Raw genomic sequence first — 57,671 nt, forward strand, 5'->3', positions numbered from 1 at the left:
TCCAAGGACTAGCCGAAGACAACAAAAGCGAATCAAACTTGGCTCAAGGTTCAAACGAATTCACTGTAATACCCATTTCACCTCGCTACTTAAAAGTAACGACATGAAGAGTATCGTTGTGTTCGCCTGCCTTGATATTTGGTGACTTGTCACCACATCAGCAAGCGCCCACATGAATTACCTGATCAAATTGTTAAAGAGCTGTTTTCGCTGCGTTGCGTCTGACATCGTCTGTGAGAGCAACTAACCTCGGCTGCCGTTGACTTGGCTTGCCTCAGCGAGGAAGGCGTATTCTACGCATTTCCTGGTGATTGTCAAGGGCGTTGTTTTCGCTGCTGAATCACTCCAACTGGAAACAAGCTAACCGCTTGATAACCCGAGGCTTTTACACCTCATTCACCGCTGGTAACGCTTGGTGCCCCCGGCAGCGGATGCGTACTTTACGGATTCGCGGCCGGGTTGGCAAGGGCTTTTTAGCAGAAAGTTCAAATAAGTGTCACACGAGCGTAACGCTTCTTGCCTGCTTGAATCACGTAGCTCTTTCCAGTCGCTAGCATGGTGTCTTTAGCCACCACCTCTCCGTCGACTTTAACCCGCCCATTACCCAGCATGTCTTTAGCTTGGGCACTGTTATTGGCAAGCTCTGCTCTATTGAGCACCGCCGCAATGGGCGCCTGCGCGCCACCTTCAAAGTCCACTGTCACTTCAGGCAGGTCTTCCGGCAACTCGCCATCGGCCAATTGGTTACCCGCAGACTTATGGGCATTAGCGGCCGCTTCGTCACCGTGGTAGCGAGCGATCAACTCACGCGCCAGCTCCATTTTCACATCACGCGGGTTCGCCCCCTGTTCCACGCTCTGCTTCAACGCCGCGATCTCTTCGTTGGACTTCAACGAAAGCAAATCAAAGTAGCGCCACATTAAGCTATCCGGCATGGAGACCAGCTTATTGAACATGGAGCCAGGCGCTTCATCGACGCCAATATAGTTACCCAATGACTTGGACATCTTCTGCACGCCGTCCAGTCCTTCCAGCAGCGGCATGGTGATAACCACCTGAGGCTCCTGCCCGAAGTGCTTTTGGATTTCGCGCCCCATCAATAGATTAAACTTCTGATCGGTACCGCCCAGCTCCACATCGGCTTCAAGCGCGACCGAGTCATAGCCTTGCACCAACGGATACAGGAATTCATGAATCGCTATTGATTGATTGGCCTTGTAGCGCTTTTCAAAATCATCGCGCTCCAGCATGCGCGCAACGGTACTTTGCGCCGCCAGCTCAATCATCTTGGCGGCGCTTAGCTCACCAAACCACTCAGCGTTAAAGCGCACCTCGGTTTTTTCTCGATCGAGGATTTTAAACACCTGCTCTTTGTAAGTTTCGGCGTTGGCCTTCACATCCTCTTCGGTGAGCGGCTTACGCGTTACATTCTTACCGGTGGGGTCACCAATACGCCCGGTAAAATCACCAATAAGAAATATGACGGTATGCCCTAGATCCTGAAACTGACGCATTTTGGTCAGCAGGACGCTGTGCCCCAGGTGCAGGTCAGGGGCTGTGGGATCAAAACCAGCTTTAATACGCAGCTTACGGCCTGAGGCTAGTTTCTTTTTCAAGTCATCCTCAACCAGGATTTCATGCGTACCCCGCGCCAGCAGCGCTAAAGCCTGATCCACCTCACTCATTGCCTCTCTCCACTATATAAGAACCGCCCTTGCCGGACGCTCAGGTGTTAAATAGCCGACGATGTTACCATGCCCGTTCGCCTTGGTTGAGCCTTCGTTTAGCTCTGGTTTGATCTTAGCCGCCGCTTTTGACGAGTTCGCTTATGAAAACGCCTAACGCTTCGCCGCTTTACTATATTGGTCTTATGTCTGGCACTAGCCTGGACGGAATCGATGCCGCACTGATCGCCATTGGAAACGATTCACCGCCGCGCCTGCTGGCGACGCATGCCGAGCCGTTGCCGGACGATCTTCGCCACTTATTATTGACGCTTTGCCATGCGGAGCAGGTGAGCTTTGCTCAGTTGGCCGCCGCCGAACATGCTTTTTGCTGGTGCCAAGCCCAAGCGGTACAGCAGCTACTAGCGCCCCTTTCGGTAAGACCTGAGCAAATCAGCGCCATTGGCAGCCATGGTCAAACCATTGAACATGCTCCCGCCGGGCACGCTGGCGGCCCGGCTTACACACTTCAGCTGGATAACCCGAGTCTTTTAGCAGAACTCACCCTCTGCACGGTCGTGGCAGACTTCCGCCGTCGCGACCTCGCGGCTGGTGGCCAGGCGGCACCACTGGCCCCGGCATTTCATCAGGCACTGTTTGGCCGGGCAGAGACGCATCAACTCATCCTGAACCTGGGCGGCTTTGCCAACCTTACCTGGCTTTCCAGCCACCCGAATGCCCCGGTGATCGGCTTTGATACTGGCCCGGCGAATGTGTTGCTGGATGGATGGTTTGCGTTACACCAGGGTGACCGCTTTGACCAGAATGGCAAGTGGGCCGCGAGCGGAAAGGTAGATGAAGCACTCTTGACTCGAATGTTATCAGAACCGTTTTTCAAGCAACCGCCCCCAAGAAGCACAGGGCGTGAGCTATTTCATATGGATTGGCTACAACGACATCTCAGCGGTCAGGAAGCCGCTGTTGACGTGCAGGCGACGCTCGCCGAGCTGACCGCGGTGAGTGTTGCACAAGGCATCGAACAGCTGCGAAATGATGCTAGCCCGCTCACCCTGATCACCGCAGGCGGGGGCGCACACAATGGCTATTTGATGCAGCGCCTCGCGCACCATATTCCCGACGCGACGTTCACTTCTCCTGGAGAGTACGGCTGGCCTGAAGATTGGATTGAGGCTGGCGCGTTTGCCTGGCTGGCTCACCAACGCCTGCACCACCTGCCGGGCAACCTGCCTTCGGTCACCGGTGCTCAGGGGCCACGGGTGTTGGGCGGCATTTATGCCAAGTAGTTAACGTGCTAGTAATCATCACCATCGCGCAACCCTAGATGGGAGGGAACCTGCTCATCTAACGACAGGTTGCGCCCCTTGGCGTCACTAGTGTTGAGCAAAATGCGCAGATCGTTTGCCGAATCGGCGTGGGCCATGGCTACCTCTCTACTGATATGCCCTGCCTGATGCAGGTCATGCAGCGCCTGGTCAAAGGTCTGCATCCCAGCATCGCGGGATTTGGCCATCGCCGCCTTGATGTCACTCACCTCTCCTTTACGGATCAGGTCGGCAATGCGCGGTGACTGCAGCATGATCTCAATGGCCGCGCAGCGCCCTCCCGCTTGTGTGGGCAACAGCTGCTGGGCGACGACCGCACGCAGATTCAGCGAAAGATCCATCAATATCTGTTCATGTCGCTCATGGGGGAAAAAGTGAATGATGCGCTCCAGCGCCTGATTGGCGTTATTGGCATGCAGCGTCGCCAAGCAGAGATGCCCCGTTTCGGCGAAAGTCAGCGCGTGCTCCATGGTTTCCCGGGTACGGATTTCACCAATTAGAATCACATCGGGCGCTTGGCGCAGCGTGTTTTTTAGCGCCACCTCAAACGATTCGGTATCGATTCCCACTTCACGTTGATTCACGATCGCCCGTTTATGCGGGTGCAGATACTCGATCGGATCTTCAATGCTGATGATATGGCCGCCAACGGTCTCATTACGCTGCTGAATCATGGCCGCCAGGGTGGTCGACTTACCGGTTCCCGTTCCCCCCACCACGAGCACTAGCCCTCGCTTGGCGGCAGCCAACTGTGCCACCTGCTCAGGGACGCCCAGCGCCTCCAGGCGGGGAATCTCGATCGCAATGCTGCGCACCACCATGGCCATTGCATTGCGCTGCTGAAACGCACTCACCCGAAAACGCCCTTTGCCCTCGCGGCTGAGCGCGAAATTTGCTTCATGCTCACTGGCAAAACGTTCACGTAGCCCTTCCGGCAGCGCATGAGTTACCAGCTCTCTAACCTGATGAGTGGTTAAACGCTGCTGCCCTAACGGTACCAATCCATCAGGCATTTTCAGGCTTGGTGGCGCCCCTACTGAAATGATCAGGTCGGAGGCATTCTGCTCCACCATGATATCGAGCAACTGGCATAACCACTGGGTGGGCGACACCTCGCCAGAAGACGCTTGCATGGCACACTCCTTAGTTCTTTTTAATGCCCCGTTTCATCCCGTGGCGCCAGTACTCCTTTGGCACTCTGCTGCGCTTCTTCCAAGCTCACCACCCCTTCTTTCACTAGTCGAGACAGCGCCGCATCCAGCGTCTGCATCCCCAGCGACCCCCCGGTTTGAATCGCCGAGTATATTTGCGCCACCTTGTCTTCACGGATCAAGTTGCGCACGGCAGACGTTGCGATGAGCACTTCATGTGCCGCCACTCGCCCACCTTCCTGGCGCTTAAGCAGCGATTGCGACACCACCGCCTGAAGCGATTCAGATAGCATCGACCTCACCATGGCTTTCTCTTCACCGGGAAAGACATCAATAATACGGTCGATGGTCTTGGCAGCCGAGGTCGTATGCAGCGTACCCAGCACCAAATGCCCCGTTTCTGCTGCTGTCAGCGCCAGACGAATGGTTTCCAAGTCGCGTAGCTCACCGACCAGAATCACATCCGGGTCTTCACGCAGCGCACTGCGCAATGCGGGCGCGAATCCATGGGTGTCGCGATGCACTTCGCGCTGATTAACCAAGCAACGCTTGCTTGCGTGCACAAACTCAACAGGATCCTCGATAGTGAGGATATGCTCATAACGATGATCATTAATGTAATCAATCATCGCCGCGAGCGTGGTACTTTTACCCGACCCTGTCGGCCCAGTGACTAAAACTAGCCCGCGTGGCAGCATCGCTAAGCGCTCGAACACCTCCCCCAGCCCCAGGGCCTGCATGGAAAGCACCTGATTAGGAATGGTCCGGAAGACTGCCCCCGCGCCACGTGCTTGGGTAAAGGCATTAACGCGAAAGCGTGCTACCCCTGGTATTTCAAAAGAAAAATCAATTTCCAAGTGCTCTTCGTAGTCGCGCCGCTGACGATCATTCATGATGTCGTAAATCAATTTACGTACATCATTATTATCAATGGCGGGCACATTGAGCCGACGTATGTCGCCATCAACACGTATCATGGGCGGCAAACCGGCCGAAAGGTGCAAGTCTGAGGCATTCTGTTTTGCCGAGAATGCTAGCAGTTCGGTAATATCCATCTCTCTTCCCAGCTGCGGTAAGGTGCTTGAGTATGACAGACATCGCACTTAACGAGTCACTCGGCTATTCATACGAGCAGGCACGTGAACGCCTGCGTGTAGCGTTAGCGCGTGCGGGTCGCGCCCCAGATGCCGCCAAGCTACTCGCGGTGAGTAAAACCAAGCCAGCCGCGATGATTCGCCAAGCATGGCAGCTTGGTCAACGCGAATTTGGCGAAAACTATCTGCAAGAAGCACTGGACAAGCAGACCGAGCTTGCTGATCTCGACGACCTTGTATGGCATTTCATTGGCCCCCTGCAGTCCAACAAAACCCGCGCCGTCGCTGAGCATTTTGATTGGATGCACAGCGTCGACCGGCTGAAGATTGCCAAGCGCCTTAGCGAACAGCGCCCTTCTCACCTTGCGCCGCTTAATATTTGTCTACAAGTTAATATTAGCCGCGAAGAGAGCAAGGCTGGTGTGTTACCAGAAGCACTGGACGCATTGGCCCAGGAGGTCGCCGCGCTGCCTAATTTGCGCCTACGCGGTTTAATGGCGATTCCCGCCCCGGCCGACAACATCGACGCTCAGCGCAAGCCATTGGCCGCGCTTCGTGAGCATTTAACCGCATTACAGCGTACGTTGCCGCAGGCGCCCCTCGACACGCTATCGATGGGAATGAGCGACGACCTAGAAGCAGCAATACTGGAAGGTGCCACGTTGGTAAGGTTAGGCACTGCGATTTTTGGTGCTCGGTAAACCCCATAGCCTCATCACTACGGTCAGGCAGCCACGGCAACCCACTGTTCACTTAACCATTTTTACTAAAGGATACCTAAGATGGCGAATAACATTACCTTCATAGGCGCCGGCAATATGGCCACCGCCATCATTGGCGGTCTTCTCGATAGCGGTGTCGATCCCGCCACTATCACCGCCACGTCGCCGAATGAGAGTGAACTGGCCCCGGTTAAAGCACGCCTAGGCATCCACACCAGCACCGATAATAATGCAGCGGTAGCCGACGCCGACGTCGTGGTGTTAGCGGTCAAGCCGCAAATTATGCGCAGCGTATGCGAACAATTAAGCGCCAGCGTTCAGCACCAACAGCCGTTGGTTATCTCGATTGCCGCCGGCCTGGATGCCGATACGATTGATCAGTGGCTAGGCGGCAATAACGCCATGGTACGCTGCATGCCCAACACCCCCTCACTGGTGGGCTACGGTGCCAGTGGCCTGTATGCCAATGCCAAGGTCAGCAGCGAGCAGCGAGAGGCGGCGACTCAGTTAATGGAGGCGGTCGGCATCGTTGAATGGGTGGAAGAGGAAGGATTGCTGGATGCCGTGACCGCTGTTTCTGGCAGCGCCCCGGCCTACTTCTTCTTGATGTTTGAAGCGATGGAAGAAGCGGCGGTCAAACTCGGCTTACCTGCCGCGACCGCGCGTCGTCTTGCTATTCAAACAGCGCTGGGCGCGGCCACCATGGCGCAACAAAGTGAGAAAGACCCAGCCACGCTGAAACAGAACGTAATGTCGCCCGGCGGCACTACCGAACGGGCCATCCAGCACATGGAAAACGCCCAACTACGTACGACGATTGCTGATGCTATGCAGGCTTGTGCCGACCGTGCCCAGGCAATGGCCCAGGAACTTAGCGACCGCTAACCCAGCCGTTCGCAACACATTATCGAGGAGAGACCATTATGGGCAGTGAATTGGGCAATGCAGGGTTAATGCTGGTCAACACCCTGATTAATATTTATCTATTTTTATTGATGCTGCGTTTTTTGCTACAAGCATCACGGGCGGATTATTACAATCCGCTCAGCCAGTCGGTGGTGAAAATCACGCAACCAGTGGTGGGTCTATTCCAGGGCTTTTTAGGTCCTGTCGGCGGTCGCTTTGATCTCGCCACGTTAGCGGCGGGTTTTGTCTTGAAGGTGCTTAGCATCATCGCTATTTTCATGGTGATCGGTGTCGGCATGCCGCCCATCGCCGGCCTACTCATCGCAGGCCTGGCAGCATTAGCCAACGCTATTTTAAAGATCTACTTCTTCGCCATGATTGTGATGATCATCCTAAGCTGGGTAGCCCCCAATGCCAGCCACCCTGGTGCATTACTGGTCATGCAACTGGTAGAGCCCATCATGGCACCCGTGCGCAAGGTGATCCCGTCGCTGGGCATGATCGACCTGTCACCTATCGTGGTATTTATTGCCATTAATCTGATTGATGGCTTGGTAGTAGGCTCGATGATCCGTGCCGCTGGCATTTCCGGCGCACTGGTTGGGCTGTGATAGTAGTGGTCACCGGCTTATCTCAATGGGTCCCCTCAACAGGATTCATTTAGTAGTACTCTTTCAGCAGGACTAGCACCTTCAATGCCTGATTCAGAGACTTATGCAGACCAGCCGGCGGGTTCCGTCGGCATTGTTACTCCGCACGTGGCACGTTTCGATACGCCGCTTTCCCTGGCGTGCGGCAAAGTACTCCCTGCCTACGAGTTGATTTACGAAACCTATGGCACGCTAAACGCCGAACGTAGCAATGCGGTGCTGATTTGCCATGCCCTCTCGGGCCATCACCACGCGGCGGGATACCACAGCGAAGAAGACCGTAAGCCGGGCTGGTGGGATGCTCATATCGGCCCCGGCAAAGCCATCGATACCAATCGCTTTTATGTGGTGGCGCTAAACAATCTGGGTGGCTGTCATGGCAGTACTGGCCCGGTGAGCCATAATCCCGATTCCGGTCGCCAGTGGGGCCCTGAATTCCCCATGGTCACGGTCAGCGACTGGGTCGCCAGCCAGGCGCGACTCGCCGATCATCTGGGGATCGAACGCTGGGCCGCCGCGGTGGGCGGAAGCCTGGGCGGCATGCAGGTATTGCAATGGACGATGATCTACCCTGAGCGGGTTGCCAATGCGGTGGTCATTGCCGCGACGCCTCGGCTATCGGCGCAAAACATCGCCTTCAACGAAGTGGCTCGGCAGGCCATACGTTCTGATCCTGAGTTTTTCGACGGCTGGTATGCCGAGCACGATACCGTACCCAAGCGAGGGCTGAAGCTTGCTCGCATGGTGGGGCATATCACTTACTTGTCTGAAGATGCCATGGGCAGCAAATTTGGCCGTGACCTGCGCAGCGATGACCTCAATTTCGGCTTCGATGTCGAGTTCCAGGTGGAGTCTTATCTGCGCTACCAGGGTGACACCTTCTCTACTGCCTTTGATGCCAATACGTACCTGTTGATGACCAAGGCGCTGGATTACTTTGACCCGGCAGCGACCCAGGGTGGCGACTTTGCCAAAGCCCTGGCGCCCGCCCAATGCCCTTTTTTGATCGTTAGCTTCACGACCGACTGGCGCTTTCCGCCCTCCCGCTCACGGGAGCTGGTCGATGCGCTCACTCGCGCTGGCAAAGCGGTCAGCTATGCCAACATCGACTCCCCCCATGGCCACGATGCTTTTTTACTTTCTGAGCCGCGCTATGACGCTATCTTCAGCGCCTTTATGAACCGCGCCGCCCGCGAGCTGAACATCAACGCATCGGGCACTAAGGAGACGCCATCATGCGCGCCGATCTTGAATTGATTTACGACTGGGTACCGGAAGGCGCGCATGTCCTCGACCTCGCCTGTGGCGACGGCGAACTGCTTGAGCGACTGGCGAGCGATAAAGGCGTCACCGGGTATGGGTTAGAGATTGATCATGAGGGCATTAACGCCTGCGTGGATCGCGGTGTTAGCGTCATTGAGCATAACCTGGATGACGGCCTGGGCAGCTTTTGCGATAACAGCTATGACCAGGTGATCATGACCCAGGCGCTGCAGGCGTTACGTCGACCGGATAAAATGCTTGATGAGATGCTGCGCGTTGCGGAAGAAGGCATCATTACCTTCCCCAACTTTGCCTACTGGCGCCATCGTATTTATTTGGGCCTGCGCGGTTATATGCCTGTTTCCAAGTCGCTACCCCACGCCTGGTACGACACGCCCAATATTCACCTCTCGACGTTCAATGATTTCGAGCATCTGTGCCGCGAGAAGGGCCTGGTGATTGTGGACCGTGCGGTGGGTGTGGGAAACCATCAAGGTCACTGGAAGTCGCGGCTGTGGCCTAATTTATTTGGTGAAATTGCCATTTTCCGTGTTCGCCGCCGTTAGATTTATACGCTGATCCAGCCGTATTACGCACTATGGAGAGACGCTCATGCTACGCCGCCTAATGATCAGTGCCATCCTGATAGGATCACTCTTTGCCACTGCCGCCAATGCGGAACAGTTCACCCGCGTTGGCGACTACGACATCCACTACAGCGCGGTCAACAGCAGCTTTTTAACCCCGGAGGTGGCGCAAGCAAACAGTATTCAGCGCAGCGCCAATCGAGGGCTGGTGAATGTCAGCGTGAGAGAACGTCAGGAAGATGGCAGCACGCGCCCCGTTAACGCCAGCGTGCAGGGCCACGTGAGCGGCTTGACCGGCGCTCAGGAGTCACTGAGCTTTCGCACCGTGCATGACGGTGATGCCACCTACCACCTCGCGCCGTTTACCCTACGCGACGATGAAGCCATGCGCTTTGAACTAAGCGTGCGCTACGACCGCAACGCCGCACCTGAACCGGTTAACTTTATTCAGCGCTTTTATATCGATCGCTAGAATCACACCTGTATAGCTCTCGACATGCCGTAGGTAGGTTGACGCAAGGGCGCTGTAGACCCATCCTTGGGCGCTACTTTCGCCATCTGACCGCCATGGATGGCGTGAATGCCGGAATTAAAGGGAATATTTTCCGGCCATGGCGAAAGACCCTTGCTTACAACTACCCACGGCCACTGGTCATATGCCAACGTCGGCAAAGCTTGCTCTATCTACAGCCGGACAGGCAGGCTGTGGATTAACCGCACGCCTGTCGGGCGCCCCTGCTCTCGCACCACGTCAATACCGTACGCCAGCACCTCGACACCGCTGGCAGAAGCCTGCACCAACGCGGCTGCATAAGTCGCGTCAATATGCGCGGCGGCGGCAACGTCAGCAATGCCTTCATGGGCGACACAAAATAGCAGCACCGCCCGCTCGCCCTGTTCCGCCAGTGCCTGTAGCGAATGCAGGTGTTTGGTGCCACGCACGCTCACCGAGTCTGGAAAGTAGCCGTGGCCATCCGCCTCCTTGAGGGTGACCTGCTTAACCTCGATATACGCTCGCCCTCGCTCGGGATCGTCGAGCCTAAAATCGAGCCGCGCGTCAGCTACTTTCACTTCGCGTCGCAAGGAGGCATAGCCTGCCAATGGGCTCAGCTCACCCGCCTGCAGCGCCGCTTCAACAATACGGTTGGCGCGACCGGTATGCACCGAGGCAAGCGCCGCCTTGCCATCCGGCTGAGGCAGCTCGATAAACTCCCAGGTCCAGGCCAGTTTACGTTTGGGGTTATCGCTGGGCGACAGCCACACTCGACACCCTGGCACGTTCACCGCTTTCATGGAGCCGGTGTTAGGACAATGCGCCACGACCTCCTGGCCATCGTCCAACCTAACATCGGCCAGAAACCGCTTATAGCGCTTCACTAACGTTCCAGGCACCAGCGTTGGATAAGCGAGCATCACAGCCGACTCACAAAGCGGGCAATACGGGCCACGGCCTCTTCCAGACGCGACACCTCATTGGTGAACGCAATCCGCACGTGGTGTTCGCCGCCGCGCACCGCAAAATCGATACCGGGCGTAATGGCCACATTCTCTTCCTTCAGCAGCCGCTCACAGAAGCCTTGGCTATCGTTACTATAGCGGGAGATATCCAGCCACAGATAAAACGCTCCCTGAGGTGGCAAGTCGGGCGCTAAACCTAAGCCAGACAAACCCGCCAATAGCACCTGGCGGCGCTGTTTTAATATCTCACGGCGCTGTTCAAGTATATCCCGGCACCCGGGAGTAAAGGCCGCCAGCGCGGCATGCTGTGAAGGGGTTGGCGCGGCCAGAAACATATTTTGTGCCAACCGCGTTAACGGCTCCACCGCGTGCGCCGGGGCGACCATCCACCCCAAACGCCAGCCGGTCATGCCGAAATATTTTGAAAAGCTATTCACGACAAAGGCATGCTCGGAAAGCGAGGTCGCCGACAGCGGCGCATCGTCATAATTAAGCCCTTGATAGATCTCATCGACGATCGCCTCGCCGCCACGCTCGGCAACGGCCTTCATGACGGCCGAAAGCTGCTGAGCGCTTAGCGTATGGCCGGTGGGATTGGAAGGTGAGGCCAACATGGCCAGGTGGGTATCGGGTCGCCAATGCTTGGCCACCAAGGCGGCATCCAACTGCCAACCGCTCTCACGCCCCACCGAGACGGCATCAATCTCAGCCCCAGCCAAGGCCATAAAGTGACGATTGCAGGGATAGTTGGGATCGGCCATTAACACCCGTGAGCCGCTCTCAACCAGTAGCTGACTTGCCAGCAGTAGCGCCCCCGATGCGCCAGGCGTTACTAAAATACGCGCTGGATCCACCGTGGCGTTGAAATGGTCAGCATAGTGCTTGGCAATCGCCTCGCGTAACGCTGGCAACCCTGCAGCGGGCGTGTAGCGGGTATGACCGTTAGCAAGCGCCCGCTGACCGGCCGCCATAATCGGCGCCGGCGTCGCAAAGTCCGGCTCACCCACCTCCAGGTGAATCACATCGTGACCGGCCGCTTCCCGAGCCTGGGCCATCTCCAGCAAATGCATGACCCGAAAAGGGGCAACGTGATCGACACGCGAATTCCAGGCCATAAAGGTTCCTTTATTCCAGATTATTAAAAGCTAATTAAAACATGACACTAGTCATTTCTGGCGCCCGACCAAGGTCGAAAGCGTACCATTATGCTTGCAACCCAATCATTTTTCAGCTAAACAAGCATCCCTTTGGCGTGAGATCGTGACAGTCGCTCATGGTCGATCAGTAGTCACATTTGTAGGGGGCAGTCCCATGCCAGTAGCAGAAAAGAAACCGGAAGCGTCCAAGTCCTTCACCCCGTATCAGCCAGCACCGGGCGAAGAGTATATGAACGAGCAGCAGCTAGCGCACTTCCGTCAGCTGCTGTTGGATTGGAAACAGGACCTCATGGAAGAGGTGGACCGTACGGTACGCCACCTGCAGGAAGATGCGAACAACTACGCCGACCCCGCCGATCGCGCTACCCAGGAAGAGGGTTTTAGCCTTGAGCTACGCACCCGGGATCGTGAACGTAAGTTGCTCAAGAAGATCAACGAAACCATCGATAACATCGATGATGATGACTATGGCTTCTGTGAAGCCTGTGGCGTCGAAATCGGCATTCGTCGTTTAGAAGCCCGCCCTACCGCCACGCTATGTGTGGATTGCAAAACGCTGGCGGAACTAAAAGAGAAGCAGCTCGGCGGCTAAGCATGTAGTTAGCGTTCCCAGCGCGCGCTATTGCTGAGCACGGGCACCTTAGGGTGCCCTTTTTTATTAACGCCACTTGCCGGAACGCGTGAGCACGACGCTACTGTTTAAGACCACACTACGATTCAAAACAACGCTACGATTCAAGACGACGCCATACGCTAGGACCACGCTGACATGTCTCACTCGACTCGCTACCGCGGCCGCTTTGCGCCGACGCCCTCTGGCCCGCTGCACTTTGGCTCATTAGTCGCCGCATTAGGTAGCTATTTAGATGCTCGCGCCGCCCGGGGACAGTGGCTGGTGCGCATTGAAGACATCGACCCGCCTCGCAGCCCAAAGGGGGCGGCAAGCACTATCTTGCGTCAGCTAGAAACCTTCGGGCTGGAGTGGGACGAAGCGATCATGTGGCAGCACGACCGTCATGAAGCATATCAAACCGCTTTAGACCGGCTTGAGCACTTAGGCCTCGCCTACCCCTGCAGCTGTTCGCGTAAGCAGTGGCAGGGGTTTGATGTATATCCTGGCTGGTGCCGGGAGAAAGTATGCGACCCAACCAAACCGGTGGCTTGGCGGCTGCGTAGCGACCGCGGTGAACGCCCTATTCGCTGGCATGACCGGCTATTCGGTGATCAGCAGTTTGACCCTGCCGAACTGGGCGATGTGGTATTAAAGCGCAAAGATGGCCTGTGGGCCTATCAGCTTGCGGTCGTCGTGGATGATGCCGAGCAGCAGATTACCGATGTCGTCAGGGGGCTTGATTTACTCGATAACACGCCCTGGCAACGCCAGTTGCAACGCGCCCTCCAGTTACCGCTGCCGCGCTACCTACACTTGCCGTTAATCGTCACCGCTGAGGGCCAAAAACTCTCCAAGCAGAACCTTGCCCCCGCCCTGGCAGAAGCGCAAGGCAGTGTACGCTATCAGCTGTTTCAGGCGCTTAAAGCACTGGATCAAGCGCCGCCTAACGCGCTTGCGGCAGAGCCAACGATCACGCAGCTAGACTGGGCCGTCGAACACTGGTCACTGACTCAACTGCGCCCCACGGCTCACCGGCTCATGCCGACATCTTCCCCCATCACCACAACCGGAGAGTGACATGTACGTTTATCGCATTATGCTGTTCTTGGTGTTTGGCGGCTATTTGCTCTCGCCGCTATTGATGAATGGCTGGAGCGATCCCGAGTCCGCCTGGTACCGACCGTTTGCGATTTGGGGCGGCTTAATTGCCCTGACGCTATGGCTTGAGCAGAAGAGGAAGCTCGATGAACGTTGAGCTCATCGGCGTGCTTCTGCTCGGCTTAGGTTACCTGGCGCTACTGTTTGGCTGCGGCGTTGCGGTAGAGCGCGGCTGGGTGCCGGTTCGCATTACCCGCCATCCTGCGGTTTATATTCTAGCGCTTAGCGTTTACGCCAGCGCCTGGGCGATTTACGGCAGCGTGGAGATGGCAGCCAATGCTGGTTTTGGCTACCTCGCCTACTATTTAGGTGCCGCCGGTGCGTTCTTGTTGGCGCCGGTGCTGCTGGTGCCGATCCAGCGCATCACCCGCACTTATCAATTAACCTCCCTCGCGGACCTGTTTGCCTTTCGCTTTCGCTCTCGTTGGGCAGGTACGCTGGTAACGCTGGTCAGCCTGTTGGCGGTGCTGCCGCTGCTTGGCATTCAGGTACAAACGTTAAGCGATGCCATTAATATCGTAAGCGCCAGCCGCACAGGCGGTAGCGTAGCGCTACTGTTTTGCGCACTGATTGCCACCTTTGCGGTGATGTTCGGTGCCCGCCATGGTCAGACGCATGGCCGTCACGACCCCTTGCTCAGCGCGATCGCGTTTGAATCCATCGTCAAACTACTCGCCATGCTGGGGCTAGGAGCGGTAGCACTGTGGGGAGTTTTCGAAGGCCCTGGCGACCTGCAGCGGTGGCTGGAAGGCCCCGGAGCACTGCTGCAGCAGCAAACGCCCCAGCTCGATCCCGCCCAGTGGCGTACGCTGCTGCTGCTGTTTTTCGCCGCCGCCTTTATGATGCCGCATTTATTTCATATCAGCTTTGCCGAAAGCCTTTCCCGGTACACGCTGCTCCAAGCCAGCTGGGCGCTACCGCTCTTTTTGCTATTGATGGCGCTACCTGTCCCGTTGATTTGGTGGGCGGCTCAGTCGGTGCATCCCGACATTCCCATCACCGCCTATGCGGCCTACCTGATGAGCGAACACTGGTGGGTGGGCGCGCTGGCCTTTATCGGCGGGTTGGCAGCGGCCAGCGGCACGATGATTATGATCTCTCTGGCACTCTCTGGCATGGTGCTGAACCACATTGTACTGGTCGCCAGACCACCAGAGGCACGTAGCGATCTCTACGGCTGGCTGCTGTGGCTGCGGCGCGGTTTGGTGGTCGCCGTTATCTTTAGCGGCTGGCTGTTCTACCAATGGATAGGCCGCCATCATGGCTTAATGGGCCTAGGTTTAGCCGCTTTTGTCGGCATGGCCCAATGTCTTCCCGGCATGCTGGCGCTGCTCTATTGGCCAGGCGCTAACCGCAAAGGCATGATCATCGGTCTCGTCGCGGGCATCGGCGTGTGGTTGTGGGGCCTCTGGCTGCCGCTCATGCTGTCCCACCCTCCGCCGGTGTTACCCGTCACTCCGCTAACCGATATCGGTGCGCCGCTCTGGTACAACGTCACACTGCTATCGTTAGCGGTGAATATCCTGCTGCTGATCGTGATATCGCTATTTACGCGCACCTCGGAAGGCGAACAGTCTGCCGCAGAGGCATGTTCTGTCGATGCCGTGATCCGCTCCAAACGCTTTCCGCTTGAAGCCACCACGGCGAGCGATTTTTCGACCCACTTAGCCCAGGCACTCGGCGATGAAGCGGCCAGCCGCGAAGTGAACCGAGCGCTAAACGCTCTCAACTTTACGCCTCAAGAGCGGCGACCCTATGCGCTGCGACGCCTGCGTGATCGTATTCAAGCGAATCTATCAGGCTTAATGGGCCCGTCGGTCGCGCGAGATATCGTCGACCGTTATTTGCCTTACCGCCACGACGACGCGCCTGAAACGGACGATATTCATTTTGTGGAAAGCCGTCTGGAAGCCTACCGCTCTCGTCTAACGGGGCTGGCCCGAGAACTCGACGGACTGCGTCGCCATCACCGCCAGACGCTAGCCTATTTGCCGGTCGGGCTATGTGTTTTGGGGGATGATGATGAACTGATGATGTGGAATCAGGCGCTCTCGCAACTTTCTGGCATCAGCGGTGACAGCGTCATTGGCTCGCGCCGTGACAGCTTGCCCGCCCCCTGGCCAAGCCTGCTGGGCAGTGTGCTGGAAGCTAGCTCAACGCCGCTCTACAAGCAGGCGGTCACCCTGCACGGCAAGGACTACTTCCTGACCTTGCACAAAGCGATTCTGAGCGGCCATGACAGTCGGGGCGGTAGCGTTATCTTGATTGAAGATCATACCGAAATGAAGTGGCTGGAAGATGAGCTCGTCCATGCTGCCCGCCTCGCCTCTATCGGGCAATTAGCCGCCGGGGTCGCCCATGAAATTGGCAATCCGATTACCGGCATTTCATCGCTTGCTCAAAACCTACGCTACGACACCAATGACCCGGCGCTGCTGGAAACGGCCGATCAAATCCAGCAGTTAACCCAGCGCGTGACCAAAATCGTCAATTCGCTAGTGGGTTTTGCCCATGGCGGGCAACCCAGGCTGCCACTACCGACCTCGCCTGTCGCGCTCTCAAAGGTTAGCGAAGACGCATTACACTTGATCCACCTCGCCCGCTCAGGCGAGGATGTTACCTTGATCAATGATACGCCCGACGACGTGATGGTTCGCGGCGATGCTCAGCGCCTAACCCAAGTGATGGTCAATCTACTGAGTAATGCCAGGGATGCCTGCGACCAAGGCGGCCAGGTCCATATTCAGGCAGGTCGTCATAATCAGTTGGCCTGGTGGCAAATTACCGATAATGGGCAGGGCATCGCCCCGCAGGTGCGCGACCACCTGTTTGAACCATTCACCACCACCAAGCCAGCCGGCGAAGGCACGGGTCTTGGTCTGTCACTGGCTTATCAGATAATCAACGAGCATCAGGGTAAAATAGACGTGGCCTCGCCACCGCCCGGACAGCCTCGCGGCACCGCCATTACGTTATGGCTGCCGCTTTACCAACAGGATGATCAGCCAGCCCATGCCCAGGATTCTGATTGTTGAAGATGAAGCGATTATTCGCAGTGCGTTAAAACGCCTACTGGAACGCCACGGCTATGCGGTCAGCGAAGCTGGCAGCACTGAGGAAGCGAGCCAGCTGGAACTCACCGGGTTCGATCTCATCATCAGCGACCTACGCCTACCGGGCGAACCGGGCACGGCCCTGATCGCAGCGGCCTCCCCTGCGCCGGTCTTAATTATGACCAGCTATGCCAGCATGCGCTCTGCCGTCGAGTCGCTTAAACAAGGGGCGGTCGATTACGTCGCCAAGCCGTTTGACCATGCCGAGCTGCTCGAAACCGTTGAACGTATTCTGCACAAACAATCGATGCAGCAAAGCCCACCGCCGGATATCACTGATGAAGGCGGCGGCCGTCACACCATGATCGGCAACTGCCTGGCCATGCAGCAGGTGTACACCCGAATTCGCAAAACCGCGCCCGCCGATGTCACGGTGCTGGTGTTAGGCGAGTCCGGCACCGGCAAGGAACTGGTCGCCAGGGCGATTCATCAGCAGAGCAAGCGAGCCAAGGCCCCGCTTATCAGCGTTAACTGCGCGGCGATTCCTGAAACATTGATTGAGTCTGAACTGTTTGGACATGAAAAAGGCGCGTTTACCGGCGCCAGCGCTGCGCGGACGGGCTTGGTAGAAGCGGCCGATGGCGGAACGCTGTTTTTGGACGAGATTGGCGAATTGCCATTGGATGCCCAAGCACGCCTGCTGCGTGTTCTCCAAGAAGGTGAAATTCGTAAAATCGGCTCGGTAGAGACCCGCCACGTTAACGTTCGCTTGATCGCCGCTACCCACCGCGACCTTCGCGCACTGTCCAAGACCGGCGAGTTCCGGCTTGACCTGTACTACCGCCTAAACGTCATGCAGATCGAGTTACCGCCTCTACGCGAGCGCGAAGACGATGTGCTGGAAATCGCCGACATTCTGCTCGACAAGGCGTGCAAACGCCATGAACGCGCCGGTCTGCGCCTATCTCGTGCCGCCCGGCAGGATCTGCGTGACTACCCTTGGCCAGGTAACGTACGCGAACTTGAAAATGCCCTTGAACGTGGCGTTATCCTTGCCGAGGGCCACTTGATCCATCCAGATGATCTAGGCTTAGCGCCCATCACCAATCGCCCTGTCGCTTCTCCCGCTAATACTCACACGGCCCAAAACGGTATCGACAACCCTGCTGACGATAATGAAGATGATCTCTCTTTAGAGGATTACTTTCAGCACTTTGTGTTGGAGCACCAGGATCAAATGAGTGAAACCGAACTGGCACAAAAGCTCGGTATTAGTCGCAAGAATTTATGGGAGCGGCGCCAGCGTCTTGGCATACCGCGCAAAAAGACCGCCCGGCGTCCTGGGTAAGCAGCTCGCCCCCAGCCCGCCTACAACTAACGTCTAATACACTGATTTGAATAAGAAATATCCAGATTCTCGCTACGTTTATATTGTTACCTTCCCACACAACGACGTGCACAATCGCCCGCACAAGCGGTAACACTTCGCACACAGATCGTTCCATCATTTTTTTAAAAGCCGCCAACATTCTGAAAACTATGATTTATATTTTATGTGGCACACGGTCTGCAATATTACTGGGTAAGAAAAACAAACTGGGCATTGCGGCTGGTCACCAACAAAAACAACATGACCTAGCCACCACCTAAGCCACAATAAAAACAACAGGGCTAGGTAGAGATAGCGGTACGAATAAAAACAATAGGCTTAAATCTCGATACTTGCTGGCGCAAGCAGGATAGGCGCTGATAACAACAATAAAAGAGTAAGTAGCCCGAAAGGACGCGACGTACACCTTTACCTAGCATGCTAATAAAAACAATAGCAGGCAGCGTGTACACCCCGGCGCCAATAATAATTCCCCGGGGGGAGAATAGTTCGCGGTTGGATTATTGTTTTGAATACGAGGCGGTCGGAACTATCGTGATCCTTACGCCTACCGACTGCGGTGCGTATTCAGGGCGATGTGCCATCATGAATAAAAACAGCAGCATGGATGCTGATTGACTGCTTAAAAGGGGAGGCATTTTTGCCTCCCCTTTTCCATGTTTATGCCCTTGAGTTATACGCGCCAACGTCAAATCCTTTGCAAGCCCTATTTGCAAGCCCCAAGGGGTCGGATACACTCAACCATTGGCTATTGATGGTCTGACTTATTCCACGTACTTTATAGCTACGTTTTTACGACTAATTTTCGTACCCTGCGAGTTGAAATTATCGCATGTTTAAAGGATTTACCCGTTTCCTACACAGCCCGGGGGAGCAATTGAAAACCTTGCTTGATCCCCAAGAGAGCACTACCAACGACCTCTCTCCGCGCAACATCCCTCGGTCAGAGCACCCTGTTTCTCGCCAGCATATTAGCGATGCCGCTTTAAAAGTGCTTTATCGCCTAAGCGGCGCGGGCTACGACGCCTATCTGGTAGGCGGCTGTATACGCGATGCGTTGCTTGGCAAGATGCCTAAAGATTTTGATGTTGCTACCAATGCTACCCCCGAGCAGGTGCGCGACCTATTTCGTAACTCGCGCTTGATCGGCCGCCGTTTTCGGATTGTCCACGTGCGCTTTGGCCGCGAGGTCATCGAGGTCACCACCTTCCGTGGTAAACCCCAAGACGAGCATGGCGATCATATTGCACATCAGTCCGACGAAGGTTTACTGCTGCGCGACAACGTATGGGGCAATATAGAAGAGGATGCACTGCGTAGAGATTTCACCATTAACGCTCTCTACTACAATATCGCCGACTTCAGCATCACCGATTTTGCCCATGGTGCCAAGGACATCCAGACCCGCACCTTGCGGTTGATTGGCGACCCAGCAACCCGTTACCGTGAAGATCCAGTGCGCATGCTGCGGGCGGTTCGTTTTGCCGCCAAACTCGATTTCACCATTGCTCCTGACAGCGAAGCCCCGATATACGACCAGGCGCCACTGCTGCTGCAGATTCCGCCTGCGCGCCTGTTCGACGAAGTGCTCAAGCTGTTTATGTCAGGCCATGGTTTAGTCACCTTCCGCCTGCTCAGCCACTACGGCCTGTTCGGCATGCTGTTCCCCGAAGCCGAAGAAGCCATGGCCGATGCCGCCTGGGCAGAAGAGCTCATCGAGCAAGCGCTGACCAATACTGACAAGCGCATTGCCGAAGAGCGTCCGGTGACGCCGGCCTTCCTTTTGGCAGCGTTTTTATGGGCGCCGGTCAAACATCGCCAGGACGAGCTGGAGCAAGACGGTATGCCGCCGATTCCAGCGTTACAGGCTGCTGCTCAGCAGGTGGTTTCTCGCCAATTGGAACACACCTCTATCCCCAAACGCTTTGGCATTCCCATGCGTGAAATTTGGGAGTTACAGCAGCGGCTGCCCCAGCGGCGTGGCAAAAAAGCGTTTCAGACCCGCGAACATCCCCGCTTCCGGGCCGGTTATGATCTGCTGCTACTTCGCGAGCAGGCGGGTGAAATACCGCGCGGCTTAGGCGACTGGTGGACCGCGTTTCAACGTGGCGATGAACACGAACAGCGGCGGCTGCTACAAAAGGTAGGTGGCGACCCAGCAAGCCAAGGCAATCGTCGTCGTAAAAAGCGGCATAAGCCGCGTACGCCAGAGTAGCGGGTCTGATGAGCGAGAGAAATACGTGACGAGCCCCTTCCAGCTCGCCTACATTGGGTTAGGCAGTAATCTTGAGTCGCCTATCGAGCAGATTTGTCAGGCGCTTAATGAGTTAGCCACGCTGCCATTAACTCGCTGGGTAGCATCATCCTCGCTCTATGCCAGTCGTCCGGTAGGACCGCAGGATCAACCCGACTTTATCAATGCTGTCGCAGCACTAGAGACCCGCCTCTCCCCATTAGCGCTGCTCGACCAGCTTCAGGCATTAGAACAGCAACACCGCCGCCGCCGTCAGCGCCACTGGGGGCCACGCACGCTTGACCTTGATTTACTGCTTTACGGCAACGACTCAATTACCCACCCGCGATTACACGTTCCCCACCCTCACATGACGGTGCGCGCTTTTGTTCTGGCGCCATTGAACGAGCTTGCGCCAGCCCTCACCCTTCACCATCAATCACTTTCTGCGTGGCTTGAGGGTATTAAAGATCAGCCTATCGAACGACTAACCGTCAGCACGCGTGAGCCCAACGCTACCATTTGACACATATCTCGACACAAGCTACCCATTCAGGTAACAATTGCCGATTACGCCATCGTCAATAATGGTCGGCTGCCTATGTCGCATCGACCTCACGTAATAACGAGAACACGCCATGAAAACCGTCACCCTGAGCACGCTACAGGCCTATAAACAGGCAGGCGAAACGTTCAGTTGCCTGACCGCTTACGACGCCTCCTTTGCTCATGCGGCGAGTCAGGCAGGTATCGATGTACTGCTGGTCGGTGATTCGCTCGGCATGGTGCTACAAGGTCATAACAGCACTTTACCCGTTACCATCGAAGACATCGCTTACCATACGCGCTGTGCAGCCCGCGGCAAGGGCCATAGCCTATTAATGGTCGACCTGCCCTTCATGAGCAACGCCACGACCGAAGGTCTGCTGCAAGATGCCGGCACGGTGATGCGTGCAGGCGCAGAAATGGTCAAGCTGGAGGGCGAAGCATGGATGGCCGATGGCATCCGCGAACTGACTCGCCGGGGTGTGCCGGTGTGTGCCCACTTGGGGTTAACGCCGCAAACCGTGCATCAGCTCGGCGGCTACAAGGTGCAAGGACGCGACGAGGCCCAGGCGGAGCGTATCATTAATGATGCCAGCATCCTCGTTGACGCAGGCGCCTCGGTCATCCTGCTTGAGTGCGTGCCTGCCAGCCTCGGCAAAGCCGTCTCCGAGGCACTGGAAGTACCGGTAATCGGTATTGGCGCTGGCCCCGATACCGATGGTCAGATTCTGGTCATGCACGATGTACTCGGCGTTACCCACGGTCGTACACCGCGCTTCGTGAAAAACTTCATGGAGGACGCTGACAGTATTCAAAGCGCTTTCCAGCACTACCACGATGCCGTCAAGAACCGCACCTTCCCGGCCCAGCAGCACTGTTTTTGAATCAGCGCTTGGCACCGCTCCTCTTTGTTGATGACATTAAACGACTATGCGCACTTTGCGAGATATTGATCAATTACGCAGCACGCTGCAAGAATACCGCCAACGCGGCCAGCGGATTGCGCTGGTCCCCACCATGGGCAATCTGCACGCAGGCCATCTAGCACTGGTGGCCTGCGCACGTCAGCACGCGGATATTGTGGTAGCAAGCCTGTTTGTGAACCCCATGCAGTTCGGCCCCGGCGAGGATCTAGACGGCTACCCACGCACGTTTAGCGCTGACCAGACACAACTAACCGAAGCTGGCTGTGATGTACTGTTTGCTCCGGCCGCAAGCTCGCTCTACCCCGATGGGTTGGAGACTCACACTCGCGTTCACGTGCCCGTCGCCGGTGAGGGGCTGTGTGGCGGTTCGCGCCCCGGCCACTTCGACGGTGTTTCCACCGTGGTCAGCATGCTGTTTAACCTGGTCCAGCCAGACGTGGCCTGCTTTGGCGAGAAAGATTATCAGCAGCTTGCGGTTATTCGTAAGCTGGTGGCCGACCTGCATATGCCAATCGAGATTATTGGCGTCCCTATCGTACGAGCAGATGATGGCCTGGCGCTGTCATCACGTAATGGCTATTTGAGCGCAGAAGAGCGCTCAACCGCGCCATTGCTGTTTGGTACGCTGTGTACGCTGCGCGATGCATTAGAGCGTGGCGACTCCATCGAAAGCACACTACAGCAAGGCAAAAACGCGCTGTATGATGCGGGCTTTGTGCCTGACTACCTGGAACTGCGCGATGCTTCGCTAGGCCCAGTGAATAAAACGACACGCCAGGCGGTGCTGCTGGCGGCCGCCAAGCTAGGCCCCGCGCGGTTAATCGACAACCTCAGCGTGCAGCTACCGTCCGGGGATGCCGCCACCGCCGGTCATTAAACGACTACCTGGTTATAAAGGAAATCAAATGCATACTATTATGCTCAAAGCCAAGCTACATATGGCTCGCGTCACCCACGCGGTACTTAATTACGAAGGCTCCTGTGCTATCGACGGTGATTTGCTGGATATGGCGGGCATTCGTGAAAACGAGCAGATCCAGATTTACAACGTAGAGAACGGCGAGCGCTTTACTACTTATGCTATTCGTGGCGAAGAAGGTTCACGCCTGATTTCAATCAACGGGGCCGCCGCCCACCTGGCGTCGCCTGGCCACCGGATCATCATCTGCAGCTACGCCCACTATTCAGAAGCCGAGCTGGATCACCACCAACCCGCGCTGGTATACCTGCAGGAAGGTAACCATGTCAGCCATACCAGCCATGCTATTCCGGTGCAGTTAGCGTAACCTTCACACAGCTAATTTATTCTTTTAACGGGCCCAACGCTGGCCCGTTTTTATTTGGCTCTTGCTTTATTTGCCTAGCGTTTTGCGGGTAGTCGGTTTTTGCGGTGCTAAAGCAGATGACTGGGTTGAAGTGCGAAGGGCGTCCCCATTAACCGATCATTCGAACGTACCCACATGAGCCGATTAATCTCTTTTGTTGAATCCCATCTGGTCTGGTTTGTCATTGTTGTCGCCGGGTTGGGCCTAGCTATCCCCGACGCTGGAAAATTCCTTGAACCCCTCATCGGGCCATTACTTGCGCTACTGATGCTTATTATCAGTGTGACCTTCGACGTGCATGACGTACGGCTGGTACTGCGCAAACCATCAAGGCAATTGTTGGCCCTGGGGTTGGTTTATGGACCCATGTCGATTGCCGGGTGGCTGACGGGCCGCCTGTTTTTTGGAAGTGGTCCACTGGCGGCTGGCCAAACCTTACTTGGCACCCTGCCAACGGATGTTTCCTCTCCTCTGCTGGTACTGATGGCCCGGGGCAATGTCGCCCTGGCCGCCGTTTTCAACGCCATTAACACGGCGCTATCTCCGTTCATTGTGCCTTTTCTGTTTTTATGGCTAACGGGGATACCGCTAGAAGTGCCTATAGGCTCGATTATCTTTGAATTAACGGTAGTTATTCTCGTCCCTACCGTCCTGGGCGTAAGCTTACGGACAAAATTCCCTAAGTTTTTTGCCCGCCATGACTCGGCTTATGCGGGGCTTGGGTCAATCATATATCTACTGATACTGCTGGCGGTGGTAGGCCCGAACGCAGCCACCATCATGGGCTATGGTGGGTACGCGTTTGTCATTGCTGGCGCGGCCTTATGCCTTAATCTGATTGGCTATCTGGTAGCCATGACCTCACGGCTTTTCACCACTGATCGCAAAGAAGTGATCACCTACCTCTTTACCGTGAGTAAAAAGGAATTCAGCATTGCCGCTGCGTTTGTGGCCGCCTCGGGGTTACCGTCAGAGATAGCCATTCCTGCCGCTTTTTTTGCAGTGATCCAAATGATCACGTCCCCTATAGCGGCCAAGATCCTCGCACGAGGCTAACCTCCGTGGCCCTTCCCGCGGCACGGCCTATCCAGACAAGCGTTTTTATTTGCTTATAAAAGCGTATTGCCGCCATGCCTCCCCTTCCCCTATGCTGAAGAGACAACCAAGTAAAAGAGTACGGCTAAGAAAGTACGGCTAAGACAGTACGCCAACCGAACAGCAGGTCATTAGCTTGTCTGTTTTTAACGCCAGGAGTCATCTTATGAAAGAAGTAGTCATTGTAGCGGCGCGCCGCACCGCTGTTGGTGCCTTTGGTGGTTCGCTTGCGGGTATCCCCGCAAGCGACCTTGGCGCTTTAGTCATTAAGGATATCCTCGCATCAACCGGTGTTGCCCCCGATCAAGTAGACGAAGTGCTGCTTGGCCAGGTATTGACGGCGGGTGTTGGCCAAAATCCAGCGCGCCAAGCCTCTATCAAAGCGGGTCTACCGGATTCGGTACCTGCCATGACCATCAACAAAGTGTGCGGTTCTGGACTCAAAGCCGTACACCTGGCAACACAAGCGATCCGCTGTGGCGATGCTGATCTGATTCTGGCTGGCGGCCAGGAAAACATGTCGGCGTCGCCGCACGTGCTGCCTCATTCCAGAAACGGCCAGCGAATGGGCGATTGGAAGGCAATCGACACCATGGTGCATGATGGCCTGTGGGATGCGTTCAACGACTACCACATGGGCATCACGGCTGAGAACCTAGCGGAAAAGTATGGGATCACCCGCGAGCAGATGGACGAGTTTTCCGCCCAGTCGCAGCATAATGCGGCCCAGGCAATCAAAGAGGGTAAGTTCAAAAGCCAGATCGTGCCGGTCGAGATTCCCCAGCGCCGCGGTGATCCCATCGTGTTTGATACCGATGAGAATCCGCGCGAAATCACAGCTGAAAAACTTGCCGGTATGAAACCTGCGTTCAAGAAAGATGGCACCGTTACCGCGGGTAACGCCTCATCATTGAACGACGGTGCAGCCGTGGTCATGATCTGCTCTGCAGACAAAGCTAAAGAACTCGGCCTTGAGCCGTTAGCGCGCATTGCCGCTTACGCCAATGCCGCCGTCGATCCGGCTATTATGGGGATTGGACCTGCGCCCGCCACACGCCGCTGCCTGGAAAAAGCTGGCTGGAGCCTGGACGACCTGGATCTGGCAGAAGCCAACGAAGCCTTTGCCGCACAGGCTCTTTCCGTTAATAAAGAGCTGGGCTGGGATGTCAGCAAGGTGAACGTTAACGGTGGTGCCATTGCCCTTGGCCACCCGATTGGCGCCTCAGGCTGTCGCGTACTGGTATCACTACTGCATGAAATGATGGCTCGCGATGCCAAGAAAGGCCTCGCCACACTGTGTATCGGTGGCGGCCAAGGGGTCGCACTGGCTATCGAGCGTCCCTAAACCTAAACACTCCTGATTAGTCAGCGGTTCAGGAAAGCCCTCGCTCATGTTGGCGAGGGCTTTATTGTTCGCCTGCTTCCCCTTCTCAGATACCGCTACTGCTGCCTGCTTCGCACGCGTTTGCTTGTGCTCAAACGCTTGTCTAGCGCGTGCCAGCGCGAAAAGCCTCCAATAAAGCCCAGCCCTGAGGCCACTCCCCCAACTGGCTAGCGGCATTAATATGGCCGCAGTCGCCCACGTTAACAAAGCCCGCTTGCCATTCGTCTGCCAAATTATGCGCAAACGCACTCGTCGCATATGGGTCGTTACTACTGGTAATCACCAGCGCCGGAAAGGGCAGCGGTTGCGTGGGGATATGACGAAAGCTACTGATTTCTGGCGGGCAAGCACTTGAGGCAGGATCGGGTGCGGCCACCAGAAATGCGCCGCGTACTTGAGCCAATCGGCGGGTTTTCTTACCGTCGATATCATTCGCGTGCGCCCAATGCGCTACTAATAGGCATGACAAGCTGTGAGCAACGAGCAACACAGGTCCCTCAGTTTCATCAATAGCGCTGTCCAATGCCTGGATCCAATCGCTCAACTCCGGGGCATCCCAGGAGCCAGGCTTGAAGCGGTAGCTAGTCGGGAGTTGCTGCCCCCATAATGTCTGCCAGTGCTCAGCATCAGAACTGCCGAGGCCGGGAAGAAACAGTAGGCGAGTAGCCATTTGATCACTGCTCATAACAAGGCTCCATAGAGGGTTTATCACACAGGGGCACGCTCAGTTTACCGCTAGCTTAGCGACGCTTTTCTCCCACGATGCTTGAGGGGGTTCGCGCCACCAACAAAGCGCCTAATAAAAATAGCGCCGATGCCGCCCACATGGTAATGGGCAGGCTGGTCGCATCCACCACTCGACCGCCGACCATGGCACCCAAGCCAATCGACATATTAAAGGTAAAGGCCATTAAGGCCGTGGCGGCTTCGGTATTGGGGGCGGTGCGCAATATCCAGGTTTGAATACTGACCGATACGCTGCCAAACACGGCGCCCCATAGCATGAGCAGCATCACGCCACTGCTTGGCTGAACTCCCAACAACGGGAACGCAGCAACCACTATCAGGAGCAAACTAGGAATCGCCAATACCGCGCGGTAAGGGTGCCGTCCTGCAAACATACCGGCAGCGATGTTGCCCAGAATGCCCGCCGCCCCGTAAAGCAGTAACAGGCTGCCTACATGACGCTGAGAAATACCGCTGATATCTTGCAAAATGGGGCTGATAAAGGTGTAAGCGGCGAAGTGACCCACCACCACAAAGGCGGTGGTTAATACCGCCACGCGCACCCCACGATTGCTGAACTGTTGCATCAGTACCCGTAGACGCACGGGCTCGCGTGGCGGAAGAGGCGGCAGCCAACGCCATAACGCAATGGCGGTTAACAGGCTAAAACCTCCTAGCGCGCCAAAGGCGATGCGCCAGTTGCTGAAATCCCCCAGCAACGTGCCCAATGGCACCCCCAACACCGACGCCGCCGCCACGCCGCCAAAAATCATCGTCATCGCTTTCGGCACCTGAGCTTCAGGCACCAGGCGCGGAGCAATACTACCCGCCACTGCCCAAAAACCGCCTATGCTAAGCCCCACCAACACACGGGCGGCGAGCAGCAGGGTAAAGCTGCTCGCCAGTGCCGAGAACACGCTCCCTGCCACCATCACGACCATCAACAAAGTGAGCATGATGCGTCGGTCCAGGCGACCTACGGCAACAGGTAATAGCGGGGCTGAAAAGGCAGCCACCACGCCAGGTACAGTGACCATTAAACCCGCGACGCCAGGGGTAACACTCATCGAATCGGCGACCTGAGAGAGCAGCCCAATCGGCAGTTGCTCGGCGGTCACCAATAAAAAAATCCCTATCATCACGGCGACGACCGCCCACCAGCGCGATGCCTGTGGCTGCTGCATAATTATTCACTCCTAGACTCAAGACGAGGTACTAACAAACAACACCGCCCCCGTAACCAGAAGCTACGAGGGCGGTATCTGAAACCTGACGAGCGATTTAGATGGTGCTGATTAAATCGTTGCGTCGGCTTCCGTTTCTTGTGCGGCAAACGCAGCTTTTTCTTCTTCCGTGATCTCTTTCATCGACAGCTTCACGCGGTTGCGGTTGTCGATATCGAGCACTTTCACAACCACGTCATCGCCTTCATTCAAGAAGTCACGAACGTTATTGACCCGCTCGGCGACGATTTGCGAGATATGCACCAAGCCATCGGTACCCGGCATGATGTTAACGAAAGCGCCAAAGTCAGCGATGCGCACGACTTTACCGTTATACAGCTTGCCAATTTCCGCTTCCGCGGTAATCGCCAGTACGGTGTCGATAGCACGCTTCGCGGCGGCTTTGTCTTCAGCGTAGATGCGAACGGTACCGTCATCGTCCAGATCGATAGACGCGCCGGTGTCTTCGCAAATTTTACGGATCGTAGCGCCGCCCTTGCCAATTACGTCGCGGATTTTGTCAGGATCGATTTTGATCGTCGCCATAGAGGGCGCGTTGTCGGAGACATCGCTGCGGCTCTGGCTGATCACGATATTCATCTGCTCAAGGATACTCAGGCGTGCGGTCAGGGCTTGCTGCAGCGCGAGCTCCATAATCTCTTCGTTGATGCCTTCGATCTTGATGTCCATCTGCAGGGCGGTCACGCCCTCTTCAGAACCGGCGACTTTAAAGTCCATATCACCAAGATGATCTTCGTCACCGAGGATATCGGTCAATACTGCAAAGCCGTCTTCGTCTTTCACCAGCCCCATGGCGATACCGGCGACCGGTGCTTTCAACGGCACACCGGCGTCCATCAGGGCCAGCGAAGAGCCACAGACAGAGGCCATCGAGCTTGAACCGTTAGACTCGGTAATTTCAGACACCACTCGAATGGTGTAGGGGAACGCATCTTCGGCTGGCAGCATCGCCTGTACGCCACGACGTGCCAAGCGGCCATGGCCAATTTCACGACGCTTAGGGCCGCCCATAAAGCCCGCTTCGCCCACCGAGTAGGGAGGGAAGTTGTAGTGCAGCATAAAGCGATCTTTACGCTCGCCTTCCAGCGATTCGATAAGCTGAGAATCACGCAGGGTACCCAGCGTCGCCACCGCAATCGCCTGAGTCTCACCACGTGTGAAAACGGCCGACCCGTGAGCTTTCGGCAACACGCCGACTTCGATGGCCAAGGGACGCACGGTCTGGTTATCACGACCATCTATACGTGGCTCACCTTTTACGACACGTGAGCGCACGACGCGTTTTTCCAAACCAGCGAAGGCACTTTTTACTTCATCGCGACCGAACTTGTCATTAACGGCTTCGCCTTCAACGGCTGCCAGTTGTTCAATCGCCTGGTCTTTCAGTTCGCTCAGCGCATCTTGACGCTGCATTTTATCGGTGATGCGATAGGCATCGCCCACCTTCGCTTCAAAAGCCTCGGCCATGGCGGATTTCAGCGCCACGTTTTCTTCCGCAGCCTGCCATTCCCAACGCGGCTTGCCAGCTTCAGCGACCAATTCATTAATCGCGCTGATCGCCACCTGCATTTCTTCGTGGCCGAACAGCACAGCACCCAGCATTTCATCTTCAAGCAGCTCTTTCGCTTCGGACTCAACCATCAGCACGGCTTTTTCAGTACCGGCAACGACCATGTCCAGCTCAGAGCTGGCAAGTTCTTCAACCGTCGGGTTGAGGAAGTAGCCCTGCTCTTCGTTAAAACCAACGCGGGCGGCGCCGATCGGTCCGCTAAACGGTACGCCAGAGATGCCTAATGCGGCTGAAGTGCCTAGCAGTGCGGCGATATCCGGGTCGTGGTTACGATCCGTGGAGAGTACGGTACATACCACCTGTACTTCGTTCATGAAGCCTTTAGGAAAGAGCGGACGAATCGGGCGGTCAATCAGCCGCGAGGTCAGCGTCTCTTTCTCGGTGGGGCGCCCTTCACGCTTAAAGAAGCCGCCAGGAATCTTGCCCACCGCATAGGTTTTCTCTTGGTAGTGTACCGAGAGCGGGAAAAAAGGTTGGCTTGGGTTCGCTTCTTTACGAGCGACCACAGTACATAACACCACTGTATCATCCATGGTGACCATGACTGCGCCAGTGGCCTGACGGGCAATACGCCCGGTTTCGAGCGTGACGGTGCTACGACCGTACTGGAACGTTTTCTTTACCGGATTCACAGCGACTTCCTTCAGCATTATCAATATCTACTTGTCTATTCGTTTAGGTCGTTTTGACTGGTTACCATTCTAGGCGCTGGAGCGCGATAGGGCTACCAGTTCCCTCACCAGGGAGGGAGAAACACAAAAAAAACGGGCAGCTCCCAAGGAGCTGCCCGTTTCTGATCGTTGCCGTGGAGCTTAGCGGCGTAGACCTAAACGCTGAATCAGTGACTGATAGCGTTCGAAATCTTTACGCTTCAGGTAGTCCAGCAACTTACGACGCTGGTTAACCATACGGATCAGACCACGACGCGAGTGGTGATCCTGCTTGTTGGTCTTGAAGTGATCCTGCAGGCCATTGATGTTGGCGCTCAGTAGAGCAACCTGCACTTCAGGGGAACCTGTATCGTTATCGCCGCGGCCGTATTCAGTAACGATCTCGGCCTTCTTCTCAGCGGTTAAAGCCATCTGTCTCTCCAGTAAGCAATATGCCTAAAAATGAATGGGTGAGACCACGCATATTTGCAGTCTCAAGCTGCTATTTTCACGTAAACGGCTGCCTCCTTGCAACTGTTCTTACGAGATAGCGACCGTACTTAACAGTCGCTTGGGCGCCACTTCCTGGGCGCCTTTCACTACGCCAAGACCAATAAAGGTCTCGGCGTGGTAAAGTCGAGCTACGTCGTCCGACGCTAACACGCCGGTATCGAGAGCAGCAGGTTGGCCATGGGCCAAACGTGAGTGTGCGGTGTCATCTACCGTCAACAACGGCAAATGCTCCACCAGCACATCCACCGGCATTAGCTCAGCTTCTAGTGCCACTTGGTCGGCCAGTGCTTCCAACGCTTCCAGCGTCCACATTGCATCGGCTAAAAACGGCCCAGTTTTGAGCCTTCTTAGCTGACTGATGTGCGCGCCACAGCCAAGCGCCTGACCAATATCTTCGGCTAAGGTGCGAATGTAAGTGCCTTTACTGCAGCTTACCTCCAGCTCAAAAGCGCTGCCGTCAAACGCCAGCAGGCGCGCATCATACACGCTTACCCGCCGTGCTGCACGCTCTACCTGCTTGCCTTCACGGGCCAACTCATAGAGCTTCTTACCCTGGTGCTTTAAGGCTGAATACATCGGGGGCACTTGGTCGATCTCACCGCGAAAACGAGTGAGCACCGCCTCCACGTCATCGACGCTTAGGCTGGGAACCTCATGCTGCTCAATGATGGTGCCTTCGGCATCGCCGGTATCGGTGATCACCCCCAGCTCTACCCGGGTTCGATACACTTTATCGGCTTCCAGCAAGTGTGATGAAAACTTGGTGGCTTCCCCTAAGCAAATCGGCAATAGACCGGTTGCCATCGGGTCCAGCGTGCCGGTGTGCCCGGCTTTTTGAGCCTGGAACAAGCGGCGAACTCGCTGTAAGGCGTGATTGCTGGATAGCCCTTTGGGTTTATCCAGCAACAACACACCATTTACCGGCAGACCACGGCGTTGACGTGCCACTAGCGAGTTTCCTCACTCGTTTCAGCGTCATCCTCGTCATCTTGGTAACGAGCACGATCCGTGGTGACCGCTTCATCAATCAGTGAAGAGAGATGCTGACCACGCACCACGCTCTCATCGAAATGAAAGCGTAGCTCTGGCACATGGCGTAGCTTAATGCGCTTCGCTATCTGACTTCTTAGAAAACCAGCGGCGCGCTTAAGCACCTGCAGGTTCTCTTTGATGCGCTCGGGCTCTTGCTCACCCAACAAGGTAACGTAGACATCGGAGTAGCCAAGGTCACGGCTGACGGTAACGCCACTGACCGTGACCATGCCTAACCGCGGGTCTTTTACTTCTCGCTGGATCAGGACCGCCAGCTCCTTTTGGAGCTGGTCAGCCACCCGGTCGGTACGCTTAAATTCGCGCATGTTTGTCTCCTCGCGGCCTTACAGGCTACGCTCGACCTTCACTTGGTCGAAGACTTCGATCTTGTCACCGACTTGAACATCGTTGTAGTTCTTCACGCCGATGCCACACTCCATGCCGTTACGCACTTCCTGTACATCGTCTTTGAAGCGGCGTAGCGACTCAAGTTCGCCTTCGTAGATAACCACGTTGTCGCGCAGAACACGGATCCGCTTATTACGGAACACGGAACCTTCCACGACCATACAGCCAGCCACAGCACCAATCTTCGGTGCACGGAAGACGTCGCGTACTTCGGCCACACCAACGATTTCTTCTTTCCACTCCGGTGCGAGCATACCGCTCATCGCCTGCTTGACCTCGTCGATCAGCTGGTAGATGACGCTGTAGTAGCGTAGATCCAAGCCTTCACGCTCGATGATCTCGCGGGCAGCGGCGTCGGCACGGACGTTAAAGCCGACCACGATGGCTTCAGAAGCCAGCGCCAGGTTGGCATCGGTACCGGTAATACCACCCACGCCCGAGGAAACCACAGCTACTTCGACTTCATCGGTGGAGAGTTCTTCCAGGGCGCCCTTGATGGCTTCCAGAGAACCTTGAACGTCGGCCTTGAGGACGATGTTGACCTTGGCCACTTCGTCTTGGCCCATCTGGCTGAACATGTTCTCCAGCTTGGCCTTCTGCTGACGCGCCAGGCGTACTTCACGGTATTTGCCTTGGCGGAAGTTAGCCACTTCACGGGCTTTCTTCTCGTCGGCGACGACCATGAAGTCATCACCGGCGTCCGGCGTACCGCCCAAGCCTTGAATCTCGACCGGCATGGCCGGACCAACCGCATCAACTTGCTGGGCAAGTTCATTGGTTAGCGCACGCACGCGACCGTAGTGCAGGCCTGCCAGGACGATATCGCCCTTTTTCAGCGTACCGTTCTGAACCAACACGGTAGCCACAGGACCACGCCCTTTATCCAGACGTGATTCCACCACTACACCTTTACCCGGCGCAGAAGGAACCGCTTTAAGCTCAAGTACTTCGGAGGCCAGCTGAATTGCTTCCAGCAGCTCTTCCATACCTTCACCAGTCTTGGCAGAAACGTGGACAAACTGCGTGTCGCCGCCCCACTCTTCAGAGATAACGCCGTGCTGGGAAAGCTCGTTTTTGATGCGATCCAGATCGATGCCCTGCTTATCGATCTTGTTCACCGCCACCACCATGGGTACTTCAGCGGCTTTGGAGTGCTCAATCGCTTCGATGGTTTGCGGCATCACGCCGTCATCCGCTGCGACAACGAGAATGACCACGTCCGTTGCCTTGGCACCGCGGGCACGCATGGCGGTAAACGCAGCGTGGCCTGGGGTATCCAGGAAGGTGACGCCACCGTGGTTATCTTCCACGTGGTAGGCACCGATATGCTGGGTAATACCGCCAGCTTCGCCGGTCGCCACTTTCGCTTTACGAATGTAATCCAGCAGCGAGGTTTTACCGTGGTCAACGTGACCCATCACCGTGACTACCGGTGAACGGGTAATCTCTTCGCCTTCGTAGGAGATGCCTTCGAGCATTTCCGTTTCCAGCGCATCGTCCTTCACCAGCTTCGGCGTATGGCCCATCTCTTCTACCACGATCGCAGCAGTATCCTGATCGATGGTTTGGTTGATGGTGACCGCCGCGCCCATGTTAAACATGGCCTTGATAACTTCGTTGGCTTTGATCGACATTTTGTCGGCCAACTCTGCCACGCTGATCGATTCAGGGATCGAGACTTCACGCACGATCGGCTGAGTCGGCTTCTGGAACGCATGCTTGCCGTTGCCGGCTTGACTGCCACCACGACGACCACCGCGGCGCTGCTCGGCCCGCTTGACCTTCTTACCACCACCGCCGCGCTTGCGCTCTTCACGATCGCCACGATCTTCATCGTCACGACGGCCTTTATTCTTCGCCGCGGTTTTCTTCGGCGGTGCGGTACGACGGTCAGTACGGCCTTCTTTCGGCGGCGCTGGCGGCATATCGTCACCCGAAGGCGTGTCATCGATGTTCAGATCAGGCACTTCGATGTCAGCCGCAGCCGGTGCTTTTTCAGCTTTCGGCTTGGCTTCGGCCGCTTGCTTACTCGCCGCTTCTTGCTTGCTTGCAGCTTCTTCTGCTGCTTTGGCGGCTGCCTTGGCTTTCTGCGCCGCGGCTTTTTCTTCAGCTTCACGTGCGTCGCTGACCTTACGCTCAGCTTCGGCTTCGGCCATATCGCCAACTAACTGACGTGGGCCCGTATAGCTGGGTTCTGGCGCTTTTGGCTTCTCATCTTCAGCACTTTTAACGTACGTTTTTTTCTTACGTACCTGCACTTCGATGGTTTTACCGCGCTCGCCAGTATTAATACGGCTACGGGTTTTGCGTGTCAGCGTGATGCGGTTTTTACCCGCGTCGCCCGCCTCGCTACCGCCGTGGCTCTTCTTAAGGAAACTCAGCAGCTTCTGCTTATCTTCTTCAGACACTGCATCGCTTTCAGAAGCGTGCTTTAAACCCGCTTCTTTCATTTGCTCTAGTAGGCGAGGCACATCACGGCCCACCTTTACTGCGAAATCTTTAACTGTCATATCTGACATATTGACCCTCCTCAGCCCGTGACCTGTTTACTGTGTGTTCGAATCCGATGCGTCATCGACTTCAAACCAGGGCGCACGGGCAGTCATGATCAGTGCCGCTGCGCGCGCTTCGTCCAACTCCTCGATATCGACCAGATCGTCGACAGACTGCTCGGCGAGATCTTCCATGGTAACAATGCCGCGACTGGCCAAAATGAAGGCCAAGTGGCGCTCCATGCCATCCATCTCCAGCAAATCGTTTGCTGGCTGGGCACCGTCTAGCGCTTCTTCCGAGGCAATTGCCATCGTTAGCAGCTCGTCTTTGGCACGTGCCCGTAGCTCCTCGACCAAATCTTCATCGAACTCTTCGATCTCGAGCATTTCCTCCAGCGGCACGTAGGCGACTTCTTCCAGGGTGGTGAACCCCTCTTCTACCAACAGGCGGGCGATATCTTCATCCACACCGAGGTGTTGGACGAAAGAATCCACCAAGCTATCAATCTCTTGATCGCGCTTAGACTCTGCTTCCTCTTCGGTCATGACATTAATACGCCAGCCGGTGAGTTCAGACGCCAAGCGGACATTCTGACCACTACGACCGATGGCCTGAGCCAGATTATCCTGCGCGACAGCGACATCCATCGCATGGGCATCTTCGTCAACCAGAATAGACCCTACGTCAGCAGGCGCCATGGCGTTAATGACCAATTGAGCGGGGTTATCATCCCACAGGACGATATCGACGCGTTCGTTTTGCAGCTCGGAAGAGACGGCTTGAACGCGTGAACCACGCATGCCGACACACGCCCCTACCGGGTCGATGCGGCGATCGTTGGTTTTTACGGCAATTTTAGCGCGTGAACCGGGGTCGCGAGCGGCGCCCTTAATCTCGATCAACTGTTCGGCAATTTCAGGCACTTCGATTTTGAACAGTTCAATAATCAGCTCGGGGCATGTGCGCGAGAGCTGTAGCTGGGCACCGCGAGCATCGGGGTCCACTTTGACCAATAGCGCGCGTACCCGCTCGTTCATACGGTAACGCTCGCCATGAATCATTTCGTTGCGTGGCAAAAACGCCTCGGCGTTTTCACCCAAATCAATGATCAAACCGTCGCGAGTGGTCTTTTTAACAATGCCTGCCACCAGCTCACCTTCACGGTCAGCATATTGACGCACGACTTCCGCCCGCTCGGCTTCACGTACTTTCTGCACGATAACCTGTTTGGCAGTTTGCGCAGCAATACGACCAAACGCTGCATTTTCGATGCTTTTTTCAACCACATCGCCAAGCTTTAACGGCGGGTCGCGCTGCTCGGCAATGCTCTGCTTAATTTCGTAATCGGGCGTTTCGAATTCATCGTCTTCCACCACAGTCCAGATGCGGAAGGTTTCGTATTCCCCGGTGCGGCGGTCAATGTGCACGCGCACATTCGCTTCTTCTCTTTCAAAACGCTTGCGTGACGCGCTCGCGAGAGCAGCCTCTACCGCTTCGAAAATGACATCACGCGGGACGCCCTTCTCGTTGGAGATCGCGTCAACGACCATTAAAATTTCTTTACTCATGCGTATGCCTCGCCAGAAAACCTATCCTTATATGCATTACCCCGGCAGCCTGCCGGCAGCGCCGCTACCTGGTCAATCGTCGAACTGCGGTACAATGTGAGCAGAATCAATACTTTCAATTGGAAAGCAATACTCTTCGCCATCCAGTTGTAGCAATACCTCATCCCCCTCAACACCTACCAAAAGCCCTTGATACTTACGCCGACCATCAAAAGCCGTGCGCAGCTTGAGCGCGACGTGATGACCTTGAAAGCGGGCAAACTGATCCAGGGAATACAAGGGGCGTGCCATGCCTGGCGAGGAAACTTCCAGCCGGTACTCACCAGCAATGGGATCTTCCACATCCATAACAGCACTGACTTGGCGGCTAATATCTGCGCAGTCTTCCACGCTGACGCCACTTTCGCGCTCGATATAGATTACCAGTCGCGAATTTTTGCCCTGGGAAAGATGGTCGATACCCCATAGTTCAAAGCCCATGGCGGCAACAACAGGTTCTATCAATGCATGAAGCGCAGCGTGTTTAGTGGCCACAGACAAAGCTCCTATAGCCGTTGCATCAGGCACCTGGCCAGGAGTTATAAGAAAAGCTAGCTAGGTGGCTGATTGGCGTTACTCGGAAATGTGCCTCCGGTGATCCGGAGGCATCCGCTATTAAGATTATTCGTGTTAGCGAAAAGCGAGCGTTAGCCATACGCCCTTGCTAACCAAAAGCTGCTAACAAAAAGCCCCTTCACTGGAAGGGGCTTTTTAAAAGAAACCTTAAGTACCAACTGAGCACTATTTCAAGCACCCTTCTAAGCAACATCACTTAAGCTCCACCTATCAAAACAGGTTCTGCTCAAAACACTTTCTTTAGCAAGCTTCAATAATCGAAACAAGGTAAATTAGTGAGTTACATGCTGCTAGAAAATGGTAGCGGGGACCGGATTTGAACCGATGACCTTCGGGTTATGAGCCCGACGAGCTACCAGACTGCTCCACCCCGCATCAATCTAGGTCGACGATAATAGACACTTAAGCTACTTACGTCAAGAACTACTTACGTAATGCTGTCTTCTTTGTCGCTGTGCAATGTAACAGTCTGACAACAACCAAGACATTCTGGAAAGCTGGCGAGCCAGCAAAACAGATGGTGCCGAAGGCGGGACTTGAACCCGCACGACCATACGGTCACTACCCCCTCAAGATAGCGTGTCTACCAATTCCACCACTTCGGCATCAGGGGAGGCTAAAAAACAACGGCGACCCATTCATCAACTACTTAGTCGCTGCTTTCCTCTAGCACTGGCGCGGTATTATCCACACCTGCAGGCCTGTCGTCAAGCGTCGGTACGCTTTGCTGCTGCTCGATTAAACGCGAATCGGGAATACCTGCTTCTGGCGCCTGACCGGCTTGAGTGGCGAAGTATGCTAGCGTCATGGAAGTGGCGAAGAAGCCCGCAGCTAAAATAGCCGTTGTGCGTGACAAAAAGCTACCACTGCCTCGCGAGCCAAACACTGTCTGCGAAGCGCCGCCACCAAAAGCCGCACCGGCTTCGGCACCTTTACCCTGCTGAAGCAGAATGAGTACCACGAGGGCGATCGAAATCACCACATGAATCATAAGAATCGTAACTTGCATGGCGTTATCCTGCTGACTGACAAATGGCATAAAAATCATCGATCTTTAGTGAGGCGCCGCCCACTAGACCGCCGTCGATATCCGGCTGAGCAAGCAGCTCAGCCGCATTGTTTGCATTCATACTGCCGCCGTAAAGTAACCGCAGCTGCCCTGCTAATTCCTTATCAAAACCTGCCTGGTAGGCGCGGATCCCAGCCATTACCTCCTGGGCTTGCTCAGGTGAGGCCGTACGGCCCGTGCCAATCGCCCATACCGGCTCGTAAGCGATGACCACTTGCTGACGCTGCTCTGGATCAAGGCGAGACATGACATAACCCACCTGACGCAGCACCACCTCCATTGTGCGGCCTGCATCACGCTCTTCCAATGACTCGCCGACGCAGAGGATGGGCGTAATCTCCACACTAAGCGCGGCCAACAATCGCTCAAGCACCTGCTCATCGTTCTCTTTATAGAGCTGACGACGCTCCGAGTGACCCACCAATACGTGGGAAACCGCAAACTCTTTAAGCATGCGGCCACTAACTTCACCGGTGTGAGCACCAGAATGGATGGGGTTTAGCGTTTGCGCCCCAAGCGACAACACGGTTCCTTCAAACGCATGGCGCGCCGCATCCAAATAGGGGAAAGGCGGAATAACTACCACATCCACGTTCATTCGCGTTTCGGCAGCAGAGAAGGCTTGGCCGAAGTCATTGATCAACGACACAGAGCCATTCATTTTCCAGTTGCCAGCGATTAAAGGCGTACGCATCGACTATCCTCACTACAAGGTGGAGCGAAATGGTATAGGAGCGGCCTTGTCAAGACAACCACTGTCGCCAGTACGAGCCGAGTTTATTATCGCCACCAGAGACCCACTCATCACCTAAGCAACGCTGGCACTCGGCCAGCAAAGCAGCTTAGCTTACCCATCCAAGCAGCCTTACTAGGTGGTATTTTCGCCACTCCCAGAAATATTCTCTGTCGCAAAATAGCGCTTCTTAAGCATCCTGCTCTTGGTTCAGCGGAAGCTCGCAGCCCTCTTGCAGTACCGCCCACGCCATATTGACTGCATCGACCGTGGCAGCCACATCGTGTACACGCAATATACTGGCGCCCCGCTCCACTGCCATGGCCGCAAGCGCCAAACCACCCGGCAAACGCTCCTCAACCGGGCGAGCTAATACTTTTCCAATCATGCTCTTGCGCGACATCCCTACTAGAATGGGAAGCTCTAGGGCATGGAGAGACTGTAAATATTTTAGCAAGCGTAAATTGTGCTCAACGCTTTTACCGAACCCAAAACCAGGATCAATCAATAACCGATGGCGACGCAGCCCAGCAGCCTCGCAGTCAGCGATCCGGCCTGCCAAGTACTCAGCGACTTCCTCCTCAATTGGGCGTGAGTAAGCCGGCGCCTGCTGCATATCCTGAGGCTCCCCCTTACGATGCATCAAACACACGGGCAGGCCACTGCCAGCCGCCGCTTGTAGCGCCCCATCCCGCTCCAAAGCGCGCACATCATTAATCATTCCAGCGCCTAGCTCACTGGCCTCGCGCATGACGACGGGACAACTGGTATCCACTGACACCAGCGCATCCAGTTCGCGAACCAACGCTTCCACCACTGGCGCCACCCGATCCAGCTCTTCCTGCGGGCTAACAGGAGCTGCGCCTGGACGGGTTGACTCACCGCCCACGTCAATGATCGCCGCCCCCTCAGCAAGCATTCGTTCGGCATGACGCAACGCATCATCTAACGCCACATGCCGTCCGCCATCGGAGAAAGAGTCAGGGGTAACGTTAAGAATACCCATTACGCGGGGAAAGGAGAGATCCAGCAGATGACGTCCGCAACGCAGTTGCAGGGCATTATCAGCGTTTTGTGTAGAAGACGTATCCAGAAATGATTTCATGCGACAGCCTGGTCAGGAAAAGAAACATGGCAGTGTTAGCTGCACAGCATAACAAAAAAGCGCCCCATGATGGGGCGCTTTGGCTTAGGCAAGAGGGCAACGAAAAAGCCGTCCCTTGTCACCTCCTGACGATCACGCTTACGGGCCTGCAGGACCACCTAGCGGGTCGGAAGGGCGACGACGGGGCTCGTCATCATCTTCTTCATCGTCGCTTCCAGAGGCATTGGAAGAGCCGTCATCGCTAGCCTGAACTGGCGGCTTGTCTTCCCCGACAGGCGTACCGCCGCCGGAGGAATCACCATCATCCCAGCCTTCAGGCGGACGCGGATCCCGACCTTCCATGATGTCTTTTAGCTGATTGGCATCAATGGTTTCGTACTTCATTAATGCTTCAGCCATGGCATCAAGCTTATCGCGGTTATCGGTCAGGATTTGGCGCGCCTGCTCGTAACAATCGTCAATAATCTTGCGTACTTCCTTGTCCAGGCGCGTCGTGGTATCGCCCGATTTCATCTTGCTGCCGCCTTGACCTGGCCCACCGAGAAACTGGTGCGACTCATCCTCGTCGTACATGATCGGGCCCATTTCATCGGACAAGCCCCACTTGGCAACCATGTTATGGGCAAGCTCGGTGGCTCGCTTAATATCATTCGAGGCGCCGGTGGTAACACCGTTGGGCCCCAAGGTCATTTCTTCAGCAATACGACCGCCAAACAGCGAGCATATCTGGCCAAGGATTTGCTGGCGGGAAAGGCTATAGCGATCTTCTTCTGGCAAGAACATCGTGACGCCCAAGGCACGCCCACGCGGAATAATCGTCACTTTATAAACAGGGTCGTGGGAAGGCACGACTAAGCCGATGATCGCATGACCCGATTCATGATAAGCGGTGTTTAGCTTCTCTTTATCGGTCATGACCATGGATTTGCGCTCGGCGCCCATCATGATCTTATCTTTCGCCAGCTCAAGCTCTTCCATGCCTACCAAGCGCTTGTTACGACGCGCCGCAAACAGGGCGGACTCGTTGACCAAGTTGGCTAAATCAGCGCCAGAAAAACCAGGGGTACCGCGTGCAATCAGCTGAGGCTTCACATCATCCGCCAGCGGCACCTTACGCAGGTGAACGCCCAGAATGTGCTCACGGCCACGGATATCCGGCAAGCCGACCGTTACCTGACGGTCGAAACGGCCTGGGCGCATCAACGCAGGGTCAAGTACATCAGGACGGTTGGTCGCAGCAATGACGATGATGCCTTCGTTGGCTTCAAAACCATCCATCTCAACCAGAAGCTGGTTTAGCGTCTGCTCGCGCTCGTCGTTGCCACCGCCCATACCGGTGCCACGTGAACGACCTACGGCGTCAATCTCATCGATAAAGATGATGCACGGCGCCTGCTTCTTGGCCTGCTCAAACATATCGCGCACACGCGATGCGCCGACACCGACAAACATTTCAACGAAATCAGAACCCGAAATAGAGAAGAACGGCACTTTGGCTTCGCCAGCAATCGACTTGGCAAGCAACGTTTTACCGGTACCCGGAGGACCTACCATCAACACACCGCGTGGAATCATACCGCCCAGGCGCTGAAATTTGGTTGGGTCACGCAGGAAATCAACCAGCTCTTCTACTTCTTCTTTGGCTTCATCACAGCCCGCCACGTCGGCAAAGGTTGTCTTGATCTGATCTTGAGAGAGCAGCTTGGCCTTCGATTTGCCAAAGCTCATCGGGCCGCCTTTGCCGCCGCCAGCTCCGCCCTGCATTTGGCGCATGAAAAACATGAAAATGCCCAAAATCAACAGAATCGGGAAGCTAGCAATCAGCAGCCGCGTCCAGATGCTCTGCTGTTCTGGCGCTTTACCCACGACCGTCACATCATTGCTCAACAGATCGTCCATCAGCTTGGGATCCTCCGCCGCTGGGCGGATCGTCTGAAACTGAGAGCCGTCAGTACGCTCACCCTTGATGGTATAGCCATCAATCGTGACGCTACGTACCTGTTGATTTTGCACCTGCTGTACAAACTGCGAGTAGTTTGTATTTTGCGGTGCGCTTTCCGTACTGAAATTATTGAACACTGTTAGTAGGACGGCCGCGATGACCAACCATAGAATCAGGTTCTTCGCCATATCGTTCAAGGGGCTACCCTCATTACAAGAATCCGTCAGTTAAACCCTGATACTTACCAAAGCATGTCATTAGGACAGTACATCAGCATCAATCGTTCAACCATTGCCAAAGCGACTAACGCCTCGGGCCATCTGTGCCGCATGCCCTAGTAGTGGGTAATGTGACACACGTTGCGCTTGCCTGTCTGGCAATCGCGCTGATAAAACTTGGCTATTAATACCGCGGGTCATTATCGAACCACAGAGAACGCTACCCGCGAAACCCGTCTGCCAGAAAATACACTTCCCGGGAGCGAGCCCTGGATGCCTCCGGCTTACGAGTCACTACTTTATCAAAGCTGCCGCGCAGCTCTTTTAAGTAGCTATCAAACCCTTCCCCCTGAAATACTTTAGCCAAAAAACGACCTCCAGGTGACAACGTTTCACGAGCGAGTTCTAACGCTAGCTCCACGAGATACATCGCCTGGGGTTGATCAATCGCTGCCATACCACTCATATTGGGGGCCATATCGGACATCACAAGGTCTACGCGCCGCTTATCGAGACGTTTTAGTATCGCCTCCAGCACGGCCTCTTCGGTAAAATCCCCTTGGATAAAGTCCACGCCTGCCAGTGCATCCATCTCCAGAATATCAGAGGCAATGACCACGCCTTCAGGCCCTACCCTTTCCGCGGCGATCTGGCTCCAGCCACCGGGCGCTGCCCCAAGGTCAATCACCGTCATACCCGGACGCAGCAGTTTATCCTTTTCATCCAACTCAATCAGCTTATAGCTGGCGCGAGAGCGATACCCATCCTGCCAGCTCTGCTTTACATACTGATCGTCAAAATGCTCCTTTTTCCAGTTATTGCTGGTCTTGCTCACTGAATGCTTTCGGTTTGGGGGCTTTTGTTGCATGTGGGAATCTAACACTGGAATAAGAGATGGGCGCATTGACGCGATCGCTTTCACTCGGTGACGTTTCGCCGTAAGATGGAGCGTTATGCGCTAACCGGGATACCGCAAGATACCATGAGCTTGTCACAGGCACAAAAGAAAGCATTTCGTAGCATTGGCCACCACCTTAACCCAGTGGTCACCGTTTCTGAGAACGGCGTCTCCGAAAACCTGCTTGCAGAATTAAACCGCGCACTCACCGATCACGAACTGATCAAAGTGAAGCTTGCCCTTCCTGAACGTGATGATCGTGCGGCCATGATTGCCGAACTGATCGCCAACAGCCGTGCCGACCTGGTACAAACCATTGGCAAAATGGCGCTGCTCTACCGCAGAAATCCCCAGGTGAATCCAAAGCTGTCTAATGTCACCCGTTTTGAGAATCACCACGGTCGTCATTAACCGCTAGCTTACTTTCGCCAGCCTAACCCCATGGCGGAGTCAAACGCCCCTTCAACCAATCAGATTGAAGGGGCGTTTTTGTATTACAGGTGCTCGACGCTACCGACTTCATACTCCACGTCGCCGCCGGGTGTCTTCACCACCACGACGTCACCCTCTTCCTTGCCAATCAACGCGCGAGCAATCGGAGACGTCACCGAGATACGGCCAGACTTGATATCCGCCTCATCTTCGCCGACGATCCGGTAGGTGACTTCGGCATCAGTATCAAGATTCATTAACGACACGGTAACGCCGAAAATCACTTTGCCGGTTTTCGGCAGTTTGGTGACATCGATCACTTGAGCCACGGAGAGCTTACTTTCGATCTCCTGAATACGCCCTTCGATAAACCCCTGCTGCTCGCGAGCGGCGTGATATTCGGCGTTCTCTTTAAGATCACCGTGTTCACGCGCTTCGGCGATGGCCGCGATCACCTGCGGACGAGCTTCGCTTTTAAGATGATCGAGCTCTTCACGAAGATTTTTTTCTCCCGCTACTGTCATCGGGACCTTGTTCATTGACGTGCTCCTGCATGCAGATCCTGAAGGCGCCGCACCGTAATCTCCCTACCGTACTCAAGCGCCATGCAAACAGCATTAGCGCCCGCCAAGGTGGTCGCATAGGGCACCTTGCGCGCGAGAGCAGTACGGCGAATGACCGAAGAGTCGTTAATCGCTTGGCGACCTTCGGTAGTGTTCACAATGTAGGCGATTTCGTCGTTCTTAAGCAGATCGACGATATGGGGACGGCCTTCATAAACTTTATTGACGTGCTCCACGGCAAGCCCGGCAGCTTCTAAAGCAGCCGCAGTTCCCCGTGTTGCACATAGCGTAAAGCCTAATGCTAACAGAGAACGCCCTACTTCGATAATCCCTACCTTGTCCGGCTCGCGCACTGAAAGGAAGGCTTTGCGATCACCCGTCAGTGCAGGTATCGCCTCACCTGCCCCCAGCTGCGCCTTGAAGAAAGCCTCTGCAAAGGTATCCCCAGAGCCCATCACCTCACCGGTGGACTTCATTTCCGGTGACAGGATGGGGTCGACACCGGGGAATTTATTGAACGGGAACACCGCCTCTTTAACACTATAGAAGTGCGGCACGATTTCGCGCTCAAAGCCCTGCTCGGCCAGCGTCTTACCCGCCATACAACGCGCTGCAATCTGGGCAAGTGAGGTACCGATGCACTTGGACACAAAGGGCACGGTACGCGAGGCGCGCGGGTTCACCTCAATGACGTAGATCTCGCCATCCTGCCAGGCAAGCTGGACGTTCATTAAGCCTTTAACCCCCAGCTCAACGGCCATCTGCTTGACCTGCTCGCGCATCTTGTCCTGCACATCGGCAGGCAGCGAGTAAGGCGGCAGTGCACAGGCGGAGTCACCGGAGTGAACGCCCGCTTGCTCGACGTGCTGCATGATGCCGCCGATCACTACCTGCTGACCATCGGATACCGCATCGATGTCGATCTCGATGGCGGCACTCAGAAAGTGATCGAGCAGCACCGGTGAGTCGTTGGAGACTTTCACCGCGTGAGTCATGTAATTTTCAAGCTCGGAGGCATCGTAGACGATCTCCATCGCCCGGCCACCTAGTACGTAGCTAGGACGCACGACCAGCGGGTAGCCGATCGCCTCGGCTTTATCGAAGGCTTCGGCAAAACTGCGCGCGGTCGCGTTGGGCGGCTGCTTGAGGCCCAGTTTATCGATCATCACCTGGAAGCGTTCACGGTCTTCGGCGCGGTCGATGGCGTCCGGCGTGGTGCCGATAATCGGCACGCCAGCGGCTTCAAGCTCTCGCGCCAGTTTCAGCGGCGTTTGGCCGCCGAACTGAACAATCACACCGACAGGCTTCTCTTTGTCGGCGATCTCGAGCACGTCTTCCAGCGTTACCGGCTCGAAGTAGAGGCGATCAGAGGTGTCGTAATCGGTAGACACGGTTTCAGGGTTACAGTTGACCATGATGGTTTCATAGCCGTCATCGCGCATCGCGAACGCGGCGTGAACGCAGCAGTAGTCAAACTCAATGCCCTGACCGATACGGTTGGGGCCACCGCCCAACACCATGATTTTCTGACGATCAGAGACCTCCGCTTCACACTCCTCTTCGTAAGTGGAGTACATGTAGGCGGTGTCAGAGGCAAACTCGGCTGCACAGGTATCCACACGCTTATAAACCGGACGGATACCTGCATTCTGACGCGTTTGACGAAACTCTTTTTCGCTCACGCTGAGCAGTCTTGCCAAGCGCGCGTCAGAAAAGCCCTTGCGCTTCAACTGGTACAGCTCACGCGGCGTGAAGTCGGACAACGCACGCTTGGCTACGGCCGTTTCCGTGAGTACCAGATCTTCCAACTGGACCAGGAACCAGGGGTCGATATTGGTGAGCGCAAACACATCATCGACACTCATGCCGGAGCGCATGGCGTCCGCCACGTAAAAAATACGCTCGGCGCCAGCCGCCTGAAGCTCGCCCTGAATAATCGCCATGTTATCCGGGGTAAAGTCGGTAATGATCGGATCAAGACCATCATTACCGGTTTCCAGACCGCGCAGCGCTTTCTGCAGCGACTCCTGGAAGGTACGGCCAATCGCCATCACCTCGCCTACCGACTTCATCTGCGTGGTCAGACGATCGTTGGCCTGAGGGAATTTTTCAAAGGTGAAACGTGGGATCTTGGTAACCACGTAGTCGATCGACGGCTCAAACGAGGCCGGCGTCCGTCCACCGGTGATATCGTTTTGCAACTCATCCAGGGTATAGCCAATCGCCAATTTAGCGGCAATCTTGGCAATCGGAAAACCGGTCGCCTTGGAGGCCAGCGCCGAGGAGCGCGAGACCCGCGGGTTCATTTCGATAACCACCAGACGCCCGGTCTTGGGGTCCATACCAAACTGAACGTTGGAGCCGCCAGTCTCGACGCCAATCTCGCGCAATACCGCGAGGCTGGCGTCACGCATGATCTGATACTCTTTATCGGTCAGCGTCTGGGCGGGTGCCACGGTAATGGAGTCACCGGTGTGAACGCCCATGGGGTCAAAGTTTTCGATCGCACAGACGATGATGCAGTTGTCGTTCTTATCGCGAACAACCTCCATCTCGTACTCTTTCCAGCCAAGCAAAGACTCATCGATGAGCAGCTCGTGGTTGTTGGAAAGCTCGAACCCACGGGTACAGATCTCTTCAAACTCTTCTTTATTGTACGCCACGCCGCCGCCGGAACCGCCCATGGTGTAGGAGGGGCGGATAATGGTCGGAAAGCCCAACTCGGCCTGGATTTCCCATGCCTCGTCCATGCTGTGCGCTACTTTTGCTTTCGGGCACTCTAAGCCGATGCGCTTCATGGCCTGATCGAACAGATCGCGGTCTTCCGCCATGTTAATGGCATCGGCGTTAGCGCCGATCATTTCCACGCCGTACTTTTCCAGTACACCATGCTTTTCAAGTTCAAGCGCACAGTTAAGCGCCGTCTGCCCGCCCATGGTGGGCAAGATGGCATCCGGGCGTTCGGCTTCGATGATTTTTTCCACCGTCTGCCAGGTTATTGGCTCGATGTAGGTCGCATCGGCCATGGCGGGGTCGGTCATGATGGTGGCGGGGTTGGAGTTAACCAAGATAACCCGGTACCCCTCCTCGCGCAGTGCTTTACACGCCTGGGCGCCGGAGTAGTCGAATTCACAGGCCTGGCCGATCACAATCGGACCAGCGCCAATAATCAAGATACTGTTGATGTCGGTACGCTTAGGCATAACGGTTCCCACAAAAAATGGTGACGAGGAGCGACAAAGACGGCGTTACGTGTCAATCGTCTAAAAAAGACGGCTTAAAGCGACGTTAGCGACGCGCCTGCATCATGACGATAAAGCGATCGAATAGCGGCGCCACATCACGCGGGCCGGGGCTCGCTTCCGGATGACCCTGAAAACTAAACGCAGGTCGGTCGGTCAGCTCAATCCCCTGCAGGGTGCCATCGAACAATGAACGGTGCGTCGCGCGCACGTTGGCGGGCAGCGTTGCCTCATCGGCTGCAAAGCCATGGTTTTGACTGGTGATCATGACCGTGCCGGTATCGAGATCCTGCACCGGATGGTTGGCGCCGTGGTGGCCAAGGCTCATCTTGACTGTTTTGGCCCCCGCCGCGAGTGCCAACAGCTGGTGACCCAGGCAGATACCAAACAACGGAATGTCGGTCTTCAGGATGTCTTGAATGGCTTCAATAGCGTAATCGCAGGGCCCCGGGTCACCCGGGCCGTTGGCCAGGAAAACGCCATCCGGCTTCATCGCCAGCACCTCAGCGGCAGGCGTTTGCGCGGGCACCACCGTCAGACGGCAGCCACGCGCGGCCAGCATCCGTAAAATATTAAATTTCACGCCGTAGTCGTACGCGACCACGTGATAAGGACGCTCTTGCTGAGTGGTGTCGGCGTAACCTTCACCCAAGGTCCACTCACCTTCCGACCACTCGTATGCTTCTTTACAAGAGACCTCTTTAGCCAGGTCCATCCCCTTCAGGCCAGGAAATGCCTTGGCGGCTTCCAGCGCACGCTCAACAGCGTCATCGCCTTCGGCCTCGGCACCGGCCAGAATCGCGCCATTTTGTGCGCCCTTGTCGCGCAAGAGACGTGTCAGGCGACGCGTATCGATATCAGCAATGCCCAGAATGTTCTGGCTTTTCAGATAGTCCGACAGCGTTTGTTCTGAGCGGAAACTACTCGCCAGCAGTGGAAGATCGCGAATCACCAGCCCCGCCACCGCAATCGACGCTGCTTCAACGTCTTCGGCATTGACGCCGGTATTGCCGATATGGGGGTACGTTAGCGTGACGATCTGGCGGGAGTAAGATAAGTCAGTGAGGATCTCTTGATAGCCGGTCATGGCTGTATTGAACACCACCTCACCGCTTGTGACTCCTTCCGCACCAATCGCGGTTCCGTGGAACACGCTGCCATCTTCCAAGGCCAATATGGCGGGTTTGTTCAATGCGGGGTTATTCAAGACAAGTTCTCCCATGCTGGTGGGAGCCTGTTAGGCGCAGGCTCAGCAATTGCTTCATTAATCTACGACGCTCGTTCTTAACGTTGTCGTCATGAAAACTATCATCATGAGCACCATCGTCATTAAAACTGGGGCCGTAAAAAAGCGGGACGAAGCCGATAAAAAAATCGGTTTCATCCCGCTTGTTGTTCGATGCCCGTCAGAGTCACGCAATAAGTCGCTAGCGGACTCGGGGCAGGCTTTGGGCTGGCCAACGCAACAAGCGCGCCGTCTGTTTTCCTAAGCCACCCGGCCAAAATTTTTGAAATGTTACAGGAATTCTTGGCTTAAAACTACCCCTTGGCGATAGTTCTGTTGTTCACGACAACACGCTTACTAAACAGCGTACCCGTCAGCAACAAGTGCTTACTCCAGACCCAGCACATCCTGCATGTCGTAGCGGCCGTTGTGTTTATCCGCGACCCAGCGTGCGGCGCGCACCGCCCCCTTGGCAAAGGTCATACGGCTGGAAGCCTTGTGAGTGATTTCAATACGCTCGCCTTCGGTGGCGAAAATGACCGTATGCTCGCCGACAATATCGCCCGCGCGCACAGTGGCAAATCCAATCTCTTTATCGGTACGTGGACCGCATTGCCCCACCCGCTCGAATACACCATGTTCTTTCAGGCTCCGGCCTAAGCTGTCAGCAATGACTTCGCCCATTTTAATGGCGGTGCCGGAAGGCGCATCGACCTTGTGACGATGATGGGACTCGACAATTTCAATATCGTAGCCTTCATCACCCAACGCCTTGGCGGCAGTCTCTAATAGCTTCAGGGTAAGGTTAACGCCCACACTCATGTTCGGCGCAAACACCATGGCGACCTTATCACGGTAGCTGTCGAGTTCAGTCAGCTCATCATCGCTCATGCCGGTAGTGCCAATCACAATACGCTTGCCATGCTCGGCGCAAAACGCCAGATTGGCGAGGGTCACTTGAGGGGCAGTAAAGTCGATCAATACGTCGAAATCATCAACGATGGCGGTCAGCGATTCCGCTGCATGAACAACGCACTTGCCAAGACCTGCCAATTCGCCAATATCCGCACCTGCCAGTGAGCTTCCCGGTTCAACAATGCCGCCAGCGAGAATAGCATCGGCATCCTGCTCAACAGCGTTTACTAACGTGCGGCCCATACGGCCAGCAACGCCCACAATGGCAACTCGGGTCATGCTAACTCCTGCTTGCAGTATGCGTTGCAAGTGGCCTCACAACGCATTGTCGAATCGAAAGATGTTAGATAGGCGGCGATTATAGCAGACGCGCCGGGTGATTCAGCGCTGACAGGAGCAGCGCACTAATTTTGCCAAACGATCACCAGCTCTTCATCCTTGGCCATTCGTTGAAGATGGTTTTCCACCACACCTTCCAGCTTATCCAGATGCTCCTCTTCCAGAGTCTCGATAGAGACCGCCAGCATGTCAGGCTCGGCATGCATCAGGCAGGTGCCCATATCGGGAAACACAATCTTGGCGTCCTGCTGGGTATGCTCCACTTCTAACTTGTGCGCCCAGTGTTTGCATAGACGGTTGATAATACGCTCACCAGAGGTGGTGGAAATTTCTGCACGAGATAAAGGCATGTAGGTCTCTCCTGAAAAGTGGCTATTAGCTTATGGGCCTATCCCCATGCTGCCAAATACTTAATCAAACGATAGTGCAACAAGACGTTCATTGCCTTAAAACAGCTCGGTTTCGCGCATCACCTCGACAGGTAAAACGGATTGCATGATAATGCCTCACTATGCGAATGAGAATTATGTTTAGAAGTATGATTATCAAGATTTAGCGTTGATGTACTGATTTAAACTCATGTAATAGTAGCCATTGGTTACTCCACTCTTGAATAAGTGATGAATAGGCCTATGAAACCCTGCATGTTAAAAACCCTGGCCACCGCTATAACGGCCTTAAGCTGCACGGCCGCAGTGGCCGATGACATCACCGTCACCGATGTCACCGGCCGCCAAGTCACCCTTAACACTCCTGCCGAGCGGGTTATTTTAGGCGAAGGTCGCCAAATTTATTTGCTGGGCATCCTCGAGCCCGAAGCGCCGTTTGCGCATGTGGTCGGTTGGCGCGAGGATTTCTCACAAGCAGACCCTGATAACTACGCTCGCTACCTGGAGCGCTTCCCCGACCTGGAAAGCATTCCCACGTTCGGCGGTTTCAAGGATGGTACTTTTGACGTCGAACAGGCCGCATCGCTGACCCCTGACGTCGTGCTCATGAACCTTGAAGCCAAAGCAGCGACTGAAGACGCCGCCTATAACGATAAACTCGCTCAGCTTGGCATCCCCATCGTTTACGTGGATTTCCGCGAGGATCCTATTGAGCATACGATTCCCTCCATGCGGCTGATGGGCCAGATCATGGGCGAAGAAGAGGCTGCCGAGGCCTTTATCGCGTTTGCCGAAGAACAGCTGGCCCGCGTGACCGATGTAATTAGCGAGGCCAACCCAGACCGGCCGAGTGTCTTTATTGACCGTGCTGGCGGCTATTCTGATGAGTGCTGCATGAGCTTCGGCGCCGCCAACTTTGGCGAATACGTGACGCTGGCGGGCGGTACCAACATCGCCGAAGACATTATTCCGGGCAGTTTCGGCAACCTGAATCCTGAACAGATTATTGCCGCCAATCCCGATCACGTCGTTGTGACTGGTGGCAATTGGGACGCTTATGTCCCCGGTGGCGACTGGGTAGGCATGGGACCAGGCTCTGACATGCAGCGCGCCCGCGCCAAACTGGAAGCCCTCACTGAACGCACCGCCATGACCGGCATTCAGGCAGTTGAGGAGGGTAACTTCCATGCTATCTGGCATCAGTTTTACAACAGCCCCTACTATTTTGTGGCCGTTCAGCAGCTAGCCAAGTGGTTCCATCCGGAACTCTTTGAAGATCTCGACCCCGAAGCCACCATGCAGGAACTGCACGAGCGCTTCTTACCGATCGACTACGAGCCAGGCTATTGGGTCACACTGAATGACGAGTGAAACGATGAGCAGGGAAGAACTCTCCCAAGGGCGCGTTTTTTATCGTACTCAGGTCTTTCGCCGCCAAATGATATTGGCGGCGCTGGTGGTGGCGCTGTTTTTAAGCCTATGCGTGGACTTGGCCCTGGGCCCGGCCCGCTATAGTTTGGGAGAAGTGGTCGCCGCGCTGTTTACGCCGGATAACGTGAGCCAGCAGGCCCGGGTGATTCTCTGGGAAATCCGCATGCCGGTCGCCTTGATGGCGCTGGTCGTGGGAGCTAGCCTGTCGGTCGCCGGTGCCCAGATGCAAACCATTTTGAGCAACCCGCTGGCCAGTCCCTTTACATTGGGCATTTCGGCAGGGGCAAGCTTCGGCGCCGCTCTTGGGCTTGCCTTTGGCGTCGCGATAGTCCCTGCCGCCGTCGAATTTATCGTGCCTCTCAATGCCTTCATCATGGCCATGTTCACTGCGTTCTTGATCCACGCACTGAGCCTTAAGCGCGGCGTCACGGTGGAAACCATCGTGCTTCTCGGCATCGCCATGGTCTTCATCTTCAACTCATTGATGTCGCTGATCCAGTTTTTTGCAAGCCAGGAAGCTGTCTCGGCAGTGGTGTTCTGGACCATGGGCAGCCTGACCAAAGCCACCTGGCCCAAGTTCTGGATTGCGCTGGGAATACTTGCAGCGGTCATCCCCCTGCTTGCCCGCCACGGCTGGGCGCTTACCGCCATGCGCCTGGGCGATGCCAAGGCCGAGAGCATGGGTGTAAAGCCCCGTGCGCTGCGCCTGGAAGTACTGATTCTGGTGTCTCTACTGGCTGCCGTAGCGGTGGCTTTCGTAGGCACCATCGGCTTTATCGGCCTGGTAGGGCCGCATATCGCGCGTATTTTACTGGGCGAGGATCAACGCTTCTTCTTACCCGGCTCGGCGCTGTGCGGCGCACTGATCCTGTCGGTGGGCTCGGTTATTTCCAAAATCATTATCCCGGGCACCATTATTCCCATCGGTATCATTACCTCACTGGTGGGCATTCCCTTCTTCCTGTTTCTCGTGCTTAACCACAAGAAGGCCTCATGGTAACCCTACAGTTAGATCACGTATCGGCGCGCTATGGGCGCCGCGCCATTTTACAAGAGATCACCACCCCTACCTTTCGGGGTGGGCAAATAGTGGCCTTGCTGGGTCCAAATGCTGCTGGCAAATCGACGCTTTTCCGGCGAATTCTGGGCCTGTTGAAAGGCGAAGGTGTGGTTAATATCAACGGCACCAGCGTTGATCGTCCCGTGGCCTACATGCCCCAGGATACCGGTGCCCGAGCGGTGCTGACGGTCTACGAATCGGTGCTGTTGGCACGCATGCAGGGGCGTAGCCTTAAAGTACAGCCCGAGGATCTAGCCCAGGTGGACCGTGCGCTGGCTGAGCTTTCTATCACCTCGCTGGGTGAGCGCGATATCGGCAATCTTAGCGGCGGCCAGCGTCAGCTTGTCAGTGCTGCCCAAGCGCTGGTGCAAGAGCCCGAGATATTGATGCTGGATGAACCTACTTCAGCGCTCGATCTCAATCGTCAGATCAACCTGCTGACCGTGCTGCGCCGCCTGGCCGACGAGCGCAACATGCTGATTCTGGTGGCGTTGCATGATCTGGGCCACGCGCTACGTTTTACCGACGCCTCAATGGTGCTCGAAAACGGCCGCCTGATCGCCTGCGGCCCCACGGCGGAAGTGATTACCCCTGCGCTCCTGCTCCAGGTGTATAAAGTCACCGCTCGTATTGAGTCGTGCTCGAAGGGCCGGCCTCAGCTTATTGTCGAAGAAGCCATTTAAGCTATCGCATCAAACACCGGCGGGCGGACTTCATAGCCCGCCGGTTGCCTGAATCACTCGCCTTGTAACTCCTCCCTCATATCCGCCACCTCTTCAGGTGAAACGGCTGCCGCTGCATTCCCCCAGCTGTTACGAACAAACGTCAGCACGCTGGCGATTTCATTATCATCCAGATTCCAGGCGAACGACGGCATGGCGGGCGCCGTAGGCTTGGCATCGGTGGCCACCGGGCGGCTACCCGCCAGCACGACCCGTATCAAAGAGGAAGTGTTGTCACCATTGACCAGCGGGTTGCTTGCCAGCTGTGGAAAGATACCGTCCTCGCCTCCTCCGTCAGGCGTATGGCAACCCGAACAGCGGTCAAAATAGATATGACTGCCGGCCCTGACCTGGGCATCATCTTCCGGCAGCGGCTCGGGTGGCTCACGATCCCAGTCAGATGACTCCATGCCCGCGCCGGTCAACAAGTAGCGCGCTACGGCATACAGGTCGTCATCGGTCCAGTGCTGAGATGAGTGACGCACTTCATCGGCCATCGGACTAGAAGCAAAATCATAGCGATTACCGCCGGTTTTCAGATACTCGACCAGCTCATCTTCGCTCCAGCCACCAATACCAACATGGGTATTCGGCGTGATGTTGGGGGCATACCAGCCATCGACAGTGGCACCGGTAAACTTGTTGCTGCCCTCGCCGCCCATGAAGTTGCGGGGCGTATGGCAGGTTCCACAATGACCCAAACTTTCAACCAAGTAAGCACCTCGATTGATCTCATCGGACTGCTGCGGGTCGGGCTCAAACTTCTGTTGATCAAAGTTTAACCAGTTCCAGCCTCTCATCACTGAGCGGATGCTGAATGGAAAAGGTAACTGGTTGGCCTCCACTGCATTCTCGACCGGCGTAATGGTTTGCAGATACGACCATAAATCCTGGATATCCTCATCGTGCATCAGGGTGTAGGAGGGATACGGCATGGCAGGATAAAGATGATAGCCACCCTTGCCTACCCCCTCGGTCATCGCCGCCTTGAAGTCTTCATAGCGCCAGCGGCCAAGGCCAGTTTCAAGATCAGGCGTGATATTAGGTGCGACCAGCGTGCCGAAAGGGGTTTCCAACGCCACCCCGCCAGATAACGGTTGCTGTTCATTGGCCGTATGGCAGGCCGCACAATCACCTAACACACTGATGTAGCGTCCGCGTTCGATATCCTGATATTCGGTACTGGCCGCCCATACCGAGATAGGCAGCAGCGCCAACGTAACCCCCATGAGCGTTTTCATGTGCTGATCATCTCCCCGGGGTTGCGCAGATAATGATTGACGATGCCGTCCGCGGCCTTGAAGGCCAGCGCCCCGACGGTACCGGTGGGGTTGTAGCCTGGGTTCTGTGGGAAGGCGGAGGCACCGACCACGAACAAATTGGGCACACCCCATACCTGCAGATATTTGTTGACCGAGCTTGTGCTGGGGTCAGCGCCCATGATGAAACCACCCACCACATGCGAGGACTGATAGGGCCGCCCATCCCAGGGGCCGACACGCGGGTTGGCAACGATCTGGCGTGGATTCATGCGTCGGGCAATCTCCGCCGTTTTCTCGGTCACGTACTGCGCCATACGAAGATCGTTGTCGGTGAAATCGAAGGTGATGCGCAGCAGCGGCCTGCCCAGTCGGTCCCGGTAGGTAGGGTCCAGTGAGAGGTAGTTGTTAGGCGATGAGTAATTGCTTGCTTCGCAGCCGATCGACATCGTACTGGCGTAGTTATCTACCGTGGCGCGCTTCCAGTTAGAGCCCCAGCGCGGCGTTCCCGGCGGTGTCGGCCGAGCGTTGATCGGCGTGGCACCAATAGGTGTGACGCGGGTGCTGCCACCGCCGAAAAATCCAAGCCCCGAGTGGTCGAAGTTATCGTTGTTGAACTCGTCGATCCCCATCCCCACGGCGCCAGCGCCAATGTACGGGTTGAAGTTCTTGTTATCGAAAAAGAGCTGCACGTTGTTGGCTGTCTGATAGGCGTAGTTGCGACCCGTCGTGCCACGGCGCGTGGCCGGATCATAGGCTTCGCCAATGTTTGAGGTGAGCATTAGGCGCACATTTTCGAAGGTAAACGCGGCAATCACCACGATCTCGGCCGGTTGCTCCCATCGGCGCCCGGCGGAATCGACGTAAACGATGCCGGTAGCGCGACGCCCAGCAGAATCGGTGGTGACCTGGAGTACTTCACAGTGGGTGCGCGCTTCGAAGTTATCCTTGCGGATCAGCGCCGGCAGCACGGTGGTAATAGCGCTGGCCTTAGAGTAGTTGGCACACCCGTAGTTGGTGCAAAACCCGCAGAAGGTACACGGGCCCATCGTGACACCCAGCGGGTTGGTATAGGTCTGAGAGACGAGCGATGCGGGTACCGGAAACGGTTGATAGCCCATCTCGCGGGCCGTATCGGCGAACAACGTCGGTGAATAGGGTTGCTTGAGCGGCGGGTTGGGGTAGTCGCTTGAGCGCTCCCCTTCGAAAGGATTGCCGCCCGCCTGCTTACCGCCGATGAGATTACCGGCGCGCCCAGAAGTACCGGCAATTTTCTCGAACGCATCGTAATGCGGCTCCATCTCGCTCCAGTCGGTTCCCCAATCCTGCAGAGAAAGCTCGTCGGGAATCGAATCCGCCCCGTAGCGCTCTTCCAGGTGGCTCTTCAGCCGAAACTCTTCAGGCTGGAAACGGAACGTGATGCCTGCCCAGTGATTGCCTGCGCCCCCCGTGCCATTGCCGGGATGGAACGAGCCCCACTGGCGCATCGGCAGTGCCGTCTGAGAAGGGTTGTTACGCATGGTGATGGTGTTCTGGGCGGTGCGCAGCATCAGTTCCTGGCGCTGTGCGTAGCGCAACTCGTCGGTGACCGAGGCGATATTGAAGTCTTTGGCCGTATCACGCCACGGCCCACGCTCAACACCCACCACACGAAGGCCTGCATCAACAAGCTGATTGGCGATAATCGCGCCAGCCCAGCCGAGCCCGACCACCACTGCATCGGTAGGAGGTAATTTAGTTGCCATATCTCTGCTATCCCTGCGTTTGCCAATCTGAACGCCCGCCAATACTGACTGGCTCGAACCTCAAGTCTTCATTGTGGCGTTCGACATAGTTGCGGTAGTCGTAGCGAGCGCCGGGAAAGCCCAGCATCTTCCAGGAGACCATGTCGCGATTACCGCCATATAAAGGATCAGCAAAGAAGCCTTCCATGGTGTTCTGCAGCACGATCTCGAAAAAGAGCAAGGTATCGATATCGTCGAGCTGGATGTCATTCTGCTCTAGCTGGGACAATATTTGATCGCGCTGGTCACCACTAAGCTCGGCAAAAGCCGCGTTATGCTCATGACGGCAGTAGTCATTAAGCGAGCCGAGGCCAAGACGGTAACGCTGCTGCGGCGTTAAGGCAGACTGATCACCCTGCTCGGGCCTACCATCCTGAAAAGGGCCATGCATATAAAGCCGCTCAAACCCGCCATAGGCGCTCGCCAACTGACGATCAATAAATATCGCGCAGCCCGCATCCTTACCGCTCATGCTCAAATCATCTTCAGGGATCAGGCGCTCGACGATGGCCTCAACGGTAGCCGCCTCTTCTTCAGTAAAAAATTGCCACTCTGCCTCGGTATCGACCGGGGCGACGGCGACATTATCCAAGGGCTTCCACGTGGGTGTTCCTTGAAGCGTCAGCGCCTGCACGGGGACAGAAGCGCCAATCAATAGTGCCGCCGACGACCCCAAAAGCTCCCTTCGGGTTAGCCCGCCGGGTTCGGCGGTATCGTCTTTATTTTTCATCACTCCCTCAACTTGTCTGGCATGCGCTATATAACGCGATGCGTGAACACGGTAGGTATTAACTATTATTAAATATAGATAACAAGCTAACTATCATGTTAACCATAGGAGAAGCGTCGCGTTATCGCAATGATGAGGTCGAATTTAATTAGCAAAATCAGATGTAATACACGAGGAGGGGTAATATTGATGAGCCGGAGAAGGCGCCCCAACAAACCGCTTTATTGAGGCGGGCAAAGGCTAACGCTTAGCAAACGTTATGCACGGCAGGAAAAATCAAAAAAGAAACTAGAGGCGCCGCGCGCCTCACAAAGGGCAACCTCAGCTTATTGTCGAAGAGGCCGTTTAAAGCGCCGGCCTTCAAGCGCTGCCAAGCCAACCCCACTCACCATTAGCGGCAGCGCCAGCAAGAAACTACTGGACACCGGGATACCAAACAGCGCCCAGTCGGCGATGATAGGCCAGACCAAGGCCACATACTCAAAGGGAGCCAGCCGCGAGACTTCGGCATAGCGAAACGCCAACGTCATGGCGATGTGCCCTGCCCCGCCAAATAACCCCGAAAGCACCAATAGGCCTAATTCTGTGGGGCTCAACGAGGCCCACCCCAGCGGCAGCGTCGCCAGTCCGGCCAACGACGACACTAAAATAAAATAGAACGCAATGGAGCCAGCGGTCTCGGTACGCGAAATGCGCCGAACGGTAAGCAGCGCCCCTGCGGTCAATAGCGCCCCGACCGTTCCCAACACATAGCCCATCAGCCGACCGTCGCCGGACTCGGCGTTAAGGTTAGGCACGACCAGCACCGCCATGCCGGCCAGCGCGAGCACAATGGCACCCGCCCGATAAAACGAGAACCGCTCGCCCAATAGCAGCACCCCACCGATCGCCATAAAGATAGGCGCCAGTTGGACCAACAGCGTCGCCTCGGCCACCGGCAGAAACGCCACGGCGGAAAACGAGAAGAACATCGCCGCCGCGCCCAGCCCTGAACGCAATAAATGGCCCATCGGCCGACGGGTGGCCAGCGCCTTGGGAAACTCCCGGCGAATCATTAAAAAGATGACGATGGGTAATA

Annotated in this window: 51 protein-coding genes and 2 tRNA genes (1 of these 53 running past the window's edge); 23 read left to right on the forward strand and 30 right to left on the reverse strand. The window is 55.8% G+C overall.

Annotated elements, in window-relative coordinates:
* Positions 1-485: 485 nt before the first annotated feature.
* Positions 486-1,685: a tyrosine--tRNA ligase gene (gene tyrS / locus ACFFLD_RS18540; RefSeq protein ID WP_386043002.1), complete on the reverse strand. Its 1,200-nt coding sequence runs from the start codon at positions 1,683-1,685 to the stop codon at positions 486-488.
* Positions 1,686-1,828: 143 nt separating this feature from the next.
* Between tyrS and ACFFLD_RS18545 the strand changes: the two genes are divergently transcribed.
* A complete protein-coding gene (locus tag ACFFLD_RS18545; protein ID WP_386043003.1) occupies positions 1,829-2,968 on the forward strand; it encodes an anhydro-N-acetylmuramic acid kinase in 1,140 nt (379 codons plus the stop codon).
* A gap of 8 nt (positions 2,969-2,976) precedes the next feature.
* Here the strand turns inward: ACFFLD_RS18545 and ACFFLD_RS18550 are convergent, their stop codons facing one another.
* Together ACFFLD_RS18550 and ACFFLD_RS18555 are read right to left on the reverse strand one after the other, a co-directional pair.
* Positions 2,977-4,140 (reverse strand): PilT/PilU family type 4a pilus ATPase, encoded by a 1,164-nt coding sequence (locus ACFFLD_RS18550; protein WP_386043004.1) that lies wholly within the window; start codon positions 4,138-4,140, stop codon positions 2,977-2,979.
* Positions 4,141-4,160: 20 nt separating this feature from the next.
* Positions 4,161-5,213 (reverse strand): type IV pilus twitching motility protein PilT, encoded by a 1,053-nt coding sequence (locus ACFFLD_RS18555; protein WP_386043005.1) that lies wholly within the window; start codon positions 5,211-5,213, stop codon positions 4,161-4,163.
* A gap of 32 nt (positions 5,214-5,245) precedes the next feature.
* Between ACFFLD_RS18555 and ACFFLD_RS18560 the strand changes: the two genes are divergently transcribed.
* The 6 genes from ACFFLD_RS18560 to ACFFLD_RS18585 all read left to right on the forward strand — a co-directional run bounded on the left by ACFFLD_RS18560 (position 5,246) and on the right by ACFFLD_RS18585 (position 9,852).
* Entirely contained in the window at positions 5,246-5,953 is a 708-nt protein-coding gene (locus ACFFLD_RS18560; protein WP_386043006.1) for a YggS family pyridoxal phosphate-dependent enzyme, read from the forward strand.
* Between the two features lie 81 nt (positions 5,954-6,034).
* On the forward strand, positions 6,035-6,859 hold the full coding sequence (gene proC / locus ACFFLD_RS18565; protein ID WP_386043007.1) for a pyrroline-5-carboxylate reductase: 825 nt from the start codon (positions 6,035-6,037) through the stop codon (positions 6,857-6,859).
* Positions 6,860-6,897: 38 nt separating this feature from the next.
* Complete coding sequence (locus tag ACFFLD_RS18570) at positions 6,898-7,491, forward strand: YggT family protein (protein WP_386043008.1); 594 nt, start codon at positions 6,898-6,900, stop codon at positions 7,489-7,491.
* Positions 7,492-7,575: 84 nt separating this feature from the next.
* A complete protein-coding gene (gene metX, locus ACFFLD_RS18575) occupies positions 7,576-8,787 on the forward strand; it encodes a homoserine O-succinyltransferase MetX (RefSeq protein ID WP_386043009.1) in 1,212 nt (403 codons plus the stop codon).
* Positions 8,766-9,359, forward strand: a complete 594-nt coding sequence (gene metW, locus ACFFLD_RS18580; RefSeq protein ID WP_386043010.1) for a methionine biosynthesis protein MetW — start codon at positions 8,766-8,768, stop codon at positions 9,357-9,359. The genes metX and metW overlap by 22 nt, the downstream gene beginning before the upstream one ends.
* A 46-nt stretch (positions 9,360-9,405) precedes the next feature.
* Positions 9,406-9,852, forward strand: coding sequence for a DUF4426 domain-containing protein (locus tag ACFFLD_RS18585; protein WP_386043011.1), 447 nt, complete (start codon positions 9,406-9,408; stop codon positions 9,850-9,852).
* A 212-nt stretch (positions 9,853-10,064) separates the two neighbouring features.
* On the opposite strand, the gene sfsA is transcribed toward ACFFLD_RS18585, so the two are convergent.
* Both sfsA and ACFFLD_RS18595 read right to left on the reverse strand, forming a co-directional pair.
* Positions 10,065-10,793, reverse strand: coding sequence for a DNA/RNA nuclease SfsA (gene sfsA / locus ACFFLD_RS18590; RefSeq protein WP_386043012.1), 729 nt, complete (start codon positions 10,791-10,793; stop codon positions 10,065-10,067).
* Positions 10,793-11,953 carry an aminotransferase class I/II-fold pyridoxal phosphate-dependent enzyme gene (locus tag ACFFLD_RS18595; protein ID WP_386043013.1) on the reverse strand — a complete coding sequence of 387 codons (1,161 nt, stop codon included), beginning with the start codon at positions 11,951-11,953 and terminating at the stop codon, positions 10,793-10,795. Before ACFFLD_RS18595 ends, sfsA begins: the two co-directional genes overlap by 1 nt.
* A 196-nt stretch (positions 11,954-12,149) precedes the next feature.
* Between ACFFLD_RS18595 and dksA the strand changes: the two genes are divergently transcribed.
* The 12 genes from dksA to ACFFLD_RS18655 all read left to right on the forward strand — a co-directional run bounded on the left by dksA (position 12,150) and on the right by ACFFLD_RS18655 (position 25,679).
* Positions 12,150-12,587, forward strand: coding sequence for an RNA polymerase-binding protein DksA (gene dksA, locus ACFFLD_RS18600; protein ID WP_386043014.1), 438 nt, complete (start codon positions 12,150-12,152; stop codon positions 12,585-12,587).
* Between the two features lie 177 nt (positions 12,588-12,764).
* A complete protein-coding gene (gene gluQRS, locus ACFFLD_RS18605) occupies positions 12,765-13,685 on the forward strand; it encodes a tRNA glutamyl-Q(34) synthetase GluQRS (protein ID WP_386043015.1) in 921 nt (306 codons plus the stop codon).
* A 1-nt stretch (position 13,686) separates the two neighbouring features.
* Positions 13,687-13,863: a hypothetical protein gene (locus ACFFLD_RS18610; protein ID WP_175540387.1), complete on the forward strand. Its 177-nt coding sequence runs from the start codon at positions 13,687-13,689 to the stop codon at positions 13,861-13,863.
* Complete coding sequence (locus ACFFLD_RS18615) at positions 13,853-16,801, forward strand: ATP-binding protein (RefSeq protein WP_386043016.1); 2,949 nt, start codon at positions 13,853-13,855, stop codon at positions 16,799-16,801. The genes ACFFLD_RS18610 and ACFFLD_RS18615 overlap by 11 nt, the downstream gene beginning before the upstream one ends.
* Positions 16,779-18,167, forward strand: coding sequence for a sigma-54-dependent transcriptional regulator (locus ACFFLD_RS18620; protein ID WP_386043017.1), 1,389 nt, complete (start codon positions 16,779-16,781; stop codon positions 18,165-18,167). The genes ACFFLD_RS18615 and ACFFLD_RS18620 overlap by 23 nt, the downstream gene beginning before the upstream one ends.
* 874 nt (positions 18,168-19,041) lie before the next feature.
* A complete protein-coding gene (gene pcnB, locus ACFFLD_RS18625) occupies positions 19,042-20,424 on the forward strand; it encodes a polynucleotide adenylyltransferase PcnB (protein WP_386043018.1) in 1,383 nt (460 codons plus the stop codon).
* A 25-nt stretch (positions 20,425-20,449) separates the two neighbouring features.
* Positions 20,450-20,968: a 2-amino-4-hydroxy-6-hydroxymethyldihydropteridine diphosphokinase gene (gene folK, locus ACFFLD_RS18630; RefSeq protein ID WP_386043019.1), complete on the forward strand. Its 519-nt coding sequence runs from the start codon at positions 20,450-20,452 to the stop codon at positions 20,966-20,968.
* Between the two features lie 112 nt (positions 20,969-21,080).
* Positions 21,081-21,872: a 3-methyl-2-oxobutanoate hydroxymethyltransferase gene (panB, locus tag ACFFLD_RS18635; protein WP_386043020.1), complete on the forward strand. Its 792-nt coding sequence runs from the start codon at positions 21,081-21,083 to the stop codon at positions 21,870-21,872.
* Positions 21,873-21,918: 46 nt separating this feature from the next.
* Positions 21,919-22,791: a pantoate--beta-alanine ligase gene (gene panC / locus ACFFLD_RS18640; protein ID WP_386043021.1), complete on the forward strand. Its 873-nt coding sequence runs from the start codon at positions 21,919-21,921 to the stop codon at positions 22,789-22,791.
* Between the two features lie 28 nt (positions 22,792-22,819).
* On the forward strand, positions 22,820-23,200 hold the full coding sequence (gene panD / locus ACFFLD_RS18645; protein WP_386043022.1) for an aspartate 1-decarboxylase: 381 nt from the start codon (positions 22,820-22,822) through the stop codon (positions 23,198-23,200).
* A gap of 174 nt (positions 23,201-23,374) precedes the next feature.
* Positions 23,375-24,295 carry a bile acid:sodium symporter family protein gene (locus ACFFLD_RS18650; protein WP_386043023.1) on the forward strand — a complete coding sequence of 307 codons (921 nt, stop codon included), beginning with the start codon at positions 23,375-23,377 and terminating at the stop codon, positions 24,293-24,295.
* Positions 24,296-24,500: 205 nt separating this feature from the next.
* The gene (locus ACFFLD_RS18655; RefSeq protein WP_386043024.1) at positions 24,501-25,679 is read left to right on the forward strand and encodes an acetyl-CoA C-acetyltransferase; all 1,179 of its coding nucleotides are present in this window, start codon (positions 24,501-24,503) and stop codon (positions 25,677-25,679) included.
* Between the two features lie 142 nt (positions 25,680-25,821).
* On the opposite strand, the gene ACFFLD_RS18660 is transcribed toward ACFFLD_RS18655, so the two are convergent.
* From ACFFLD_RS18660 to rlmE, 16 genes are all read right to left on the reverse strand, one after another.
* Positions 25,822-26,403 (reverse strand): RBBP9/YdeN family alpha/beta hydrolase, encoded by a 582-nt coding sequence (locus ACFFLD_RS18660; protein ID WP_386043025.1) that lies wholly within the window; start codon positions 26,401-26,403, stop codon positions 25,822-25,824.
* 55 nt (positions 26,404-26,458) lie between these two features.
* Positions 26,459-27,628, reverse strand: coding sequence for an MFS transporter (locus ACFFLD_RS18665; protein ID WP_386043026.1), 1,170 nt, complete (start codon positions 27,626-27,628; stop codon positions 26,459-26,461).
* Positions 27,629-27,739: 111 nt separating this feature from the next.
* Positions 27,740-29,908, reverse strand: coding sequence for a polyribonucleotide nucleotidyltransferase (pnp, locus tag ACFFLD_RS18670; protein ID WP_386043027.1), 2,169 nt, complete (start codon positions 29,906-29,908; stop codon positions 27,740-27,742).
* Between the two features lie 162 nt (positions 29,909-30,070).
* The gene (rpsO, locus tag ACFFLD_RS18675) at positions 30,071-30,340 is read right to left on the reverse strand and encodes a 30S ribosomal protein S15 (RefSeq protein WP_007111823.1); all 270 of its coding nucleotides are present in this window, start codon (positions 30,338-30,340) and stop codon (positions 30,071-30,073) included.
* A 108-nt stretch (positions 30,341-30,448) separates the two neighbouring features.
* The gene (gene truB / locus ACFFLD_RS18680; RefSeq protein ID WP_386043028.1) at positions 30,449-31,369 is read right to left on the reverse strand and encodes a tRNA pseudouridine(55) synthase TruB; all 921 of its coding nucleotides are present in this window, start codon (positions 31,367-31,369) and stop codon (positions 30,449-30,451) included.
* A complete protein-coding gene (gene rbfA / locus ACFFLD_RS18685) occupies positions 31,369-31,779 on the reverse strand; it encodes a 30S ribosome-binding factor RbfA (protein ID WP_386043029.1) in 411 nt (136 codons plus the stop codon). Before rbfA ends, truB begins: the two co-directional genes overlap by 1 nt.
* An 18-nt stretch (positions 31,780-31,797) precedes the next feature.
* Positions 31,798-34,380, reverse strand: coding sequence for a translation initiation factor IF-2 (gene infB / locus ACFFLD_RS18690; RefSeq protein ID WP_386043030.1), 2,583 nt, complete (start codon positions 34,378-34,380; stop codon positions 31,798-31,800).
* 27 nt (positions 34,381-34,407) lie between these two features.
* Entirely contained in the window at positions 34,408-35,922 is a 1,515-nt protein-coding gene (nusA, locus tag ACFFLD_RS18695; protein WP_386043031.1) for a transcription termination factor NusA, read from the reverse strand.
* 72 nt (positions 35,923-35,994) lie between these two features.
* Positions 35,995-36,456 carry a ribosome maturation factor RimP gene (rimP, locus tag ACFFLD_RS18700; RefSeq protein WP_133731588.1) on the reverse strand — a complete coding sequence of 154 codons (462 nt, stop codon included), beginning with the start codon at positions 36,454-36,456 and terminating at the stop codon, positions 35,995-35,997.
* A gap of 379 nt (positions 36,457-36,835) precedes the next feature.
* Positions 36,836-36,912: transfer RNA gene (locus ACFFLD_RS18705), tRNA-Met, on the reverse strand.
* A 143-nt stretch (positions 36,913-37,055) separates the two neighbouring features.
* Positions 37,056-37,142 (reverse strand) — tRNA-Leu (locus ACFFLD_RS18710).
* A gap of 44 nt (positions 37,143-37,186) precedes the next feature.
* A complete protein-coding gene (gene secG, locus ACFFLD_RS18715; RefSeq protein WP_386043032.1) occupies positions 37,187-37,546 on the reverse strand; it encodes a preprotein translocase subunit SecG in 360 nt (119 codons plus the stop codon).
* Between the two features lie 4 nt (positions 37,547-37,550).
* The gene (gene tpiA, locus ACFFLD_RS18720; RefSeq protein WP_386043033.1) at positions 37,551-38,300 is read right to left on the reverse strand and encodes a triose-phosphate isomerase; all 750 of its coding nucleotides are present in this window, start codon (positions 38,298-38,300) and stop codon (positions 37,551-37,553) included.
* A 229-nt stretch (positions 38,301-38,529) separates the two neighbouring features.
* A complete protein-coding gene (gene folP, locus ACFFLD_RS18725) occupies positions 38,530-39,444 on the reverse strand; it encodes a dihydropteroate synthase (protein WP_386043034.1) in 915 nt (304 codons plus the stop codon).
* A 138-nt stretch (positions 39,445-39,582) separates the two neighbouring features.
* Positions 39,583-41,583, reverse strand: coding sequence for an ATP-dependent zinc metalloprotease FtsH (gene ftsH / locus ACFFLD_RS18730; RefSeq protein ID WP_386043035.1), 2,001 nt, complete (start codon positions 41,581-41,583; stop codon positions 39,583-39,585).
* 241 nt (positions 41,584-41,824) lie between these two features.
* Positions 41,825-42,472: a 23S rRNA (uridine(2552)-2'-O)-methyltransferase RlmE gene (gene rlmE / locus ACFFLD_RS18735; protein ID WP_386043036.1), complete on the reverse strand. Its 648-nt coding sequence runs from the start codon at positions 42,470-42,472 to the stop codon at positions 41,825-41,827.
* 114 nt (positions 42,473-42,586) lie between these two features.
* Here rlmE and yhbY point away from each other — a divergent pair, with 114 nt between their 5' ends.
* Positions 42,587-42,913, forward strand: a complete 327-nt coding sequence (yhbY, locus tag ACFFLD_RS18740) for a ribosome assembly RNA-binding protein YhbY (protein ID WP_022520713.1) — start codon at positions 42,587-42,589, stop codon at positions 42,911-42,913.
* 83 nt (positions 42,914-42,996) lie between these two features.
* Here yhbY and greA read toward each other — a convergent pair whose 3' ends face one another.
* The 5 genes from greA to ACFFLD_RS18765 all read right to left on the reverse strand — a co-directional run bounded on the left by greA (position 42,997) and on the right by ACFFLD_RS18765 (position 49,568).
* Positions 42,997-43,473, reverse strand: coding sequence for a transcription elongation factor GreA (greA, locus tag ACFFLD_RS18745; protein ID WP_386043037.1), 477 nt, complete (start codon positions 43,471-43,473; stop codon positions 42,997-42,999).
* The gene (gene carB / locus ACFFLD_RS18750) at positions 43,470-46,700 is read right to left on the reverse strand and encodes a carbamoyl-phosphate synthase large subunit (RefSeq protein WP_386043038.1); all 3,231 of its coding nucleotides are present in this window, start codon (positions 46,698-46,700) and stop codon (positions 43,470-43,472) included. The genes greA and carB overlap by 4 nt, the downstream gene beginning before the upstream one ends.
* Before the next feature lie 85 nt (positions 46,701-46,785).
* The gene (gene carA, locus ACFFLD_RS18755; RefSeq protein WP_386043408.1) at positions 46,786-47,931 is read right to left on the reverse strand and encodes a glutamine-hydrolyzing carbamoyl-phosphate synthase small subunit; all 1,146 of its coding nucleotides are present in this window, start codon (positions 47,929-47,931) and stop codon (positions 46,786-46,788) included.
* Between the two features lie 420 nt (positions 47,932-48,351).
* Positions 48,352-49,158 (reverse strand): 4-hydroxy-tetrahydrodipicolinate reductase, encoded by an 807-nt coding sequence (dapB, locus tag ACFFLD_RS18760; RefSeq protein ID WP_386043039.1) that lies wholly within the window; start codon positions 49,156-49,158, stop codon positions 48,352-48,354.
* Positions 49,159-49,283: 125 nt separating this feature from the next.
* Positions 49,284-49,568 carry a DUF2218 domain-containing protein gene (locus ACFFLD_RS18765; protein WP_386043040.1) on the reverse strand — a complete coding sequence of 95 codons (285 nt, stop codon included), beginning with the start codon at positions 49,566-49,568 and terminating at the stop codon, positions 49,284-49,286.
* A gap of 294 nt (positions 49,569-49,862) precedes the next feature.
* Between ACFFLD_RS18765 and ACFFLD_RS18770 the strand changes: the two genes are divergently transcribed.
* The 3 genes from ACFFLD_RS18770 to ACFFLD_RS18780 are packed head-to-tail and all read left to right on the forward strand — an operon-like array spanning position 49,863 to position 52,781.
* Complete coding sequence (locus ACFFLD_RS18770) at positions 49,863-50,978, forward strand: ABC transporter substrate-binding protein (protein WP_386043041.1); 1,116 nt, start codon at positions 49,863-49,865, stop codon at positions 50,976-50,978.
* Positions 50,979-50,982: 4 nt separating this feature from the next.
* Positions 50,983-52,038: a FecCD family ABC transporter permease gene (locus tag ACFFLD_RS18775; RefSeq protein WP_386043042.1), complete on the forward strand. Its 1,056-nt coding sequence runs from the start codon at positions 50,983-50,985 to the stop codon at positions 52,036-52,038.
* Positions 52,032-52,781 (forward strand): ABC transporter ATP-binding protein, encoded by a 750-nt coding sequence (locus ACFFLD_RS18780; RefSeq protein WP_386043043.1) that lies wholly within the window; start codon positions 52,032-52,034, stop codon positions 52,779-52,781. Before ACFFLD_RS18775 ends, ACFFLD_RS18780 begins: the two co-directional genes overlap by 7 nt.
* A gap of 53 nt (positions 52,782-52,834) precedes the next feature.
* Here the strand turns inward: ACFFLD_RS18780 and ACFFLD_RS18785 are convergent, their stop codons facing one another.
* The 4 genes from ACFFLD_RS18785 to ACFFLD_RS18800 all read right to left on the reverse strand — a co-directional run.
* Entirely contained in the window at positions 52,835-54,061 is a 1,227-nt protein-coding gene (locus ACFFLD_RS18785) for a c-type cytochrome (protein ID WP_386043044.1), read from the reverse strand.
* Complete coding sequence (locus ACFFLD_RS18790; RefSeq protein ID WP_386043045.1) at positions 54,058-55,824, reverse strand: GMC family oxidoreductase; 1,767 nt, start codon at positions 55,822-55,824, stop codon at positions 54,058-54,060. The genes ACFFLD_RS18785 and ACFFLD_RS18790 overlap by 4 nt, the downstream gene beginning before the upstream one ends.
* Before the next feature lie 7 nt (positions 55,825-55,831).
* Positions 55,832-56,593, reverse strand: coding sequence for a gluconate 2-dehydrogenase subunit 3 family protein (locus ACFFLD_RS18795; protein ID WP_386043046.1), 762 nt, complete (start codon positions 56,591-56,593; stop codon positions 55,832-55,834).
* Between the two features lie 326 nt (positions 56,594-56,919).
* Positions 56,920-57,671, reverse strand: the 3' portion of a protein-coding gene (locus tag ACFFLD_RS18800) for a DMT family transporter (RefSeq protein WP_386043047.1). The gene runs 148 nt beyond the window's last position; 752 of the gene's 900 nt are visible here — the last part of the coding sequence; its start codon lies beyond the right edge, outside the window; its stop codon occupies positions 56,920-56,922.

This window comes from Vreelandella sulfidaeris (assembly GCF_042429665.1).
In the GTDB taxonomy this organism is placed as follows: Bacteria; Pseudomonadota; Gammaproteobacteria; order Pseudomonadales; family Halomonadaceae; genus Vreelandella.

Excerpts from the sequence above, each read along its gene's own strand:
- tyrS (WP_386043002.1), bottom strand. The coding sequence starts at position 1,685 with ATGAGTGAGGTGGATCAGGCTTTAGCGCTGCTGGCGCGGGGTACGCAT.
- ACFFLD_RS18545 (WP_386043003.1), top strand. The coding sequence starts at position 1,829 with ATGAAAACGCCTAACGCTTCGCCGCTTTACTATATTGGTCTTATGTCT.
- ACFFLD_RS18550 (WP_386043004.1), bottom strand. The coding sequence starts at position 4,140 with ATGCAAGCGTCTTCTGGCGAGGTGTCGCCCACCCAGTGGTTATGCCAG.
- ACFFLD_RS18555 (WP_386043005.1), bottom strand. The coding sequence starts at position 5,213 with ATGGATATTACCGAACTGCTAGCATTCTCGGCAAAACAGAATGCCTCA.
- ACFFLD_RS18560 (WP_386043006.1), top strand. The coding sequence starts at position 5,246 with ATGACAGACATCGCACTTAACGAGTCACTCGGCTATTCATACGAGCAG.
- proC (WP_386043007.1), top strand. The coding sequence starts at position 6,035 with ATGGCGAATAACATTACCTTCATAGGCGCCGGCAATATGGCCACCGCC.
- ACFFLD_RS18570 (WP_386043008.1), top strand. The coding sequence starts at position 6,898 with ATGGGCAGTGAATTGGGCAATGCAGGGTTAATGCTGGTCAACACCCTG.
- metX (WP_386043009.1), top strand. The coding sequence starts at position 7,576 with ATGCCTGATTCAGAGACTTATGCAGACCAGCCGGCGGGTTCCGTCGGC.
- metW (WP_386043010.1), top strand. The coding sequence starts at position 8,766 with ATGCGCGCCGATCTTGAATTGATTTACGACTGGGTACCGGAAGGCGCG.
- ACFFLD_RS18585 (WP_386043011.1), top strand. The coding sequence starts at position 9,406 with ATGCTACGCCGCCTAATGATCAGTGCCATCCTGATAGGATCACTCTTT.
- sfsA (WP_386043012.1), bottom strand. The coding sequence starts at position 10,793 with ATGCTCGCTTATCCAACGCTGGTGCCTGGAACGTTAGTGAAGCGCTAT.
- ACFFLD_RS18595 (WP_386043013.1), bottom strand. The coding sequence starts at position 11,953 with ATGGCCTGGAATTCGCGTGTCGATCACGTTGCCCCTTTTCGGGTCATG.
- dksA (WP_386043014.1), top strand. The coding sequence starts at position 12,150 with ATGCCAGTAGCAGAAAAGAAACCGGAAGCGTCCAAGTCCTTCACCCCG.
- gluQRS (WP_386043015.1), top strand. The coding sequence starts at position 12,765 with ATGTCTCACTCGACTCGCTACCGCGGCCGCTTTGCGCCGACGCCCTCT.
- ACFFLD_RS18610 (WP_175540387.1), top strand. The coding sequence starts at position 13,687 with ATGTACGTTTATCGCATTATGCTGTTCTTGGTGTTTGGCGGCTATTTG.
- ACFFLD_RS18615 (WP_386043016.1), top strand. The coding sequence starts at position 13,853 with ATGAACGTTGAGCTCATCGGCGTGCTTCTGCTCGGCTTAGGTTACCTG.
- ACFFLD_RS18620 (WP_386043017.1), top strand. The coding sequence starts at position 16,779 with ATGCCCAGGATTCTGATTGTTGAAGATGAAGCGATTATTCGCAGTGCG.
- pcnB (WP_386043018.1), top strand. The coding sequence starts at position 19,042 with ATGTTTAAAGGATTTACCCGTTTCCTACACAGCCCGGGGGAGCAATTG.
- panB (WP_386043020.1), top strand. The coding sequence starts at position 21,081 with ATGAAAACCGTCACCCTGAGCACGCTACAGGCCTATAAACAGGCAGGC.
- panC (WP_386043021.1), top strand. The coding sequence starts at position 21,919 with ATGCGCACTTTGCGAGATATTGATCAATTACGCAGCACGCTGCAAGAA.
- panD (WP_386043022.1), top strand. The coding sequence starts at position 22,820 with ATGCATACTATTATGCTCAAAGCCAAGCTACATATGGCTCGCGTCACC.
- ACFFLD_RS18650 (WP_386043023.1), top strand. The coding sequence starts at position 23,375 with ATGAGCCGATTAATCTCTTTTGTTGAATCCCATCTGGTCTGGTTTGTC.
- ACFFLD_RS18655 (WP_386043024.1), top strand. The coding sequence starts at position 24,501 with ATGAAAGAAGTAGTCATTGTAGCGGCGCGCCGCACCGCTGTTGGTGCC.
- ACFFLD_RS18660 (WP_386043025.1), bottom strand. The coding sequence starts at position 26,403 with ATGAGCAGTGATCAAATGGCTACTCGCCTACTGTTTCTTCCCGGCCTC.
- ACFFLD_RS18665 (WP_386043026.1), bottom strand. The coding sequence starts at position 27,628 with ATGCAGCAGCCACAGGCATCGCGCTGGTGGGCGGTCGTCGCCGTGATG.
- pnp (WP_386043027.1), bottom strand. The coding sequence starts at position 29,908 with ATGCTGAAGGAAGTCGCTGTGAATCCGGTAAAGAAAACGTTCCAGTAC.
- rpsO (WP_007111823.1), bottom strand. The coding sequence starts at position 30,340 with ATGGCTTTAACCGCTGAGAAGAAGGCCGAGATCGTTACTGAATACGGC.
- rbfA (WP_386043029.1), bottom strand. The coding sequence starts at position 31,779 with ATGCGCGAATTTAAGCGTACCGACCGGGTGGCTGACCAGCTCCAAAAG.
- infB (WP_386043030.1), bottom strand. The coding sequence starts at position 34,380 with ATGTCAGATATGACAGTTAAAGATTTCGCAGTAAAGGTGGGCCGTGAT.
- nusA (WP_386043031.1), bottom strand. The coding sequence starts at position 35,922 with ATGAGTAAAGAAATTTTAATGGTCGTTGACGCGATCTCCAACGAGAAG.
- secG (WP_386043032.1), bottom strand. The coding sequence starts at position 37,546 with ATGCAAGTTACGATTCTTATGATTCATGTGGTGATTTCGATCGCCCTC.
- tpiA (WP_386043033.1), bottom strand. The coding sequence starts at position 38,300 with ATGCGTACGCCTTTAATCGCTGGCAACTGGAAAATGAATGGCTCTGTG.
- folP (WP_386043034.1), bottom strand. The coding sequence starts at position 39,444 with ATGAAATCATTTCTGGATACGTCTTCTACACAAAACGCTGATAATGCC.
- rlmE (WP_386043036.1), bottom strand. The coding sequence starts at position 42,472 with ATGCAACAAAAGCCCCCAAACCGAAAGCATTCAGTGAGCAAGACCAGC.
- yhbY (WP_022520713.1), top strand. The coding sequence starts at position 42,587 with ATGAGCTTGTCACAGGCACAAAAGAAAGCATTTCGTAGCATTGGCCAC.
- greA (WP_386043037.1), bottom strand. The coding sequence starts at position 43,473 with ATGAACAAGGTCCCGATGACAGTAGCGGGAGAAAAAAATCTTCGTGAA.
- carB (WP_386043038.1), bottom strand. The coding sequence starts at position 46,700 with ATGCCTAAGCGTACCGACATCAACAGTATCTTGATTATTGGCGCTGGT.
- dapB (WP_386043039.1), bottom strand. The coding sequence starts at position 49,158 with ATGACCCGAGTTGCCATTGTGGGCGTTGCTGGCCGTATGGGCCGCACG.
- ACFFLD_RS18765 (WP_386043040.1), bottom strand. The coding sequence starts at position 49,568 with ATGCCTTTATCTCGTGCAGAAATTTCCACCACCTCTGGTGAGCGTATT.
- ACFFLD_RS18770 (WP_386043041.1), top strand. The coding sequence starts at position 49,863 with ATGTTAAAAACCCTGGCCACCGCTATAACGGCCTTAAGCTGCACGGCC.
- ACFFLD_RS18775 (WP_386043042.1), top strand. The coding sequence starts at position 50,983 with ATGAGCAGGGAAGAACTCTCCCAAGGGCGCGTTTTTTATCGTACTCAG.
- ACFFLD_RS18780 (WP_386043043.1), top strand. The coding sequence starts at position 52,032 with ATGGTAACCCTACAGTTAGATCACGTATCGGCGCGCTATGGGCGCCGC.
- ACFFLD_RS18785 (WP_386043044.1), bottom strand. The coding sequence starts at position 54,061 with ATGAAAACGCTCATGGGGGTTACGTTGGCGCTGCTGCCTATCTCGGTA.
- ACFFLD_RS18790 (WP_386043045.1), bottom strand. The coding sequence starts at position 55,824 with ATGGCAACTAAATTACCTCCTACCGATGCAGTGGTGGTCGGGCTCGGC.
- ACFFLD_RS18795 (WP_386043046.1), bottom strand. The coding sequence starts at position 56,593 with ATGAAAAATAAAGACGATACCGCCGAACCCGGCGGGCTAACCCGAAGG.